Here is a 50,262-nt window from a genome sequence, read left to right as displayed (position 1 = left end):
TGTAAGAACTTCATTGTTCAGAGGGAATTGAATCTTAATTTATAGAGAAATAAAAGAGGGAGAGCTTTGCAACCCTAAGATGAAGAGCCTTCTTCTCTTCTCTCTCCCATTACGAGAGAGAAATACTCGCCTCTACTGCTCCCAATGGACAGGTAGAGAAGGGGGCCATCCGTTTGCGTACTATCAGAGGCCTACGAGTATTATGCCCGCTATCATCTTTGTTTTTTTCTTACTCTTGACTTAGACTTTTAGAGCCATATTTGTTATACACCTGCTCTCTCTCTCTATGCACAAGACAAAGACAGGATATTCCACCCCGCAAACAGGATGCCAGAATAAATCTTGGAATAAACATAGGAATCCAAACGACCCCAGAAGCGGAGTACAAAGGTAAGAAAGCAAACCTCCCTAGAGAAGGAAACTATTGTAGTTTAGTAGTTTACTACAACTTGGAACACATCGCTATGCACTCCTTTTCAGCCACAAAGGAAGTCGAAATGTAGGGACTAACCAAAAAGTTAAGATAGTTTATGCCGAATTCTTAACGAAGCATAAGGAGGTGTAAGGAGTGATGGGAAGTCTTTACTCGGAGAATTAAGTCAAGATTTATACTTCTTCTATTGTTTGTTTCCTTTCTAATGATCTATATTTATCTTTTATGAATCCCTTGAAAGGAATCCTTAAGATTATTGAGAATGTTAATTTGAGAATTTTCTATTGAACGAGGCTATAATAAATAAGGGTTTAATGGGATATAAGGAGAATTTTTCAGCCTATTCTTTGGGGGAAAACTGCCCTAAAAAGATTTGGAAATTAGCTGGTTTGTCACTGCATTTCTGACTGAAAAATAAAGTTTTTCTGCCCTAAATTGATTTCTTTTCTAGGCAGATCGGATTTGACCGCTTCACGAGGAGGTATTTGCCTCCTCCCTCAGGAGGAAAAGAGAATCCCCTTTGGGACGAACGCCTTGTGATGCGGATCTGTAAAATCAGGTAGAGATGTAGTACCTTCGCTCCATGGAACAAGGGAAAAGCATCCAAACAGAAGACGAGCGCGCCATGCGTGCCGCTCTAGATGAGGCGTATCTTGCCAAAGAGGCGGGAGAGGTGCCTATTGGCGCCGTTGTGGTCTATCAAGGAAGAATTGTAGGGCGAGGACGTAACCGAGTGGAGCAATTGCAAGACCCTACGGCACACGCTGAAATCCTTGCCATCACGGCAGCAACGGAAAATTTGGGAGCAAAGTACCTTACTGATTGTACTCTGTACGTTTCGCTCGAACCCTGTGTGATGTGTATGGGAGCTCTGCGATGGGCACAAGTGTCGCGGATTGTGTATGCCACCTCCGACCCCAAGGCAGGTTATCACGTATTAGCCCCTAAGGCTCCGCATCCTCGCGCGGTCATTGAGGTCGGTCCCTTTGGCGAGGAAGCTGCAGACCTTCTGCGCAGCTTCTTTTCGGAGCGTCGCTAGCGCACCTCGATAATTACGCTTTCTCCGGAGAGTAGAGTAGTACCGATTAGCCGATGGCTGCTCCCGGGGCGAATCTTCGTTTTCTTGTAAAAATCAACAGGCTTGAGGGGGAAATTGCGTTGCGAGAAATCTGCCTCGGGGTACACTTGGTTCAGTCGTTTCAATTCGCTGGATTTAGCAGGCGTCACGCGCACTACTTCGTAGCATTTGCCTAGGAAGTGGCTAGGCTTTTGATCCGTGGTATAGATGTGGCTATTTGGGTGCAGGGGTAGGGCGTTGTAGGCAATGCCGATGGAGTGGTAGAGGCCGCTCTTTTGTAGGGCAGCCCCCGGGAGCAGTAGATAGTGCTCTAGGGCTGAGGCAAAGTGATGGGTTTGTTCGCTTTCTTCCGCCGGAGTTCCACAAAATCTGTTTACTACGAGCCCCTCTGGGGATAACTGTACTGCAATGAGAGAGGGCGGAGTGGCTTCGCTCTGAGTAGAGAGTGTCGGGATGTAGAGCAGTAACTCCTTTACCTCGTCGCCACTCTGCACAATGTGTACCTCTTGTACGGAGGGGAGTTGCCGCAACACCTCTTTAATGTCCTCCATGGGAGAGACTTTGATGAGGATTCGACCTTGATACTCTAGCCTTTGTAGCGTGTGGCAGACTTCAATAGGGGATGGCTCTGTATCGGCAAGAGCGTAGGTGCGAGCTCCCCCCTGAGCGCGTCGAGCCGGATCGAAATAGAGCATCTCCATCCCGTTTGCTACCAGTCGCTCCAATTCGTCCAAAAGGGAGCCCTGTTGTATTTCTACTCGAGTTGGAGAGTAGCTCTCTCCCATAATGCGAGGGATGTTGTATTGAGCTGCCGTGGCAAAATCCTCGTTTCGCTCTAGGTAGATAGCGCGTTGGGCTCTCCTTGCAAGGTGTGAGAAGTCAATCCCTAATCCCCCAGTACCATCGACCAGAAAGGGGCTGGGTGCAAACGTCTCTGCCTTGTAGCGTGCCGTTGCTTCGCCGGAGCTTTGTTCGTAGGTGATGCCCTCGGGTAAAAAGATGCCTAGTGAAGAAAGAGAGGGGTATTTGTGTGCTATTTTTTCGCGGTAGGTGATCTGTAAGGCCAAATGTTGGCGGAGGGTGGGAGATAGAGAAGACTTCCCAAAAAGGATCCGGTCGGGGGATTTATCTCGCCACTCGCCTTTTGCCAGATCCATTATTCTCTCAATTTCTTCTAGAGTAAGCATGGAGTGATGGGAGGTAAGTTGGGCTAGAAGTCAAGTAGTTTGTAGCGTTTCCGCACCTCCGGCATGTCTATCTTTTCTTGGAAGTGCCACCACTCCCGTGTGTAGCAACGGAGGCCTACGCGGTCCATTACAGAGCGTAAGAGCTGTCGATTGCACTGTGCTTCTTTGGTTATTTTGCCCTCTTTAACGAGCCTTGCCTCTTGGTCAGTGTGAGCTTCCTCTCCAAAGAAATCGAAGTCGGTACCCATATCCAATAATGTACCCTCGGCATCAGCGATGGAGAGATCCACTGCCACACCATAATTGTGTCGCCCACCACGCGCTCCATTAGCTACGTAGACTTTGAGAGGCGTATCGCGCACAACGGCATACATCGTTCGCTGCACACTTATGGGGCGCGAAGCATCAAAAATTACGAAGTGATAGCCGGGGTGCTCCTTATTTAGCAGGCATTGTGCCTCTGCTATACGTTGGGCAAATTTGGGTTGGAAATAGGCTCTGGAGAGACCTTTGTAGAGCTGTTGCTTCGTGAAGTTTTGCGTTGTGGCATATCGGAGGTCAAGTCGAATCTCGGGAGCCAAACTGCATACATCCACAAGTCCTGCAGCTTCCATTTTAGAGTCAATAGCCCCCTTATCTTCTTGAGAAGATTGAGTGCGGACTTTTAACAGCGGGAGTGCGGTACTATGCGCGACACAAACCAGCGAGAGTAAGAGGGTGAGGATCTTGTGTTTCATCGAAGCGTAAAAAGAAAAACCCACCTAGGCAACCCCCAAAGAGGTAGGCTAGGCAGGTTTTATTCTGTTCTATAAGGATTTATTTTATACCCAAACGTGCACGTACTTTAGCCGTGAGGTCGATGGCATCCTTACCAGCGTGGAGGAATGCTCCATACTCTAGTACATAGGTACAGCCGGCTTCGTCGCCAGCCTTTTTAATGGCATCGAGTACTTTTTGTTGGATAGGAGCAAGAAGTGTTTCTTGTTGCTTCTGAAGGTCTTGCTGCATTACCTGCATAGATTGTTGAATGCGGTTTTGCATGTCCACAAGCTCCTGCTGACGGCTTTTGCGGATAGCTTCGGAGAGCGAATTTTGCTCCTTGGTAAAAGCCTCCACCTTGGTGGTATACTCTTGTTGCATCTTCTGCACTTCTTGCGTGTACTTGGCATCAAGTTCTTGGAGGCGCGTCTGAGCTGCTGTAGTCTCGGGCAGAGCTGCCATGATCTCTTGCGTGTTTACCATGGCGATCTTTTGCTGAGCCACGAGTGCTAGGGGGCAGAGAGCCACCACCAAGCTGATGATAATTTTCTTCATACTGAGAATATTGTTGAGTGATTAATAATTGATTTTATGCTGTTGGATGGGTTACTGTCTGATGTTATTTGCTGTACCCCATTTTTTTGAGTACCTGATCGCTGATGTCGATCCCGGGATTGGCATAGATAATACCGGAGGTGCCTCTATCAAGTACGAGTTGGAAGCTATTGGCTTTTGCGATCTCTTTGATGGCTTCCCATATCTCATCTTGGATCGGTTTCATCATCTCATTGCGTTTCTTGTATAGCTCTCCTTCGGGACCAAAATACTTCGTTTGCAATTCGGCTGCTGCCTGTTCCTTTTTTACGATCTCGTCTTCGCGAGTTTTCTTTTGAGCGGCGGAGAGGAATACAAGATCCTTCTGATATTTTTTGTAGAGGGTCTCGGCTTCGGTCTGTACCTTCTGTACTTCTTGTTGCCACTTCTTGGAGACAGACTCAAGTTGCTCGTTCATCATCTCGTAGTTAGGGATGTTTTTGAGGATGTACTCCATGTCTACAAGAGCATACTTTTGGGCAAAGGCAGTCAGCGTAGTGGCCGCTGCAAAGAGGAGTGAGATTACTAGTCGTTTCATGTCAATTAGGCTTATATTGTACTTATATTCTGTTGGAGCCCCAAAAGGGGCTTAGGTTTATTTGCTATACGTTATTAGAACTCTTTGTTAAGCACGAAGTGTACATTGCTCCCCCCTCGATCGGTGCTGTTGTTGGGGCGATCGAAGCCGTATCCCCAGTCGATACCCAAGAGCCCTACCATTGGCAGAGTGATGCGAACGCCCAGCCCGGCAGATCTTTTCAGATTGAAGGGGTTGAGGTCTGAGATATTTGTCCAAGCATTCCCGGCTTCTATGAATGCAAGTGCCCAGATATTGGTCTGCCCCTGGAAGACGATAGGCATGCGAAGCTCGGTGGTGAGACGCATAAAGGCCGTGGCATAGTCGTAGTTGCTACCTGCGATAGTCCCGTTTTTGTACCCACGTAGCCCGATAGTTTCGTTCATGTAGCCTCCCACATAACCACTCATGCCGTCACCTCCCATGTAGTAAGTGCCAAAGGGCGAACGCTTATAGGGGTGATACGAACCTAAAATCCCGAGGTCGAGACGATTCATCAGCACGGGAGTATATTGTACCATTTGGGGGTTGGCAAGGGGGGTAAATACGCGCCCTGTAAAACGCCACTTGTGGTACTCTACAAACTTGTAGCGCTTGTTGGCCGAGAGTCTGGGGTCTGAATAATCGACATTGTCGAAGAGAGAATAGGGCGGAGTGGCCGTAACACTCAAAGAGAACTCAGACCCACGACGTGTGTAGATGGGGTTGTCGAGCGAGGAGCGAGAGAACCTAAGTTGTAGGTTTATGTCGTTGGCAGAGCCGTTGTGGAAGCCCTCAAATGTATCGTAAACCCAGTCGTTGAGATGGTAGTAATTGTAGTTGAGGGAAGCATAGAACATAAACCAATTGTCGGGCCAATTGAGACGCTTACCATACCCGATAGACCCTCCTAAGATGGAGAGAGATTGGTTGGGGTTGTACGCCTTCTCCATGAGAGCACTGCCGTCGTATCCGTAGCCGCCCCCATAGTTGCCGTAGCCTCCATATCCTCCGTAGCCGTATCCACCATACCCATAGTAGGGGTTATACGCTCCGGCTTGAGACGATATTTTGTTGTTGTAGAAGCGTGTGTCTAGGGCTGTTTGGCGTGAATAGAAAATACTTGCAGAGAAGTAATTGGGTCGTTTGCCCCCAAACCAGGGATCGACAAAGGTGAGACCATATTGTTGGTAATAGCGTCCATTGGTGGAGACATTGAGCGAAAGGGTCTGGCCATCTCCCTGTGGGATAATTCCCTTGTACATGCTGGGATGGAACAGATTGTACATAGAGAAGTTGGTAAAGCTAAGCCCTACACTCGCGATAAGACCGGCTTGGCTCCAACCTAGAGACATCTCAAACTTGTCACTTCGTTTGGGCTCCAAGTTATACTCAATATCCACTGTCCCATCTTGTGTATTGGGCACAGGTTTGGGGACGCTTTTCTCCGGGTCGAATTGGTTGAGTTGGTTGAGCGCCATGTACGAATTCATCAAGTCCTCTTTACTAAAGAGCTTGCCCGGTTTTGTGTAAAGCTCTCGACGGATCACGTTTTCGTACACAAGGTCATTCCCCTTGATGAGTACTTTGCTAATGGTTGCTTGGGGACCTTCGGTGATTCGGAGGTCTAGATTAACAGAGTCTCCCCCCACAATCCCTGTCTCTATGGGGTCTATGTGGGCAAAGATGTAGCCGTTGTTGTAGTAGAGGTTGGCTACAGCATCTTCGTCTACGGAGAGCCTGTTCTCGAGTCGTTTTTGGTTGTATACTTCCCCCGATTTTATGCCGAGCATGGCATTGAGGTACTCTGTAGGATACTTCGTATTTCCCACAAATCGGAGGCTTTTGATGTAGTATTTCTTCCCTTCGTCCAGCTTGATTCGGATTTTGATACGCTTGGGATTTTGGGGGTCTTTTACAATGGTGTCGGAGAGGATTTCGGCATCGCGATACCCTGCTTCGTGGTAGCGCGTCAGTAGGTTGTTGAGGTCTTCTTTGTAGTCCTTTTCGATGAATTTTTTTTGACTGAAGATCTCTAGAATGCTAGACCATGCACGGCCTTTCCCAAGAGAAAAGGTCTCGTTGGTCTTCTTCATGGAGGCGCGTAGGGCGTTATTACTTAGCTCTTTATTGCCAACGAATTCGATCTGACTTACTTTGATTTTGCTCTTCTTGTCGATAACAACCGTAACGAGGGCGTGATTTTGTTTCGAGAGGTCGTTTTTTTGTTCCACCTCTACGGTCATGTCACTGTAACCCTTCTCGTCGAAGTATTTCTTGACAAGTTGTTTGGTACGGTCAATGATATTGGGGGTGAGTTGCATCTCGGCACGTAACCCGGTGCGCTCCTCTAGGTCTTTTCGTTCACTCTTGGTAACTCCGGTAAAGGTAACCCCGGAGATTTTGGGGCGTTGCTTGAGTTGGATTTCGATCCAAATCTGATTCCCCTCTATTTTCTTTGCTATGATGCGGGCATTGTCGAAGTATCCGTTGCGCATAAAGCGGCGTACAGCATCGCTAAAGGCAATGCCGGGCACCTCTACGAGATCGCCAACGTTAAGTCCGGAGAGGCTAATAAGTACCGAGTTATCGTAGCCCTCTCCCCCTGTTATCGCTATGTCGGCAATTCGATAGTTCGTGGGGCGTGCATAGTTGATTTCTACCTTATCACTTTTGGGAGACTCGGGAGTATCTGTTTGAGCCCGAAGCTGAAAAGATAGAAGAGATAGCCCCGAGAGGAGCAGAATCTGAGCTAGGAAATTACGCATCATAGAGTATCTTGAGGGGCTGCGTTCGCTGCCGATGTTACTTTGTTTTCGTTCAGATGACTGGGGGATTGTCCCTCCACAAGTCCGAATCGTCTGTGTCGTTGAGAAAATTCGTAGAGCGCCTTTTGGAGGTCTTCTTCGTCAAAGTCCGGCCAGAGGGTAGGGCAGAAGTAGAGCTCGGAATAGGCTATTTGGTAGAGGAGGAAATTGCTGACACGTAACTCGCCTCCCGTGCGGATGAGGAGGTCGGGATCGGGTATGCCGTAAGTGGAGAGATAGGGAGCCAGAGGTTCGTCTCCCGATAGATCTTCCGGAGAGATTTTGCCCGAGGCTATATCTTGTGCCAAGGTGCGGACGGCATGGTTTAGCTCCCATCTTGAGGAGTAGCTAAGGCACACAACAAGGGTAATCGTGCTGTTGTGGGCTGTTTGCTCCATGGTGCGCTCTACGGCTTGGCGAGTACTCTCGGGCAGGCGATGGAGGTCGCCAATAGCAAGGATGCGCACGCCCTCCGAGGCAAACTCAGGGGCATAGTACTCCATACTCTGTACCATAAGGGCCATAAGGGCATCCACTTCCGCCGTTGGGCGTGCCCAATTCTCCGAACTGAAGGCGTAGGCCGTTAGTGTCTCGATGCCTGCTTTGGCGGCGGCAGCCACGGTGCGTCGGAGAGCTACTACCCCCTCCACATGACCGTAGGAGCGGTCTTTCCCTTGTGCTGTAGCCCAACGCCCGTTGCCGTCCATGATGATGGCAACATGCTTGGGTACTGCCTTGCAAGGCACTTTAGATCCGTTATTATCGTGCAATTTGCTCATTTATGTTGCAAGAAGAGCCTCGGGAAGAAAATTCGTACGTTATCCCCAGGGTTATTAGTAGCATTCCATCTCCTCCTTTATACCAAGACGATTGAAGTCGGTATGGGTTGCTAAGAAAAGAGGATTCAGTACTGAGTGCATCCAGTCTATCGGTAAAAAACTGTCGCCCTCCGAGGGAGGCAATGAGATTGAGGCGGTTCGCTATTTTATATTTGATGCCGAGAGCTCCCTCTATCCCCGGCATAAATGTGTGAGCGTCTTTGCCAAAAGCGGCGCCTACGGATAGCCCAAGGGCAAGGTAGGGACTCCACCTACGTGTGTGGAGAAATGGGTATTTATCGCTATAAGCAAAGAAGTTATATTCCCCTTTTATGGAGAGTAATAGGGCGTGAGCCGCAAAGTTGACTTTGCTTGTTTGTTGGGGATAGACTTGGTTCCGTATTCGGCTATTACCATGAATGTAGTTGTAGGTAAGATCTCCCGAGAAGGCAATGCGGAAATTGTGATTATAGCGCATTTGTGCCCCCACTCCTCCACCTACGGATGCAAAAGGAACTACCCGATTGGCGTCGCCTAGGTAGCTATTAACCGAGGCAATCCCACCCCATTCTAGGCGATACTCTTGCGCATTAAGGGCAGAATGTATCCCGCCCAAGATGAGCAACAAGAGCCACCAAGGATACTGAGAGAGCCTATTTCCCTCCGATCTGTTCGAGCAAAACTTCTGCATTGAGAGGGGGCTGTTTTTAGTTTAAGATGGAAGACCTCCCTTCCCAAATGGTTTGGTCGAGTGAACCATCGGTCTTCTTCCCGCCAAAGAGGAAGAAAATTAGTTCACCTCGTGCGAACCCAAAGAGTTTTCCATATCCTCCAAAGGGGAGTGTTTCGTGAGGTAGCATGAGGGCGGAATTACGCGCCGTCCATGTGACTCCTTGGTCTTTGGAACTGTAAATTGTAGCCCCTCGCTGAGGAGAGTGGCTAGCCGGATAGACGCAGTAAAGTAGTCCCTTGTTGCTCGATGTTGAGATGAGAAGTGGAGCCTCTGCCCCCTCAAAAGGAGGGAGTAGATCCTTGTCGCTTTGAGGCGTGGGCGTGAGCCAATCGAGACCGGTTGTCGTAGTCCAAGTGAGGCGAGATGGCTTGCCACTAGCTGTTTTTGCACCTACCAAGACGAGGAGGGGATGGTGTGCAACCTCAAAGAGGGCTGTGCTGCGTCCGCTCATGGGAAAGTCTTCCGGCACTTCCTCGCCCCGCTTGTATACCCCATTGCCGGGGAGGCATGCGAAGTAGTTTTTGCCCGAAGGGTCTTGCTCTATCATGCAAAGAGTAGGATAGGTCCGCCCACGTTCTGTGAAGGCGCCAAGCAGTATGCTACCATTATTGTAGCGATTTTCTTCGAGCCATTGCTTTCCTCCGTCTAGACTCACAATGCAAGTTTGGGTAGGAGCTGTTCCTAGAATGGCATAGAGGACGCCTTCTGAGGTGGCGATGGCACTTGTGACGGGTTTCCCCGATAGCCCTGTTGGCACTTCTTCCCATACGAGGGTGTTGGCAGGAGCGTGATAGAGCTGAGTCTGTGCTCCCTGAGAAGCAAAGATATATAGATCCTTGTCTGACCGGCAGAAGATGGTTTCTTTGCCGCTTAAATCGGGAAGTTTACCTGCGATAACAGGCATCCAATAATACGAATCAGGGTTGTTTATTTCCTTCAGGATCTGTACCGTATAGCTTTTCTTTAGCGCTTTTTCTTTGTTCGTAACCTCTACAGTAATTTCCTTATTCCAGCGGTCGCGAAGGTAGATAGAGTCCGCAGCACTACGCTCAATCTCCTTCCCGTCAATGAGCAACTTGAAGGTAGCCGGGGTTTGTATCCCAACCTTGATTTTTACCGAATCAATCTGAGTGCCATAGGGAAGAGGCTGAGCATTGTAGATTTTTCCCTTCGCATGATCGATAGAAAAGAACACTTTCTCCAAGGTAGGATTGGACTTTGATGTGAGTACAAAACTCGACACTTGTACCGTGGTTAACTCGGGGTTTTGGATTTCCTTGTTGCTGATACAGCTTGAGGCAAAGAGGAATATGAGCAGCCCAAGTGCGGAGCTAAGGGCGTGTTGTATACTGCGATGTTTCATTGTGCACACTATATATTACGACACAAAGATAGCCTTTCTCCGTGAATACGACACTTCTAGAGCGAAGAGAAAATACAACAAAAATCCCTTTTCCCGTGGGTACTTATCTCTCCCTAGGGGTACCTGATTTGCGCCGATCTTTTGCGCATTGCGGAATAAACCCTTGCCTTGGGCAATATTGGTTGCAGACCTAGCGCATTTTTTCTCCCTCCCAAACGGGCAAAAAAATAGCCCTGTATCCAAAAAAGTACAGGGCTAAATTGAAAAATTTTCTGGGTAATTTCTCTCCCACATTCCAGCCTAGAATGGAGAATTTTCTAGCGAGAAACGAAATGAAAATCAGCCTCGTTTCTTTTTCCCTCTCCGCCGAGGGCTTTTTCTAGCCGGCTACGCTATGCCGGAGAGTTGCAGGATGGCGTTGTATAGCTCGCGGTCGTTGCGTAGCCGAGGGATCTTGTTTTGTCCTCCCAACTTACCCTTTTCTTTGAGGTAGCGTTCGAATGATCCTTTGGGTACAGCCCGAATCTCCAAGGGTTGGAGGGTCATTCCCGGACTGCTCTTGGCTTCGTAATCTGAGTTGATTTTGCGCAATTCTTCGTGCAGACGTTGGGCAAATAGAGCGAGATCTTGAGGGGCTTGGTCGAACTCAATAAGCCAGTCGTGCCGACCTTTGCCCGTAGAGGCATCGAAGTAGGGAGCTGCGGTGTATTCGGTAATGGTAGCCTGCTGTTCGCTACTTACCCGAGCGAGGGCTTCGTCTGCATTGCATACCATGAGTTCCTCTCCAAAGGCATTGATATAACTGGTGGTGCGCCCTACGATGATGAATTTATAGGGATTGCGTTGGGTAAATCGGATGGTATCCCCTATGATATATCGATACAATCCCCCGAGGGTGCTGATAACAAGGGCATAGGTTTTGCCTACTTCCACCTCTACGAGGGGGATTGCTTTTGGGTCGGGAGAGTCCAGTTCTGCCAGAGGAATAAACTCGTAGTAAATACCATAGTCGAGCATCAGGAGCATGGCAGGGTCGTTGGGGTCATCTTGGATCCCAAAGAACCCTTCGGAGGCATTATAGGTCTCCCTGTACTGCATACGTGGTGAGGGAATGAGGCGTTTGTACTCCTCTCGGTAGGGGGCAAAGCTGATCCCTCCGTGGAAGAATACCTCCAATTCGCTCCATACTTCGCTTAGGTTATCCGCTTTGGTATCCTCAAGTAGTCGTTTGATGAGGGTAAGCATCCAAGAGGGGACGCCCGAGAGGCTCCCCACGTTAGCGTCTCTTGTCTCGGCTATGATGGCAGGGATTTTCTCCATCCAGTCCTCAAGGAGGAGGGTTTCTTTGGAGGGAACTCGTATGGCACTGCCCAAACGGGGCATTTGTTCGATGAGAATGGAGCTCAAGTCTCCTCTAGAGATATTGGGCGTGAGGGGAGTCGGTTTTTGACTTCCGCCGAGTACGAGCCCTTTTGTCTTGAAAAAACGGCTGTCGGGTCGCGTGGCTAGGTAGAGCCATAGGGCATCCGATCCCCCTTTGAAGTGGCACATCTGTAGATGTAGCGGGTTCACAGGGATATATTTACTGCGCCCTCCCGAGGTGCCGCTAGAGACCGCAAAGCGATTGCATCCCCCACGTACGAGCACGTTGCTCTCGCCCTGGATCATACGATCTGTGTATCCTCGCAAATCTTCGTACTGCACAAGAGGCACGATGGAGGCGTACTGCTCGGGAGTGGAGACCGCTGCAGCGCGTGTCTCCCATCCGTACTCCGTGGCGCGAAGGCAGCGCATAACGCGTTGCCATTGGCGGTATTGTAGTTCCTCGGCTCGCTGTGGATAGTAATGATGGATAGTGGCAAGACGGGGGCGCATGGCCGTGTAGATAGTACGAGTTAGAGCATCCATATAGAATATTTTGCTGCTATACTTATTTAGTGACACTGTGTTACCCCTACGAGCCTGTGGTATCTAGCCCCTAAGGGGTGGTAGTATACAAATAGCGTATATTGGTTGTGTGTGGGGTAGTGATTGCCCTCAATGGCTTGGGCTGTATAGGGGTGGCTCTCCTCGCCTTTTGCTGCGAGATAGAGGTAGGATAGGTAGCCCCCTTTGAGGAGTAGCTCTGCGGTATAGGCTCCCTCTTGGCTAGAGTAGTGTAGGAGACGCTCTTCGTAGGGGAGATAGTCGAATGCTTCGCCTTCGAGGATGGGTTGCAGCCCATTGGCTAGAGGCTCGCTTTCGAGTCGGAAGCAGACTCTGTAATAATCGGTAGCGGTGGCAATATCGCCATCGAGATTGCGAGAGCGGATTACGTACTGCCCCATAGCTCCTTGGTCGGTACTATGGAAGTCGCTTTGGGATCGGTTGTAGTTGGTGTAGAGAATGAGCCTATTCGCCTCCTTCTCCACTGCGGAGCGTTCTACCCCTAGGGAGGGGATATACGGACTGAGGTATTCCATGGCGTGGTATTCATTCCCTGCCTCAAAAGCGAGAAGTTCGCGCCGGTATTGGAGTTGGTCCAGCCCCCTAAAAGAGGGACGGCGAACCCATAGTACATTGTCGCGTCGGCTATTCTGTGCCACCACCAGCGTGAAGTCGAGGTCGGAGGTGCTTCCTCCCAAATGCTCTGTGCCCACACTTACTTCTAAGTGTTGCTTGTGTGGGTCTATTCCCCAAGTCTTATCTACATTCCCTACGAGGGTGGCAAGGGGCTCTACCACAGCGAATGCCGCTTGCACGAGAGGCCGTTCCGGCTCCATGGCATCGTAAACAGTCAGGAGGTAGTTGCCCGATAGAATGGGATGAGGTGAACTCGCTTGGGATAGCGTGAGTGAGTAGTGCCGGTAAGAGACTTTGGTAAGAGAGGAGGGGATGGAGGGAGGGAATTCGCCTTCGGAGTAGCCTGATTGGAATTCTGTTTTAGCGAGACCGGAAGGGTTCCACCCGGTATCGCAATGCTGTAGTTGGTAGCGAAGGGTGTGCGGTTCGTCGTCTAGGAGGTCGAAAGAAATTAGTAACCCCTCTTTCCCACCTAGGATGTAATAGGGAAAGGGTATCCACTCTTTGCGCTCGGGGATGGGTTTGATTTGTAAGGCGTTTACTCGCCCATCGAGCATGGTAGAGGGGAAGAAGCTTTGAGCACGAGCCCCTCCTACCACCAGACTTGTCAGTAACAAGCATAGGACGATACGTACAACTCTATTCATACGCCGGCAAAGGTACATAACTCTTGCTACTAGGGGAGCCTTTGGACAGGGAAGCCAAAAGTGGTACGCCAAGAGCGAGGGAGGTAGCGATTGAGTAGGCGAGCGAGAAGAAGGGGCAGGGGCAAGTTGGAGACAAAAGAGGCGATCATGGCAAGGTTAATACCCCATGCACTGCCCGAGACTAACGGGAAAATCCAGAGCCTAAAGACGAGTACGTTGAGGAGCATCAGTAGAGCTATCGGGTAGCAGAAACGTGCGAGATCTCGCCATAGAGGGCGTTCGATCCATTTGCCCACCTTAGAACTGGCTCCGTAGATAATGACGAGTAGGAAGGTAAAGTAGGGAAGCGTAAAAAGAAGGATCCAAGGTTGCTTGTAGGGCGTCAGGATGCGCGCTACCAGCACTACATGGAAAAGCAACAATGCCATTATCGTAACACGACCCGGCACGCCCCTACGGTAGATCTTTTGCACCAAGGCTCCGAGAATGAAAAAGTGGGCGTTCTTTATGGTCCAGGCTAGGGCAAGAGGATCTTGATGCGCCTCAACCTCAAAGAGCGTGCCCAGTGCATAAAGCCCGAGTCCTACCCCATAAGCGATTACGGCTTGCCTAAGGCTGAGTTGCTTCGGGAGTAAAAGGGTGATGCCGTGCAACCAAAAGAGGGCAGGCAAAATCCACAGATAACCGATGCTTTGGGTGCGGGGGAAGAGCAACCATTGGGTATAGCTCGTAAAGGGGCAGCTCCCAGCCAAATAATTGGGCAGGCCAACAGCCACAAAATAAAGGATGGTGGTAAAGAGCCAGTAGGGGTAGAGCAGGCGATCGGCTTTGCCCAAGAGAAGGGAACTTCGCTTGCGGTTGGGGGATGGCGACTCCCCTCTAATACTCCAAAGATACCCCGAGAGGGAGAGCAGTAGAGGTAGCCCTGCAAAAAGTTTGTTTACATAAAAGGTGTACCAAGCAGGTACGGAAACACCCCCGAAGAGGGCATCTCCGCCACTGGGTGCCGCTAGCGCGAGCGCAAACTCAAGTATGGCAATAAACGATACAAACGAGATGTCTCGTCGTTGGAGGTGCTCTGTATTGCCCACCTTAGTAAGAAAAAGGGTTGGTTTGGGTTGAGACTAGTACTGTTCTTCGCTATTGGGGAAGTCTCTTGTCTTCACATCCGTAATGTATTGCCCCACCGAGGCGCGCACAGCTTGCCCCATCTCGGCGTAGAGGCGCAGGAAGCGTGGACGGAATCCCTCGTTCAGTCCCAACATGTCGTGCAGCACGAGTACTTGCCCATCTACGTTACCCCCGGCACCGATACCAATAATGGGGATGGAGAGTTCACTCGCTACGCGCTCTGCAAGGGTGGCAGGGATTTTTTCCAAAACGATGGCAAAGCAGCCGAGCTCCTCGAGCAAATGGGCATCGGCTATCAGCTTCTTGGCTTCAGCTTCTTCCCGGGCACGGACATTGTAGGAGCCGAATTTGTTGATAGACTGAGGGGTGAGACCGAGGTGCCCCATTACGGGGATCCCTGCCGAGAGTATGCGTTGTATGGATTCGCTAATCTCGCTACCGCCTTCTACTTTGATGGCATCCGCATGGGTGATCTTCATCACTTTGATAGCAGAGTCTAGTGCCTGCATCGGGTTCCCCTGGTACGATCCGAAGGGGAGATCCACTACGACCAATGCCCGCTTTACCGCCTTCATTACAGACTTCCCATGGTAGATCATCTGATCAAGAGTAATGGGCAGGGTGGTGGTGTTGCCTGCCATAATGTTGGAGGCAGAGTCTCCTACCAGTATTACATCCATGCCGGCACTATCTACAAGGGTAGCCATGGTGTAATCGTAGGCCGTGAGCATGGCGATTTTTTCTCCGCGCTCTTTCATCTCTCGTAGTCGGTGTGTTGTTACTTTACGAGAGTCTTCGGGTTGATAAGTAGACATTGATTTTCTCTATTGGATTGGTACCATTTATTCCTCTCTTCGTAGGTGGAAGAGGGATACTCTTGATGTTGTCTTTGGGAGGGGGTTACTCTTGTTGAGCCTTTGTGGATGCGAAGAGAATGGGTAACGAAACAAGCCCAAAGGAGGAAGGTATGAGACAGTACTTTTCTACCTATACCCTACTCCTTAGGAGGCGTTGTGTTAGTTCTTAGATATACGTTGGGTTATTCCCACTCAATGGTGCTGGGGGGCTTAGAGGAGATATCGTACACAACACGATTAACCCCTTTCACCTTGTTGATGATCTCGTTGGAGACTTTTGCCAAAAACTCGTAGGGGAGTCGGCTCCAGTCCGCGCTCATGGCATCTACACTCGTTACGGCGCGTAGGGCAACGGTGTACTCGTAGGTGCGCTCGTCTCCCATCACCCCTACACTCTTTACAGGTAGTAGGATGGCTCCGGCTTGCCACACCTCGTTGTAGAGCCCTTGACGGCGCATTTCGTTCATATAGATAGCATCCGCTTCTTGTAGGATACGCACTTTCTCGGGGGTGATTTCCCCTAGGATACGAATCCCCAGCCCGGGCCCGGGGAAGGGATGACGCTCCAAAAGGTGGTCTTGCATGCCGAGGGCACGACCCACACGGCGCACTTCGTCTTTGAAAAGGGCACGGATAGGCTCTACGAGTTTGAGCTTCATACGCTCGGGGAGCCCTCCCACGTTGTGGTGGCTCTTGATGACCATACCCGTAATGTTGATAGACTCAATAACGTCGGGATATATAGTCCCCTGTCCGAGCCATTTCACATCCTTTATTTTGGCAGCTTCGGCTTCAAATACATCGATGAAGCCCTTGCCGATGATTTTTCTCTTCTGCTCGGGATCGGTTACTCCGGCTAGGGCATTGTAGAATTGCTCGTGAGCATCTACCCCTATTACGTTGAGACCGAGGCAGCGATAGTCCTGCATCACTTGGGTTGCCTCGTCTTTTCGCAGCAAACCATGATCCACAAATATACAAGTGAGGTTGCGCCCGATTGCTTTGTTTAGGAGCACAGCCACTACCGAACTATCCACGCCTCCACTAAGGGCGAGGAGTACTTTGTCGTTTTGGAGTTGCTCACGCAGCTCTGCTATGGTGCGCTCGATAAAGGCGTCTGGCGACCAGTTGCCCCCAATCCCCACGATGTCAATAAAGTTGGCAAGTAGCTTGGTACCCTCTTCGCTGTGGAAGGCTTCGGGGTGGAATTGTACGCCCCAGGTTTCTTCCCCTTCGATGCGGAAGGCGGCATTCTCCACCTCGGGTGTGCGCGCTATGGCGCGGAAGCCTTCGGGGAGTCGGGTGATGGTATCCCCATGGCTCATCCATACCGTATTGCCTTTGGTTAGCCCTTTCAGGAGAGGATCTTCGGGAGCTGTAATCTCTAGCGCAGCGGGGCCGTACTCCCGAGTTGCGCCCGGCTCTACCATCCCTCCGGCTTGATAAACGAGACTCTGTGCCCCGTAGCAGATGCCAAGGAGAGGGCAGCGCCCACGCAGTGTAGAAAGGGTGGTCTTAAAGGCTTTGGGGTCATATACTGAGTAGGGACTACCCGATAGTATAATACCGCGCACTCCCTCTAGCCCCTCAGGTAGCTTGTTGTAGGGAACAATTTCGCAGTAGGTGTTGAGGTCGCGGATGCGTCTCCCGATCAATTGAGTCGTCTGGGATCCAAAGTCGAGGATGAGGATTTTCTCTTGCATACTTTAGTCTCTAATAACTTTGGTGCAAAGGTAGCGTAAACTATCGGTCAATCGCTGATAATTCGCTACTTTTGCCCCAAGTATTGCAAGGAGGAGGTCTCTTCCCTCTCTTTTGCTGAGTAGTATGCCTCTGTAGTTCAACGGATAGAATAGAAGTTTCCTAAACTTTAGATAGGGGTTCGATTCCCCTCGGAGGTACTCCTAAATCTCGGTAAGACTTGAAATACTCTAGCCTTGTCTCGAACCCCTTTCTCTTCGTTTTTGCAGTGTGTTACAGAGAGTCTCGCCGCTGTCTACAGCGGTATGTCGGTGCGGAGTGTTTTGCCCTCTTTGAGGGTCACACGCACCTCTACTCGATCAAACTTCCCCTTGACTTCACTACTATTGCACGATAAGATACTTTCTGTAGGAATCCATAGATAGTCGTTGGCCGTAAGTGCTGCTAGAGATTTTCTCTCTTTCTTAAAAAAAGGTCCCGAAAGATTTTTATATCCACTGCGAATAAAGCCTTCGATACTATCGTATGTAATCTCTATTTGGGATGTGAGTTCGGTCTTATCGTTGCCTTTCACCCCAAAGACTTGTATCTTTTTCATTTTATAAACGAGTTTCGTGCTCATGGGGAGGGGGATGCAGGTCATAAAGCCACTACCATCCTCTCCATGCTCAAGGGCAACTTCTGTAAATTCCTTTTTGTTTTTGGGGAGGGAGATATAGCTCTCGCTACCACCTTCATTACCCAATAGGAACTCCCATTTCAATTCTGGCTCTTTTTGCTCATTTGTTAGTGCTCTTAGACTGCACTTCGTGGGAATATGATAGCGATCTATGGCATAGGGAACGTGGAATGGTTTCGTTTTTCCTCTCTCGTATCCGTCCCTGCACGCTACAATGCAAAGGGCTAGTAGTACAGCGGCTACTCCCCAAGAATATAACTTTTTCATAACTCTGTGTTGTTGATAAATGTGCTTATGTTTATTGCGAATCAATACTATTGAGATTGAGCTACAGTGGCATGTCGGTGCGGAGTGTTTTGTCGTCTTTGAGGGTCACACGCACCTCTACTCGATCAAACTTCCCTTCTATGTTATTCTTGTCGCAGGAGAGAAGAATTTCACGTCCCCTTGTTGGGAATGGGTAATAATCATAGTTGGTAATACTCTCCAAAGATAGGTTTATAGGAGTCCATATTCCATTATGGTCGGTTTTATATCCTCTTTGGATGAATGGTTCAATACTATAACTCAAAAGAAAGATGATGTGAGAGAGTGAGGTCTCATTCTCTTTATTGTAGCCTGCAACCTCAATCTTTTGGACTCCATATAGACATGGTAACATGGGAGGAAAGGCATAAAATCCTACTCCCGTTTCGCCATGCTCTCGTGCTATCTTTTCAAATAATTCCGGATTAGTCTTCTCCGTGATAGTGGTTTCTTCAGAACGACTGAACCAAAGATTCCAATAGAGTTTAGAAGGGTCTTCTGACCTTTCTGCTTTCGCTACATAAACATAATTTGGTACGTAATAGGCTTCAATAGCATATTTATGCCATTTCGCTTTATCCCATTCTGTCTTTGGTGTGCAGGCATGAAGAAGGACTACAGATAGTAACAAGGTCAGTGTGTTTAGTTTTTTCATAGTGCCAATAAGTGTTTAATGCTTCTGATACATGTGAGAAGGTGTTGGAGACAACTTGATACTTTTTCTATTGTTGTCCCCTTTCTCTTGTAAAGGTATAAATAAAATTCTAAATAGATATGTTTGATGTATGCTTTTGATCTTTTCTTGAAGAAAGGGTTTCCGAATTGCGCTTTATCCATATCGTTTGCTGTCTATTTGTTTTTGCCTCCTTTTTGGGGTGTCTGTGGGTTGCAGTCCTATCTCCCTCTCTAGATTTTATGTGTTACGGAGGAATGCAGTACTTTTGTTCCAGTGATGGGAGCCCTTTTTTAGGGTCAAATATCCTGAGAGAAAGAGCCCTCCTAATTTTATGGAAGAAGCTAAACGCGTAACGGAGCCGCACGAGAAAGTATCCCGCAAAGGGCAGCAATGGTTTTTACTCCTTCTACTTCCCCCTCTCGTTTGGGGGATTGTTTTTGCGTGCTATCCCCTGGTTGCTGAGAAGATTCGCCCTCTGATTATCTTCAATTTGGTTGAGGGACTAAAACCCTTAGGGCTCCCTCTCTATGCAGCACTGGCTGTAGCTTTTCTCATTACCATCCTCTATCCGCATACATCACAAGGGAAATCTTTTCTCTCGCACCTTAGGCACGAGGAGGGAAGCGAGCGGCTACGCCAGGGGGCCATCGCCTGCTGGGTACTAGGGTATGGCAACCTTTTATTTGGTGTTATCCCTAGCGTTATAGGTACGATAGCTCCATTTCTTGTGGGGATGGTGCTCTATATCGCTCGTGCTGTACGCCTAGGCGAACGCCCTTTGTGGCAGCCTCGTGGCTACATCCTCGCCATCGGGATTTTCTTATTGTACGACCTTTGTACTCTCCTTTGGTCTCCCAATCGTGCCGTTTCTCTGGAGTGGTGGATACGCGAAGCCAGCCTACTACCCTCGATTTTCCTGCTGCTGATGTATCCTCCGCATCCTCGTGATATACGTGTCTTTATGCACTATGCCCTACGCATTACTTACCTCTACCTCCTCAGCGTTGTGGCGATTTATGTAGTAGTGTGTTGGGCTACTGATACCTCTTTGGGGGCGGCCTTTGGGCTTGAAAAGATGTATTTTGTATTTAACGAGACGCCGGTAGGGACGCTCTTTTTGGGTTCTCTTTTTGGATTCCAACACTACACCTACCTTGGCTTTATCATGCTAGCCCCCATTCTCTACTGGCTGCTGGAGCGGGAGCGTCTGCCCGAGGTTCGGAACCTCTTAGTGGGGTCTCTTGTGGGGTTCCTCCTCTTCGTGTTCATATTCCAAAGTAGGATCTTGATGTTAGTCTTGTGCGGAGCTTTTTCCCTTGGGCTTCTGTACCTTTTTGCCTCCCTTGTCTTTCCCCAAAAAGGGGCTTATAAGAAACGGATTTTGCTCCTACTCCCTATCATCGCGGTGGCCTCTCTTCTCCTCTTTTTGTGCTATCCATCAGCCTTGAAATACCTCATAGATGAGCACCGTCTTAACCTCTTTGAGACGGCCATTATGTATCTAAAAGAGAACCCCCTTTGGGGCTATGGACTAGGCTCTGCAGAGGCTCTTATCTCTCCTTTCTATCAGGGAGAGTATGCCACACACTTCCACAATCAATATCTTTTGTGCTACGTAGAGGGGGGGATTATGAGCCTATTGCTTTGGGTCGTGATATTCATTTCCTACCTAAGATATGCCCTGCGCAGCCGCAACTATGCCGCCCTTATCTATGTGGTGATTATGCTGGTTGTCATGCTTATTGAGGTGATTACCTGCTTAAGTCAATACCTTATTGCTATGAGCCTTATGGCTGCATTCTTAATTTCTACACACCCCTATCTTCAGAAAAAATGACCATTGCGAACGAGATTTTTGAGCAACTCCGCGCTCAGGGTGGAGAGGAGAAAGCACAGCATCTGAGCCGATTTTTCAAATGTAAGCCGGGGGAGTATGGCGAAAGCGATCGCTTCTTGGGGGTAACGGTACCCGAGGTGCGCTCCGTAAGTAAGGCCTACAAAGAGAAAGTGAATTGGCAGGATCTCGAAGAGCTACTCGCCAGCCCTTGGCACGAATGTCGCCTTGCAGCTCTTCTTACTTTGATGGAGAAATACAAACAGGAGCCTGAGGCGGTATACAACTTTTACCTCAAGCATACTTCGGGAATTAACAATTGGGACTTGGTAGACCTGAGTGCTCATAAAATAGTGGGAGCCCATCTGCTCCGGCGCGATCGCTCGCCTCTCTATCACCTTGCCGGTAGCTCTAATATGTGGGAGCAGCGCATTGCCGTTGTCTCCACTTGGGCATTTATCCGTGAGGGGGACTGCAATGATACCCTTTGCCTTGCTGAAAAATTATTGCACCATCCCCACGATCTTATGCACAAAGCTGTAGGCTGGATGCTGCGTGAGGTGGGGAAGAAAAGGCTTGATCTTCTTCGAGATTTCCTCAATCGCTACGCCCATGTTATGCCTCGTACCACGTTGCGCTATTCGATAGAGAAGCTCCCTACAGAAGAGCGGCCTCGTTATCTAGGGAAAAAGACGAAATCTATTTCTTAATCCGAGAAGAGGGAGGGGAATTATGCCTGCTCCCCAAGAATGGTGCGGATGAGTGTGATAATCTCGCCAACAGAGCCGATGCCCGAAAAACGTACCATGCGAAGCCCTTTCTTGCTTTCTTCTAATCTACACTGGCGATGGTGGAACGAAGCATAGGCAATAAGCTGCCCAAAAAGAGGCCCCTGATAGTAAGGTGAATCCGGATCCTCGGGTAAGAAAAAGTAAAGAACCCCCGACCGTAGTACAATGCGTTGCACGCCGAGTGATCGACCCCAGCGGCGCAAAATGGGTACCAAGATAAGCTGCTCCACTTGCGAGGGAAGTCGTCCGAAGCGATCTTCGAGCCGCTCACGGAATTCCTTTACCTCCTCTTCTGTCGTAAGATTGTCTAGCTCTCTGTAAAGGCTGATGCGCTCAGAGTCTTGAGGAACGTAGTCGGGAGGTAACGATAAATAGAGATCGCTCTCGAAGGGGCAGTCCTCCTCGGCGGCAAGTTCTGCGCTCTCGTCTTGGAAAAGCTCCTCAAACTCCTCTCGTTTCACCTCTCGCACCGCCTCGTCGAATACCTTATGATAAGCATCGAATCCTAGGTCGGCAATAAAACCGCTCTGCTCGCTACCGAAGACATTGCCAGCCCCCCTAATATCGAGATCTTGCATGGCAATTCGGATGCCGCTGCCGAGGTCTGAATAGCTCTCAATGGCTCGTAAGCGACGCTGCGATGCCTCCGGCAGGAGATCCATGGGAGGGGTAATAAGGTAGCAAAATGCCTTTCGAGAGGAGCGCCCCACACGCCCTCGCAACTGATGCAAATCGCTCAAACCAAAATGGTGCGCACTGTCTATTATGATGGTATTGGCATTAGAAACATCAATGCCATTCTCCACAATGGTGGTAGAGACGAGTACATCAAACTCATGTTGCGAGAAGGAGACAAAGAGTTGCTCCAGCTCAGTTTGGTTCATGCGTCCATGCCCTACGGCAATTCGGCAATCGGGGATGCGCTGCTGTATCATGCGTGCAATTCCCTCTATATCGTCAATGCGATTATGGACAAAGAATACCTGTCCATTGCGGCTTAGCTCGAAGTTAATGGCCTCGGCAATAGCCTCAGGGTCGAAGCGAATTACCTCTGTAGCTACGGGGTAACGATTGCGAGGTGGAGTGAGGATGTTGCTTAAGTCGCGCGTGCCCATAAGGGAGAATTGCAGGGTACGTGGGATGGGGGTTGCGCTCATGGTAAGGGTATCTACATTGACTTGCAGCGAGCGCAATTTCTCTTTTACGGCTACCCCAAATTTTTGTTCTTCGTCAATTACAAGTAGTCCCAGGTCTTTGAACTGCACATTCTTCCCCACAAGCCTATGGGTTCCAACCACAATATCTATTTTCCCCTCCTTGAGGTCTTCTAGTAATTGCTTCGACTCCTTTGCCGACTGAGCGCGTGAGAAGTAAGCGACACGCACGGGCAAATCTTTGAGTCGCTCCGAAAAGGTACGATAATGCTGGTAGGCAAGAATGGTGGTGGGTACCAGTACTGCCACCTGTTTGCTATCCGCTACCGCTTTGAATGCCGCACGTATGGCGATCTCTGTTTTGCCGAAGCCTACATCGCCACAAATGAGCCGATCCATGGGTCGCGGTTGCTCCATATCCTGCTTCACGGCCTCCATTGCCTTGAGTTGGTCGGGCGTCTCTTCGTAGATAAACGAGGCCTCTAATTCATGTTGTAAGTAGCTATCGGGGCTAAAGGCGAAGCCCTCGGACTCTCGGCGCGCTGCATAGAGCCGGATCAAGTCTCGCGCAATATCCTTTACTCGCTTCTTGGTGCGCTCCTTTAGTCTGTTCCACGCTCCTCCGCCTAATTCGCTCAGTTTGGGAGGTTCGTCATCCCTGTTTCGGTACTTTGAGAGCTTCCTGAGGTTATGTACACTTACCAGTATGTAGGCGCCATCTCGGTAGTCAATTTTCACCACTTCTTGCTGCTTCTCCCCGTCGCGTTGGGTGAATAGTCCTGCAAAACGCCCGATCCCGTGGTCGTAATGCACGATAAAATCGCCGGGGGTGAAGCTCTTGAGTTCTTTGAGGGAAAGCGAGACTCCGCCTGTGCGGATGCGGTCGCTCTGTAGACGATACTTGTGATAACGCTCAAATATCTGGTGATCGGTCAGGAAGACCATGGCGCTATCGGCGTCTTCGAATCCCTCGTGTAGGGTCAAGGGGAGTGGCTCGGGCATCAGAGAGGCTTCGCCCAAATCGCTTAGTATCTCTCTCAAACGCTCTGCTTGTGGTGTGCTCTCGGTGAGGAACCATACCCTATACCCCTTCTCTTTATAGTGCTTTAAGCCCTCAATAAGGAGATCAAAATTCTTATGGAATAGGGGCTGGGGAAGGGTGGCAAACTCTACTATTTTGGTAGCTTCCATGCCCGAGGGGAGCATCCCCAAAATCAGGCGATGGCAGTGGATCTCTTGGGGCAGTGTCTCGAGGGCGATTAGCTTGGCTCTCATCTCTTCGGTAGAGGAAAATCCCTCTCCCTCTACAAGCACGGCCTCCTCTTGGTATAGCTGAGTTATTCGCCCTAATGTTGCCTCATAATCGGTAAAGAGTAGGGTGTAGTCCGGGGAGAGAAATGAGAAGAGCGATTGTCCCTTTTCACCCCCTGCCATATTGGCAAGATTGGAGGAGAGGGTAACCTCTTCTCGCTTTTCGTGCGAGAGTTGAGTGTCTATATCAAACGAACGGATACTCTCTATCTCGGTGTCGAAGAAGTCTAATCGGATGGGTCGCTCTGCGTTGTACGCAAATATATCTACGATGCTACCGCGGAAGGCCACCTCCCCGGGTTGGTATACATAGTCCGTTATGGTAAAACCTTCGTCCACGAACCAAGCTCGGAGCTGCTGCCTGTCCATCTCCTGTCCCACACGTAGGGAGCGGACATGCGTCTCCACTTCGTTGGCATTGGGGATCCCCTCCGCCAGCGCAAAAGGATGGGATACAATAATCGGACAATCGCCCAAAGAGAGGCGCGCGATTAGCTCCGAACGAAGCACCTCGCTCCCTGCATCGGTATGCCCATATCGGATATGACGGCGGTAACTAGAGGGGAAGAAGAGAACGGACTCGCGTCCTAAAATCTGAATCAAATCGCTGTAGAGATAGCCTGCGCTTTCCTCGTCGTTGGCTACAATAAGCAAGGGTTGTTTTGTCTCCTGTATGTGAAGCCCTGCCACAATCACCGCAAGAGCCGAACCTGTTACTCCCTTATAGCGCACTGCCTCCCCGGGCTGAATGGAAGATAGAGTCTGAGCTAGAGAGCCAATAGAGGGGTGCTCACGGAGAGAGGTGAAAAGATGCTCCGTAGGGTCGGAGGTTGGGGGCAAAGGTTGTTTCATAAGGGGGATAAAGAAAAACTAGCTAGGCTCTAAAGGCTTGCGGTATGGGTCGCTATATAGTAAGGAGAGGGGCGTGAGGCCCTGAGAAGAGAGCTACAACTTTCTCGAATGGGACAAAAAAAGGGTGCCCAAAAGGCGAGGCTTCTCAAGATTCCTCACCTTTCTGTGGGCACCCCGTAGGTCGGATTACTTACGAGCGATTACTTCAATCTCGATAAGTCCGTTCTTGGGAAGCGTCTTAACGGCAACTGCAGAGCGAGCAGGGAAAGCGCCTGAGAAGTGTTTTTCGTACACGGCATTCATAGCGGCAAAGTCCGCCATATCGGCCAAAAAGCAAGTTGTTTTGATAACGTGATCAAAGGTGTATCCGGCTTCGTCGAGGATGGCTTTGAGGTTGCGGAATACCTGTTCCGTTTGCTCCGTTACGCCTCCTTCTACAAAAGCACCGGTCTTGGGGTCGAGACCCAACTGACCACTTGTTATGAGCATGTTGTCGAATTCTACAGCCTGGCTGTAGGGACCAATGGCTGCAGGAGCATTGGTTGTGCTAATTACTTTCTTCATATCTCTTCTCTATAATTAGGTGATATTTATTTCGCTTGCTTCTGACGGAGAGACTCAAAAAGGAGTATCCCGGCGGCTACGGATACGTTGAGGGAGCCAATCTCTCCCACTTGGGGGATGGCTACCGATAGCGTGGCAAGTCGGACCACTTGTGGCGAAACCCCTTCGTGCTCACTCCCCATCACGAGAGCTAGAGGACCTGTAAGGTCGGCCGTGTAGTAGCTGTTTTCTGCCTTCTCGTTGGCGACAACAATCTGGAGTCCGCACTCGGCAAGGTAGCCTACAGCTCCGCTTATTGAGGGAACTCTGCACACGGGAATACGCATCAAAGCTCCGGCGGAAGCATTCACGGCATCCGCGGAGACGGAGACGCTCCCTCGCTCGGCAATCACAAGCGCATGGGCGCCTGCACACTCGGCAGAGCGTGCTATTGCTCCGAAGTTGCGCGTATCTGTTACCCCATCAAGTAGCACGATAAGGGGATCTTCTCCTCGCTCAAAAATCTGAGGAACCAGCATCTCCAACGGAGTGTAAGAGACCTGTGCAATGATGGCAACACAGCCCTGATGGGCACCTCTTGTAAAGCGATTGAGTCGCTCCACAGGAACCTCTAGGACGGGGATTCTTTGCTCTCGTGCCAATCGTTTGATGGCGCGAACCTCCTCCGAAACGAGCGCACGGCGCAGGTAAATCTTGTCAATCTCCTGACCGGCCTCCAGGGCTTCTTGTACGGAGTGGATGCCAAATATGATTTTTTCTTTAATCATTGTTTTGTAGTAATTCTTGGGCAGCAGCCATTGCTACCGGGGTAATAACGGAGCCGCTGATGAGGCGTGCCACCTCTTCTTCGCGCTCTTGGGGCGAGAGGGTACGTAGCTCGGTAGAGGCTCTCTCTGTCTCTTCGTTGTAATGCTTCGAGATGGCCATTTGGGCTTCGCTACGTGCTGCAATCTGCGGCAAATGGGTGATGGCAATCACTTGCAGGTGGTGACCCATGGATCGGAGTACCTGCCCCATACGATCTGCTACGCGCCCGGAGACTCCTGTATCGATCTCGTCAAAAAGAATGGTCGGGAGGTGATCACACGCAGCAAGCATCGCCTTGATAGTGAGCATCAAACGAGCCATTTCTCCTCCGGAGGCAACACTCCCTACGGGGTGTAACTCGGCATCCCCATTGGCACTAAAGAGCACTTCCACACGATCGTAACCCGTGGGCGAGGGAGCATCTAGGGGCGTTACCCTAAATTCTACTCGGGCATGGGGCATCTCTAGTAGCCGTAGTTCTTCCGACAATTTCTTGCCTAGTTTTAGGGCGGTACTCTGCCTGGTTTTCGATAATTTTTCACCCAGATGTTGCACCTCTTTTAGGGCAGTAGCGGATTTTTTTTCAGCCTCTAGGAGAAGGTCTTCTTGCCCATCACAGAATTGCACCTTCTTGTGAAGCTCTTCGCGGAGGGCGATAAGTCCTTTTGTATCGGAGTGATGGTACTTTTGACACAGCGTATTGATGAGGTCGAGACGAGCCGTTACGTGAGCAAGAGCCTCCGGATCGGTATCTACCTGCTCGGTAAAAGAGGCGAGGTCTCTAGCCACATCGCGCATCTCTATGGCGCAGGAGTTCAACCGCTCGAGGTGGCTTTCAACTCTCGGGAACTTGCTTGTTATCTCTTCGAGTTGGCGAATGGCTCCGGAGAGCTGACTGATTACGTTTGAGGATTCTCCGTCAAGCATCTCTTGTACTTGGTAGAGCGTGCTCTTAATTTCGTCGGCATGACGCAAAAGGGTCTCCTCCTCAAGCAATCCCTCTTCTTCGCCCTCTACGAGTTGGGCGTCGCTCAACTCTTGGTAGCGGAATAGATTGTAGTCATGCTCCTCTCTGCTGCGAGCTATTTGACTTTTCAGCTCCTCGAGAGCGCGGGTGGTCTCTTCGTATTGAGTGTATGAGGTCTTGTAGGCGGAGAGGAGCTGAGGATCGTCCGACATCCTGTCTACTATGTGTAGTTGGAATTGGTTGCTCGAAAGCTGAAGATTCTGGTGTTGCGAGTGAATATCAATCAGCAGAACGCCTAGCTCAGACAGCGTAGCGAGGGAGACGGGTGTGTCGTTGATGAAACATCTACTGCGCCCCATTGCGGAGATTTCTCTCCATACAACGCAAGCGCCATCCTCCATCCAGAGATCTCTCTGGCGCAACCATTCTTCCACATGTGGGGGGAGTTCGACAAAAGTTGCCTCTATAACGCTTCGTTTTGCCCCTGCCTTGACGAGACTACTATCGGCACGGCGGCCTTGCAACATCGAGAGCGCTCCAACAAAAATGCTCTTACCTGCACCCGTCTCTCCCGTGATGGAAGTAAAGCCGGAGGCAAAAGAGACCTCCAAGAGATCGATGAGAATAAAATCTTGAATCCTGAGGAGTTGGAGCATCAGTGTCTATTGTTTTTTAGAGACTTAGGGAACTTAACGCTTGAGTGCATCGAGCGTATTACCCTCTGTGGGGTATATCTTGTTGAGGAGCTTGTAGGCCGCTTGCTTCTCTTCGGCGGTAGCTTTCTCTGCCACTTTGACCAATTCAGAAAGTTTGGTTTGGGAAAAAAGGATCAGAAGCGGAGTGCGAGGCGTGTTTTTCCAGACCTCCTCTAGTTGGTTAAGAGCCTCTAAAAGGGTGGTGCGCCCTCGCTGCACGTTGGCAACAAGTTCGTCCAGTCCTTTTCGGTGATAGGTGTACCACATTTGGCGGAATGGCTCTTGAGTAGGGTCGTTTAGGGCCTCTGCTATGGCGTATCTGTTGTAGTCGTTGTCGTAGGCTTTCCAGCCTTTCCACTCCGTGCTTGCCTGTCCGGCAATATTGACGAGCTGCCGCATTTCGTCACGAGCCACGTTGCCTCCCAAGGGGGAGAAGCTATCGAGGTCGAGAGCGATTATGTAGTATGCATAGAAAACGATGCTGGCAATGAGGTTGCTTCCTATGTCGTTAGGGGAATAAGTTAGGACGTCGAAAGATTGGTAATCGAAGTTAAGTTCACGGTCGCGCCAAACGAGAAGAGGAGATTGGTAGGAGCTGTTGAAAACAGGGCGTTGTGCTGTGATGTAAAGCTCTCCGGCGTACTTACGCTCCTCTTCTACGGCGGTAAGGTTAATGGCAAAGGCGCATTCGATGCGCTCCGCAGGGGAGTATTGTAGCGAAGTCCAACGCGTATTGTTGAGCATGTCGGTTAGTTGGCGTTCCATTTCTGCGAACTGGCTGGCATTGACCGACCCCAGTCGTTCGGTATTGATCGTAACTTTTGCCTTGAGCTCTTGTGCAGAGACTTGTTTTGCTCCCAGCAGTAAGCAAAGCAAAATCAGAAACGGACGGACGACCTTCATTGCTGCAAATAATGGTTTGTGAGGTAGTTGAGAATATCCTTTGCTACCTCTTCTTTGCTCTTGAGGGAGCACTCCAAGGGCTCTCCCTCTTGGGGAATCAAGGTTACCTTATTGGTGGGGGTGCCAAAGCCGGCTCCCCTGTCGTTTATAGAATTGAGCACCATAAGATCCATGCCCTTACGTGCCATCTTACGCCTTGCCTCCTCGTGATCAGACGAGGTCTCCAAGGCAAAGCCTACCATGATTTGATTCTCCTTTTTCTCGGCACCCAGCGTGGCGGCGATGTCCGGATTCTTCACAAGGGAGAGGGACATGGAGGCGCCGGTGCTTTCCCTTTTCATCTTGCCATCCGCTTTGTGCTCGGGGCGATAGTCCGCTACGGCAGCGGAAAAGATGGCAAGGCGGCATGAGTTTGCAACCTTTTGGCAGGCGGCTAGCATCTCGCAAGCCGTTGATACTCTCTCCACATGCACCCCTTGAGGATCGGGCAGAGAGGAGGGGCCGGAGACGAGATGAACTTGGGCTCCTCGGCGAGAGCACTCAGCAGCGAGTGCATATCCCATTCGTCCGGAGGAGTAATTCCCGATAAAACGAACAGCATCAATCGGCTCGTAGGTGGGGCCAGCTGTGATGAGAACTTCCATCTCGGCTAGGCTATTCTCTTTACATCCTTGCGCCTCTGCCTCAAAGTGTTGAGCTACGGCCTGTGCGATTTGCTCGGGCTCTTCCATACGCCCTTTGCCCTCCAGCCCACTTGCTAGAAAGCCGTCTCCCGGCTCTACGACGTGCACTCCTCGCTCGCGGAGGGTCTGTAGATTACTCTGTGTTGCAGGGTGGCAATACATGTCTAGGTCCATGGCAGGAGCCACCCAGACCGGAGCTTTCATAGAAAGATATGTGGTGAGCAACATGTTGTCGGCAACTCCTGTTACCATCTTGGCGAGGGTGGCTGCCGAAGCCGGTGCGATAAGCATGAGATCTGCCCACAGTCCTAAGGACACATGGCTGTGCCAAGACCCATCTCGGCGATCGAAAAACTCCGAGACTACAGGCTTTTGTGTAAGGGTAGAGAGGGTAAGGGGAGTAATAAATTCTTTGCCCGAAGGGGTAATGACGACCTGCACTTCGGCCCCCATTTTTATGAGAAGACGAATAAGCGTAGCACTCTTATAGGCTGCAATGCTGCCCGTGATGCCTAAAACAATATGCTTACCTTGAAGGCTCATAAAAGGCTTGATGGAGGGATTGATTAGTTGTTTTCGGAAGCAAGTTTGAAGCGAAGGCGCGTAAGATGCCGCTTGGTGTCTTCGGGGAAGTCGGCCTTCATCACCCAGTCGTAATAACCCGGTTCTTTTTTGAGCACCTCGGCAACAGGAACGCCTTTGTGCTTGCCAAAGTTAATCACGACCTCGTCTTTTTCGTTGTAAACGAAGCGTCCTGCCAAGTCAAGATTCCGCTGCTGCATTGTAAAAGAAGATAGGAACTCAACATCGTTTTGCAGATCTTCGGGATAGCGGTCGAGCTGAGCCTTGAGCACTTCGAGCGTGGCGCGCGTATCGGCTTCGGCAGAGTGAGCCTCGGTTAAGTCCTTATCGCAATAAAATTTGTACGCAGCCTCTAGGGTACGACGCTCCATTTTATGGAAGATCGTTTGCACATCAATGAAACGGCAGCGCGAGAAATCGACCTCTACGTCGGCACGGATAAATTCTTCTCCTAGGAGGGGTACGTCAAAACGATTGGAGTTGTAGCCCGCAATGTCGCACCCTTGAATCATAGAAGCCAAGCTCTTGGCCACTTGTCTAAATGTGGGACAATCGCGCACATCATCGTCGGTAATGCCGTGGACTGCCGTACTCTCTTCGGGGATGTGGCACTCCGGATTGAGACGCCGCGTGCGCACCTCTTCGTGCCCATCGGGGTAGACTTTGATGAGGGAGATCTCTACGATACGATCCTTCTCGGGGCTGAGACCCGTAGACTCAATGTCGAAGAATACAAGTGGACGCTTGAGCTGTAGTTCCATAGAAGAAAGGCAATTTTAGCGAGCCGTAGTAATGGGCATGATCACATTGGTTAGCTCCGTATCCTTGGGGTTTTCGGAGGGAATGATAACCATAGCTCGAGAGGCATCGGCAATCTCAAAGACGATGTTGCTCGATTCAATTGTATTGATAAGGGCAATGAAACTATGTACCTTGAAGCGGAGTTTCATGCTGAGGTTAGAGGGGTTTTCTATGGGGAAGCGTTGCTCTGCCTGCCGCACGTCTTGTACATCCATGCTGACTGTCATCAAATTACCTTCGATAGACATCTGCATCACTAGGGGATGATTGGGGCTGCTCATAAAGGAGTTCATGCGCTTGATGGCAGGTACAAACAGACGCCCTTCTATGGAGATGCGGTGAGGATTGTCCCTAGGGATTACAGAATCGTAGGGTGGATAACGACCCTCTACGAGGCGAGTAGAAGCCTCGATGTTACCAACTTTGAAGAACGCCTTGCGGTCCGTGTGCGAGAGAGTTACCTCTTCATCTGTAAAAGACGCCAAGAGAGCGCGCAAGAAGTTCGCCATCTTTTGGGGCAAACAGAACTGATAGGGCGATTGTACTCGCACGTCGGCCGGCTCCACAATAGAGGGATCCACCACGGTAGAGTCTGTATATTTCGTAAGGATCTCGGTAGAGGTAGCTACCATTGCAAGGTACTTTGCTTTGAAGTCGAAGCACACCGAAGCAAGGATAGGTCGCCTAGCATCCTCTGCCATAGAGCCAATTGTCAGATCCAATCCACGACGCATGGCAGAGGCGGACATGGTGGCTACGTGTGCCGTTTCGGCCTCTTCTCTGTCTTTGTCGTCCTTAGGATAAAGCTCTCCATCGCTCGTTGCGAAACGGATATAACCCCCTTCGAAAGTCATCAGTAGGGTAGAGGTCTCTGCCTCGTAGTCGAAAAGGAGGGGCTGGTCGGGCAATCCCTTTACGTATTCCAATATATCCTTGGGATGAACGGCGAAGGTTGCGTTCCCTTCTGAGGAGATCACGGGTAGTACCCCGCGGCTTCGCATCATACCGTCAGAGCCTGTTACGTAGAGGTTATTGTCTTGTATTTCGAAAAGGAAGTAGGTGAGTACCGGCATCTCATTGTAGACGGTGGGCACTACCTTACTTTGGTTCTGAAGGAGGGACGAAAGCTCTCCGGAGGCTATTTTAAACTGCATATCAGAGGTTGTTGCTATAGTTATTCTTCGTAGGCAAAAGTAGCCATTTTTCTTGAAGGCTCTCTAGGGATTAGGAGGGATAAATAAGATTCTCTTCTGTTGCCACGTCGAGTACTTCTCGAAGGTACTTCTCGGCTTCGTAGCGTGCCATGGGGAGGTTGTGTAGGAGACAATTTCCGCAATCTCTAGGTTCGGTACCGGGTACTACGCCCTCGAAATCGCGCACAAAGCGGAACGTGGCTCGGATCAAATCCAAAATGTCGTGGGAGGAGAGATCTCCCTTGATGAGGAGGTAGTTGCCCGTAAGGCACCCCATGGGTCCCCAGTAAACAATGCGATCGCGCCATTCGGGATCGTTACGAAGATAGGTCGCTGCAAGGTGTTCGATGGTATGCAACTCGGGTACACCCATCACGGGTTCCCGGTTGGGTTCCTTCATGCGAATATCGAAAGTGGTGATTACCACATCGCCAAAGCGGTCTTTGCGGGAGACGTAGATGCCTCGCTTGAGGCGGATATGATCGAGTTGAAAACTAGGTATCTTCTCCATTTTTAGGGTTTGTATTTGATTATACTAGATTGCATTAATGAGTTTATGGATGGCTGCAAACCGCTCGGTTCGAAACGCTTCTTCTTTCCAAAAATGGCAGTACTGCACATAGCCGTCGGCGCGGTCTGGGGTGTCGCTGATGAGCCGGATCACCATCATGGGGAGGTGGTGGATATAGGCCGTCTGCGCTACGGCGGCACTCTCCATGTCTAAGGCGAGAGCGTCGGGGAAGTTGGCTTTGATAAAGGAGAACTCGGCAGGGGAGGATAAAAATCGGTCTCCACAGGCTACTCCTCCTAGATAGAAAGGAACCTCTGTCTCCCTGAATTTCTCAACGAGAGAAGTCTCTACAGGATAACGCAGAGGGTAACCTTGTACTTGCCCATAGGGGATTTCTGTCCCGCAGTAGACGTCGTGATAGCAAACCCAATTAGCCACCACGATATCGCCTCTCTCTACACTTGTGCTGAGGGTGCCACTTACCCCAATATTGAGGATTAGGGAGGGGGCGAATAAACGAATCGCCTCCGCTGTGGCCACGGCTGCAGAGACTTTGCCAATACCCGTGGTCAGGAGAAGCAAAGATTGCCCTTTGTGCGTGGTGCCCTGCCAACCTTCGAAGCCAAGAGGCGACACCTCCTTTTTCGGGGGCTCTGAGAAGAGGGGGAGAAGCTCTTGCACCTCTTTTGGCATAGCTGCCACCAAGAGTATTTTATCTGCACTCCCCATGTTGTAAAGGCTTGTTCGTATCCATCATTACAAAGATACAACAAAAAGCCCATCATCTACGCCTCATGTAAGAGGGAGATGATGGGCAGTATAGAAACTCTTTTTTATCCTTTAATCCCTAGAAAAGGGCTTCTTAAAGCCCCGTCTTGGAGAGTTCTTCGTCCAAGAAAATTAGGTTTTGTTCCTTGGAGAGATTGATGCGATCGATGATGCTGCAAGCGGTATCTTCTTCCTCTACTTGCTCACGAATGTACTTCCAGAAGAAGTCTTGAGAAGCCATATCGCGCTCAGCCGATGCAATCTGAACAAGCTCTTCGATCCACGCCGTTACCTTGCATTCGTGCTCATATACTTGTGTGAAAGTGTCTGCTACGGAGCCAAATTCTGTGGGAACTTCCTCTAGGGGTAGAATGGTCACACGGCCTCCGCGGCGGTTTACAAAGTTCATCATGTCGTAAGCGTGCTCCATCTCTTCTTTGGATTGAGCCATAAGCCACTTAGCCATACCTGCATAGCCTTTGTGCTGTAGGTACATAGACATGGAGAGGTATAGGTTAGAAGACCACATCTCGCGGTTGATTTGTAGGTCGATAGCTTTCGTTACTTTTTCGTTGATTTTCATATCTTCAAATGCATTTTTTTTCTGTTACTACTGATAAAACAGACGTGCCTTATTTTGGTTCAATGCGCGTGAAGCTCTTATTCGTAGGGGGATAGAAACAAAAAAAGCACCTACCCTCAATATCAAGGATAAATGCTTAAAGGGAAGTACGCGAGATGAGATTTGAACTCATACACCGTAACCGGCACTACCCCCTCAAAGTAGCGTGTCTACCAATTCCACCACTCGCGCAAAATGTTTCAAGTTTTATGAGGTCTCCCTCAAAGCTGTCGTCGTGCCCAAGACAGGACTCGAACCTGCACGTCGCGAAACACTCGCACCTGAAACGAGCGCGTCTACCAATTCCGCCACTTGGGCTTCTTTGTTACTCTCTTCTCTTGGCATTAGGCCCAAATGAAAAGAGCCGCACACAATCGACTTCTATCTTATTCTCTAGCACTTGCTCCGTATTTCGCGGTGCGGACGGGACTCGAACCCGCGACCCCCTGCGTGACAGGCAGGTATTCTAACCAACTGAACTACCGCACCAAAACTCGAAGCGTGCTCCGACCGTCTTTGTCAAGAGCTGTAGAACAGCCTCTGCCGTTCTCGTTTAACGCTCTCTCAACTCGAAAGCGACAGCAAAGGTACTGCTTTTTTTTAGTTGTGCAATAGTCGGCGATAAATTTTTCTGTTTCCAAAGTGATTTTGATGTGCCAATTTTTTGTGGTTTGATTCATAAGTCTCTGTAATATAGTGTGATTGTAGAGTTTTAGAGGGGCGGTGGAATCTTCCTGTGGGAGTATGAAGATTTTTCATCTTCGCCCGCCTTTAATCTCTCGCTGCGTTGCAAGAAGAGGGAAAGGAAGTTATCTTTGTAGTCGTATTCAATTAGACCTTGGTAATATGACAGACAGACATAAAGAACGTATCCTCATGGCATTCGATACCATCGAAGAGGGATTTGAAGAACTTGAAGAGCGCTTTGAACTTGTGCGCCCTCCCCACGGACGAGACTTTTCTCGGCAAGAGATTATGGAGCAAATCCCCTCGGCCACCATCCTCTGTTCGGTATTCGACATTCCCATCGATAGGGAGATTATCGATAAGGCTCCCAATTTAAAGCTAATTGCCAACTATGCCGTTGGTTTTAATAATATAGATATTGAGTATTGTAGAGAGAAGGGGATTGCCGTGACCAATACGCCCGAGAGTGTAGTTGCCCCCACGGCGGAGCTGGCCCTTGCCCTCTTGCTGTCGCTTTCGCGTCGTACGGCAGAGTGGGATCGCACTTTGCGCACAATGGGTAGAGACCTCAAGCCCTCTAGGCTAGATCGATTGGGGCTTGATCTCCTCGGTAAAACGATTGGGATTGTAGGCTTTGGTAACATAGGCCGAAGTGTGGCCGTGCGCTGTCAGGCCTTTGGGATGAGGGTACTCTACTACAAACGCCATAGGCTTTCTGAGGAGATAGAGCAGAAGCTCGGGGTGTCCTACTGCGACCTGGATACTCTATTTGAGACGGCTGATGTGGTCTCTCTCCACACGCCTCTCAATGAGGGTTCTCGCCATCTCGTGGATGCCGATAGGCTTGCTCGGATGAAGCCTTCGGCTCTCCTCGTCAATACCGCCCGTGGGGCAGTGGTGGACGAAAACGCCCTAGTGGAGGCTCTTACCTCCGGGAAAATTGCTGGTGTTGCCCTCGATGTGTACGAAGATGCCGACAAACCCAATGCTGCCCTCTTCCGCTTAGACAATGTGGTCATGACCCCTCATGTGGGTACGCAAACCTACGATGCGCGACTTATGATGGCGCGTGAGCTAACGAATAATGTACTTGGCTTTGTGGATGGAGACCGCCCCGTAGCTTATGTAGTGCGACCTGCCTAGATGGTAGTTCTCCCCGTAGGGGCTCGAAATAAGTAGCGCTCCTCTCTTCTGATTTTCCCCATGGACGGGAAGGAGGAAGAGGGGAGCGTTCTTTTTTTGCCCCTTGAAACGACACAAAACGAAGGCTGAGAATTTCAGAACTCCTGCCCTATACTTTTTACTTTTTCGGGCAGAATGCTCCCTCCTAATCAGCCTATTTCCGAAAGAATTCTACCCTATAACGTTGTAGATTCTGACCGGAGGTTGTTCCCTTATAGACTTTTTCCTGAAAAAGAGCCTCTGTGCAGAATATAAAGTGTATATTTGCGATAGGAATTGATACCTCCTGTGCATTACATAGTGATGATGCAAGGAAAGAATCACACAGGAATAGAAATCTAAAAGCAGTTTGCACATGAAAATCTTAGTACGACTATCAGCGGTAGTGTGTTCCCTCCTTATTGCCCTCTCGGCGGGAGCACAAGAGAAGACTCCTCTCTCCTTTGGCCTGTATACGACCCTGGGTGCTCCTGAGGGGTTGACGATAGGGGGCTCTGTCTGCTTTATGCCCGAACTCTCGCTCCGCGCAGGGCTTGGCTTAATGCCTAGTCTGTCTTACTCTTCGCGAGTGGATGTTGATAAGGTAAAAGCTTTTGCATCCTATGCGCAGAAGCTTGAGAATCCTGTTGATCTGGATATCAAGATGAAGTCGGGTTGGGTGCGAGGTCAGTTGCTTCTCGACTATCATCCATTTAAAAATCCATTTAGGGTAACGGCTGGTTTGTTCCTAGGTCGCTATCAAGCTCGCGGATCGGTGCAGCTTGTAGATCACAAGACGGGTAAGTCGGTAGCCGAAGAGATGAGAAGAAAGGGAGTGTTGAACATGCCTGTAATTCGGCTAGAGGAGAATGGGGAGACTCTTTTTACTCTCCAACCCGACGAAGATGCCTCTATAAACGCTTCCGTTGCGTCTCCTTCTTGGGTACAACCTTATATTGGGGTTGGCTACGGTTTTGCTGTACCACGTTCTAGGGTATCGTTCTTTGGGGATCTGGGGTTCCTCTATAATGGACCTCTTAGGTTATCTTCTCCCAACCTGAGAGAGGGAGACCTCAATAGTCTTGTGCCCCGTGATGAAACATTAAAATCGATTGATGCTTGGACTCGGCTTTTTGCAGTCCTCAATTTGGGCGTCTCTATACGGCTATAAAGCATTCCCTGTTATCCATCTTTTAGTAGAGTAGAAGTACTATCTGCTCCATGTTATCTACCACTCTCTTATTGCAAGGGGGTGGTAGCGTTTTGTGCCGACAGCGTACTCTAAACGAGAGGATTCGATTCTTAATACCGAGGTTTATTCGCAATGAAAAGAGAGGGCTCCTCTTCGTTAATTCGTTACTAATCACTTGGCTGCAGAGCGATAACAAAGGTCCTGTCGCCTTCTTTTGAGTCTTTTGTGTAGTACATTTCTGTACTAGTAAAGAATACGGATTACCTATAAATAGGTATAAAATAGACTTACGTCTAATATTTAATACCTACTTTTGCACAAGGAAATAAGTGTAAAACAGACAAATAAAAGAACTCGACTATGGAAAAGTCAATCAAAGGAACTCGTACAGAGAAAAACCTGCTTGCCTCTTTTGCCGGAGAATCTCAAGCACGTAATAGATATACCTTCTTTGCAAGTGTTGCAAAGAAAGAGGGTTATGAGCAAATTGCTGCCATCTTCCTCGAAACTGCAGAGCAGGAGCGTGAGCATGCCAAAACGTTTTTCAAATTCCTCGAAGGTGGGATGGTAGAGATTACTGCCATGTACCCCGCCGGTGTTATTGGTTCCACGATGGAAAATTTGGCTGCCGCTGCTGATGGCGAAAACGAAGAGCACACCGTGTTGTATCCCGAGGCTGCAAACATCGCTGAGGAAGAAGGGTTCCCCGCAATTGCCGCAGCATTCCGCCAGATTGCTAAGGTGGAGGCCGAACATGAGCGTCGCTATCGCATCCTTCTAGAGCGAGTAAAGACAGAAACAGTATTCTCTCGCGAAGAAGAAATTATGTGGCAGTGCCGTAATTGTGGTTATGTGCTTACCTCGAAGAAGGCACCCGCAAAGTGCCCCGCTTGTCAGCATCCGCAGGCTTACTTCGAGCCCTGTAAGCAGAACTATTAATCACTCCTTCTCAAGCGGAGAAGCCCCTACGAAAAGTAGCAAGATACGGAGCTGCTTAGGAAAGAACTCCTACACCCCTTTATATATAATGAGGGGTAGTAGAGAGTAGAAAGATGGGGGATTGACATATTTGAGAGACGAGATAAAAGGAACCTGTATCCTCTCGTTTCGTAAAGCGCATGGTAGCTATACCGCTCCATGTATTGCCTTCACTTTCTATCCCTAACTGGGGTGCGAGTTGAGGGACGCGGATTGAGCCAATGCGTTTTATTTGTTTGTGGGGTTGCCCCCTCGGTGGTCAAAAAGCGAAGGATCCTTCCTTACGTCTGTGGTTTGACCTCCGGGGGGCAACTTTTTATGTCAGAAGGGAGATCTCTTTGTGCCACTTGGTGGGGGAGGTCGGGGAGAGCTAAAAAGTAGGGTGAGGCGCCCTTGTCAAAGAAAAATATTGCGCTCTTGTGGGGTGGAGTAAGGGCTGTGTTTGTATGTATAAGTATCGTTATTTTGGGGGTTTATTTGGGAGGAATTTTGTACTTATCCTTTCAAAAGGCTTCTGGATCGGTAAGAATGAGCTATTTTTGCAGGGCTAATGCTGCCCATAGGTAGCACAAAAGATACAAACGACACCAATAGGCAACTGATGAAAGTTCACCACGAAGGGAGAGGAATCCTGATTAGTTTCTTTCTTATATTCTTAGTTATAGACGTTCTCGCATTCCTGACTTCTCCTTATATTGCCATTCCTATTTTCTTACTAGTAAGCACTCTTACTCTTATGGGTTTGGCGTTTAATTTCTTCCGGAGTCCCAATCGGCATAATGAGGGCGAAGGGCAAGAAGATATTATTGTAGCTCCTGCCGATGGTAAGCTCGTGACTATAGAAGAGGTGTATGAGGGAGAGATTTTGCAGGCACAGTGCCTCAAGGTTTCTATTTTTATGTCTATCTATGACGTTCATGCCAATTGGTTTGCATGCAATGGTGTTGTGCGTCACGTAAGCCATACGGAAGGGAATTTCTACAAGGCTTTCCTACCAAAGAGTAGTACCGAAAACGAGCGGAGTGCTGTGGTAATAGAGACCCCTCAGGGGCATCGTGTGCTGGAGCGCCAAATTGCGGGGGCTGTTGCACGACGTATCGTTACCTATCCACAAGTGGGAGAGGAAGGTACTATTAACGACTTTGTGGGCTTTATTAAGTTTGGTTCGCGCATTGATCTCTATCTCCCTCTTGGCACAGAGATATTTATAGCACCGGAGACAAAAGTAAAAGGAAATACTACCGTTATTGGTAAACTGCCCTCTCTATAATGATGAAGAGCATTCGCTACTATATCCCCAATTGCATTACTCTTGCTAATCTTATAGCAGGTTGCCTTGCCATTTATCAGGTCTTGGTCAATGGGGATAGCAATGCCGCCGCTTGGTGCATTGTGGCAGCCGGTGTTTTCGATCTGTTCGATGGCTTGGTGGCTCGTCTGCTCCATGCTCAGAGTGCTATTGGTGCAGATCTCGACTCTTTGAGCGATGTGGTTAGCTTTGGTGTCGCTCCGGCATTTCTTCTTTTTTCCTATTTGGGAAAGGAAACTCCCTCTATATGGGCGGCGCTTCCGGCTTTTCTGATTGCCGCATTCTCGGCTTTGCGTTTGGCTAAGTTCAATAATGACACGAGGCAAACTAGCTCCTTTTTGGGGCTGCCGGTACCAGCCAATGCGCTCTTGTGGATTGGTATCGTGGCTACACTCTCCCTATTTCACCCCTCTACTCCGCTCCTATTGAGTATTGTGTATCCTTTGATATTGATAAGTTGTATCTACCTAGTGGCCGATATTCCTTTGCTTGCATTTAAGATACACTTTCCGCTAACGGAGAAAAAAGATCGCGTACTTCTGTCTATTGCACTGGTCTTGCTTGTTCTTGGCACACTGTTTGTATGTTTGTTGGGATGGGCAGGGTTGCTCCCTTTTGTCGTAAGCTACCTTGTCAGCTCAGCGCTCTATCGTCTTTTCTTTTAATTAATAACAAATAGTGTGGTCGTATGGGAACTTTTCTCGTAATCCTTCTTGCAGGTTTGCTCCTTTACTTCATTCTTGTTCCGAACGCCAAGTCGGTTTGGCTCCGTATTGTACTATTTCTTGTTTGCGGCATGTTGTGTAGCCCTTACATAGGGTCGGAAGGTGTGATCCCTTTTATTATAGGTTGCCTTGTCAGCTCTGGGTGTCATCGCTTTTTGTGGCGGTCTTATAACAAGTAGTGATCCGTTGGTAGTATGACTTTTTTCCTCATAATCCTCCTTATAGGGGTACTCTTTTACCTCTTCCGTATTCAGATCCTGAAATGGTTTTTGCGCCGTGCAGGGATGTATAATGCCTCCCAAGAAGCCTCTCGTTCTCAGAAGAGAAGAGGAGAGAGAGAGTCACGCCGCTCGCCTGGAGAAAAGGTGGATATCACGACCGTTGATAAGCGCAAATTTGACAAGGGGCAAGGGGAGTATGTAGACTTTACAGAAGAGAAAGATACGAATCCTGAGCAGTAGGATTACAAGCCCCTCTGCATAACAAATAATTTTCTGTCGTTGGATTAGCCCGCTCGTGGTCTAATCCCTATTCTCAACGCTCTACTTGAGGGCAATTTTTGTTGTTAAAGGTCGTAATATTCCATCCAACAGGATATCTGTTTGATGGAATTTGACTACTTTTGCAAAACTGAATTTGTAGCAACGACAGAGATTGTAGTCATGGCTAAATCGATAAAAATACGAAAGGGCCTCTCCTTGAATCTGAAAGGGAAAGCCCCGCTGGAGCATTTGAGTGCCCCTAAGCCAAGCAGTACCTATGGGTTGGTCCCCGATGACTATGTGGGTGTAACCCCAAAGCTTTTGGTACATGTAGGCGATAAGGTAGAGTGCGGTACGCCTCTTTTTTACGATAAAACTTTCCCCGAAATTAAGTTCACAAGCCCTGTAGCCGGCGAGGTTGTCGCTGTCAATCGAGGGGCAAAACGAAAGATTCTGAGCGTTGAAGTGCGTCCCTCAGGGGAGACGGCTTCTGTCTCTTTTGCTCCTTATAAAAAGGAGAATACCTCTCGTGAGGCTCTCCTTGATATGCTACTTGGCTCGGGAATGTGGGCATTTTTCAAACAACGCCCCTATGATAGGATTGCCAATCCTCGGGAGATGCCGAGAGACATCTTCGTAACGGCCAATTTGACCGCTCCCCTAGCTCCCTCTATGGAGTATCTACTAAAGGATAGAGAAGAGGACTTGCAAGTAGCCCTTTCTGCTCTACAGACGCTCACGGAGGGTTCTGTATATTTGGGCGTTCCTGCGAATTTCGCTTTTACAGCACCTCAAGGAGTGGGGGTTGTTTCCGTAGAGGGGCCTCACCCTGCAGGTAATGTGGGAGTTCTTATTAACCATATCCGCCCCCTCAATAAGGGAGAAGTTGTGTGGACCTTAAAGGCCACGGACTTGCTCGTTGTAGGGCGTTTCTTGCGCACGGGTAAGGTAGATTTCTCTCGTACGATAGTCATTGCTGGCTCCGATGCTGCGCAACGTGGTTATGTGACTATAACTCCGGGAGCAAGAGTACTAGATCTGTACGGCTCCGATCTCTGCGTCAAAAAAGAGCACGAACGGATTATCAATGGAGACGTCCTTACGGGAGTGCGTATCTCGGATGAGCGTCCATTTGCTTCACTCAACATTGATTTGATAAGCATTATCCCCGAAGGTGACGATTACGACGAAGCCTTTGGTTGGATCGCTCCTCGCTTTAAGCAGTTTAGCGCTAACCGTAGCTACTTCTCGTGGTTGCTTGGGAAGAAGCGAGAATATGCCTTCGATGCACGCATCAAGGGCGGCGAGAGGGCTATGATTATGAGCCATGAATACGATCGCGTTTTCCCCATGGATATTTTCCCCGAGCATCTGATCAAAGCCACTATTGCCTATGATATCGACAAAATGGAGGCTTTGGGGATTTACGAAGTGGCGCCCGAGGATTTTGCGTTGTGCGAATTTGTCTGCTCTTCGAAGATGGAATTGCAGTACATCATACGCAACGGGCTCGACCTCCTCTACAAAGAAATGAACTAACCCTTCTCTATAGATATGAAAGGATTCTTTGATAAATATCGTGCGACTTTCTCCGAAGGGGGTAAGTTGCATGCCTTCCATTCGCTTTTTGAGGGGATGGAAACGTTTATGTTTGTGCCTCACGATACCGCTCGTAGGGGGACCCACATTCACGACGCAATAGACTCGAAGCGAGTCATGAGTATGGTGATTCTCGCCTTAATACCCTCGCTGCTCTTTGGTATGTACAACGTGGGATACCAGCATTATCTCGCCATCGGGGAGCTTGCCACTCGCTCGTTTTGGGCGCTTTTTGGCTTTGGTTTCCTTGCGGTATTGCCTAAGCTCATCGTAGCTTATGTAGTGGGATTGGGGATTGAGTTTACTGTCGCTCAATGGAAAAAAGAGGAGATACAAGAAGGATTCCTAGTAACGGGATTCTTGATTCCCCTCATCGTTCCGGTAGATACCCCACTATGGATGATTGCCGTAGCAACGGCCATGTCTGTAATTTTTGCCAAGGAAGTCTTTGGTGGTACGGGATATAATATTTTCAATGTGGCGTTGATCACTCGTGCAATCCTCTTCTTTGCTTACCCAACCATGATGACGGGAGACAGCGTTTTTGTCCGTACCGGTGACAGCTTTGGAGTAGGAGCCGGTACTTTGGTGGATGGATACTCCGGAGCAACTCCCCTCGGGCAGATTGCTACCGCTGGAGAATCTCTCCCCGCGTTGCACAATATCGTAAACGAACCTCTCTCTTATCTTGATGCTTTCTTGGGCTTTATCCCGGGCTCTATTGGAGAGGTCTCTACTTTAGCCATCCTAATAGGGGCTGCATTGCTTATCTGGATGGGGATTGCAAGTTGGAAGATTATGCTCTCGGGCGTTGTAGGAGCTTCTCTCATGGCTCTGCTTTTCAACGCTATCGGCTCTACGGCAGCCATGCAAATGACTCCCCTCATGCACCTTTTGTATGGTGGCTTTGCCTTTGGGCTTGTTTTCATGGCAACGGACCCTGTAACCTCGGCACGTACTGAGACCGGCAAGTGGATCTATGGATTCTTTGTTGGGGTCATGTGCGTCTTTATCCGAGTACTCAACCCCGGGTATCCTGAGGGCATGATGCTTGCCATCCTACTCATGAATGTATTCGCTCCCCTTATCGACTACTTTGTGGTGAACGCGAATATCAAACGTCGTGCTCGCCGTCTAAAAAGGGCAAACTAATCAATCCGAGCTTTGTAATAGACAAGAAACTATGAATAGAGAGAGTAATACATACACTATAGTATACGCAGCCATTATGGTTGCTCTCGTAGCTGTTGCTCTTGCTTTCACCTCACAGGTACTCAAGGCACCCCAAGAAGAGAATATCAAGATAGACAAGATGGAGCAGATCCTCCGCTCCGTACATCAGGTTGCCCCCAGTAAAAAAGAGGTGACCAAGCTCTACAAAACCATCATCAAACAGGAGCTCCTCATTAATGCCAAGGGCGAAGTGCTTCGTACGTTTGAGGGCGAAGAGATTGCCAATAATGCCGCATTCAATCTAAATACTGCCAATCAATTTAAGTTGCTCGCAACCAATCCCGATGCCGAGCTTCCACTGTATGTCGCAGAAGTTGATGGGATGAAAAAATTCATTATCCCTCTCAATGGAGCCGGACTTTGGAATGTAATCTGGGGCTATATGGCTATTGATATGGACGGAACCACTGTCTTTGGCAGCGACTTTGGGCATGCCGGAGAAACTCCGGGGCTGGGTGCCGAAATAGCAACAGAGCACTTCTCCTCTCGCTTTATCGGCAAGCATATTGCCAACACAGAGGGGCAAGTGATAGGGATTGCCGTGGTGAAAAATGGTAAGTCGCCCGACGAACGTGAATTTGTAGATGGAGTAACCGGAGGTACGCTTACCAGCAATGGGGTTGATGCGATGCTCACGAGTTCGCTTAAACCCTACGAGAAATATCTTCAAGCCAACGCTACCAAATAAGGAAGAATAGAGATTATGGCAAACAAAAATAAAGAGGTTTTACTAGGGCCGCTCAGTAGCAACAATCCTGTACTTATCCAGGTGCTGGGTATTTGTTCGGCTCTTGCTGTTACGTCGCAGCTCAAGCCCGCTCTTGTAATGGGGCTCTCTGTAACGGCTGTATTGGCTTTTGCCAATGTTATTATTTCGTTGATTCGTAATACCATCCCCACACGTATTCGTATCATTGTGCAGCTTGTGGTGGTAGCAGCTCTTGTAACAATCGTAAATGAAGTACTCAAAGCCTACGTCTACGACATCAGCAAACAGCTTTCGGTGTACGTTGGTCTTATCATTACGAACTGCATCCTCATGGGACGCCTTGAGGCCTTCGCTCTCGGGCATAAACCCTGGGAATCGTTCCTCGATGGGGTAGGTAACGGAGTTGGATACGGTATGGTGCTACTCATTATTGGCTTTGTGCGTGAGCTATTGGGCAATGGAAGTATTTTCGGCTTCCGCGTTATCCCTCAATCTTTCTACGATGCAGGATATGCCAATTTTGGTCTTATGAATATGGCTCCCATGGCTCTTATCATACTTGCTTGTATCGTGTGGGTACAACGGAGTTACAATAAAAATCTACAAGAAGCGTAGAGAGAAGAGTAGGATAATTTATACTAGAAAGACTGATTATGAATTACGCAGTAGATCTCCTGAGCCTCTTCTTTCGCTCGGTATTTATCGATAATATGATCTTCGCTTTCTACCTCGGGATGTGTTCGTATCTCGCGGTATCGAAAAATGTGAAGACGGCATTGGGCTTGGGTATTGCAGTGACATTCGTGCTTACCTGTACCCTCCCGATCAACTATTTACTAGAAAACTACATCTTCAAAGAGGGTGCACTCACGTGGCTTAGTCCCTCTTTTGCTACAGTAGACCTTAGCTTCCTTTCCTTCATCCTTTTCATTGCAGTCATTGCCTCCTTTACCCAATTGGTGGAGATGGTAGTGGAGCGTTATGCACCCTCTTTGTACGCATCACTCGGGATTTTCTTGCCTCTCATTGCTGTGAATTGTGCCATCTTGGGAGGTTCTCTCTTCATGCAACAACGTGAATTTGTAGACCTAGGGCAAGCAACTGTCTACGGCTTTGGTTCGGGTATTGGTTGGCTCGTGGCAATCCTCGGGATGGCTGCAATCCGAGAAAAATTGCAATTCTCCAATATCCCGAAGCCGCTGAGAGGCTTTGGTATAGCCCTCATTGTTACGGGGCTAATGGGGATGGCTTTCGTTTGCTTCTCGGGGGTTAAACTTTAAGAGGCAACCCGGAGAGTTCGTAGAAGACTAAGTAATAAAAAGGAATACACGATATGGCGATTAATTCTATCGTAATCATTGCGAGCGTAGTTATATTCCTCGTAATCACCCTTATATTGGTCATTGCCCTACTTGTTGCTAAGAGCAAACTTGTTCCCTCGGGCAATGCAACCATCACAGTAAATGACGAGCGTAAACTCGAAGTCCCCATAGGAGGCACCCTGCTTAATACGCTACAAAACAACGGTATTTACCTCTCCTCTGCTTGTGGTGGAAGTGGTAGCTGTGGACAATGTCGCTGCCGAGTGGTAGAGGGCGGGGGCGAAATCCTTCCTACCGAGAAGGGATTCTTTAGCCGCAAGGAGCAGAAAGCGCATTGGCGTTTGGGCTGCCAAACGAAGGTGAAAGAGGATCTCAAGATCATCGTTCCTGAGTCTGTATTTGGAGTGAAAGAGTGGGAATGCGAGGTTGTTAGCAACCGCAATGTATCCACCTTCATTAAAGAGTTTGTTGTAAAACTGCCCGAAGGCGAAGTGATGAACTTCAAGAGCGGGAGCTATGCACAGATCAAAATCCCCAAATACAATATCTCTTATTCCGACTACGATATATGCGATAAAGAGGGGAATGATCGCTTCCGCAAAGACTGGGAGCGTATGGCAAAAGTGGGGCTCTTTGGCTTGAAGGCTGTAAATACAGAAGAGACAATTCGTGCCTACTCAATGGCGAATTATCCTGCTGAGGGGAACATCATTACCCTCAACGTCCGTATTGCCACTCCGCCTATCGACCGAGCTACGGGCACTTGGAAGGCAGGTGTTATGCCGGGTATTTCTTCTTCCTATATCTTCTCTCTCAAGCCTGGAGATAAGGTGACGATGAGTGGTCCCTATGGAGACTTCCATATTCATGAAGATAGCGATGCCGAGATGCTTTATATCGGCGGTGGGGCAGGTATGGCTCCCCTTCGTGCTCAGCTCTTGCACCTTTTCAATACGGTAAAGACGGGGCGTAAGGTCTCTTATTGGTACGGAGCACGCTCTAAGAGTGAAATTTTCTACGAAGAGGACTTCCGCGAGATAGAAAAGAACTTCCCCAACTTCCGCTTCGTTATCGCCCTGAGTGACCCTCAACCCGAAGATAATTGGACGGGAGCTACCGGATTTATCCATCAGGTTATATACGATATGTACCTCAAAGATCATGAGGCTCCGGAAGATATCGAGTACTATATGTGCGGACCGGGCCCCATGTCCAATGCTGTCAATAAGATGCTCGAAGACTTGGGCGTGCCTCGTGAGCAGGTCAACTTCGACGACTTTGGCGGCTGACCTCGGAGGAAATATCAGAAGCGAAATGTACAAGGAGCTTCTCTAGCGAATATCAAGGCACTACCCAAAAGGAGAGATGGCCGAGAGCTTTGCTAGAGAGGCTCTTTTTGTAGAAGAAAGATTCCTTAGATACGATGGATGCAACCCGACATGAGGGGCTGGATGCCCTCCGCGCTCTTGCTGCCTTTTTTGTGATTGGCATTCATACGTCGGGGCAGTACCTCGCTCCGGAGCATTGGCAGAGTAGTAACGGATATGTTGCAGCTTTGGTGCAGGGCTTCGTGCAGATAGGGGTGCCCCTCTTTTTTATGCTAAGTGGAGCCTTTCTTCTCGCTCAACCCATTGAGAAACCCTCTACATTCTATCGCAAACGTTTACCCCGACTTCTCATCCCCCTCGCTGTTTGGCTTCCTCTTTACTACCTCTATTTTTGGGTCAAAGGGGCTGATGTTGCGGAGTATGCCCTCCATCTTTTTTGGGCAAAAGGCTATTTTCATCTTTGGTTTCTACCCCCTCTTCTTGGGCTGTACCTTGTAACGCCTCTCCTTCGTCGGGTCATAGAGAGAGTATCACGCTCTAGGGATCTGACCCTTATCGCCGTGGGGCTTCTCCTTTTGGAGGTAATCGGTAGCTTTTTTCTCTTCGTATACCAAGTAGAGCTTCCTATTCCCATTCTATTTATCCCCTATCTTGGATACTACCTATTAGGGTATGTCTTGAAGGAACATGCGTTGGCAAAAAAGTCTCTTTGGGGCGTGCTTTATGGAGCGGGTACGCTGGCTATGATAAGCCTGCTCGTGCTATACCATGGCTCCTCTTGGGCGGAGTATGTGACGAGCAACCTATCACCCCTCGTAGCTATGGCTACCATTAGCCTTTTTGCGCTCTTCTCTTCTCGTCCTCACCTTGCCTATAATCCTAGGTTCCTAAGCTCCTTTTCAGCTCGTTCTTTGGGTGTTTATCTCATCCATATCGTGGTGTTGGATGTGGTTACAAAGCCCTTTCTTCTGTGGTTCCCTTGGATTATGGAGCAGGCTTTGCTTTCGATCCTTTTGCGCTGGAGCCTTACGGCGCTACTTTCTTTTATTGGGGTCTCGATCTTGTATAAAGTGCGCCCCCTACGCCCCTTCCTCTGAAAACACCACGCCGCTCCTAAATCCTTAAAATTCTCTCCCTGAAAAAGGGGGGAATGTCTGCTCTAAAAATTTTCCGTTCTTGCCCTAGATTCTACGAAAAACCACCCGAAAAACATTTCTTTTTTACCCTGTACCCTCCCCCAAAAAGTAGCGCAATATTTTTCTGTGTTTCGCACCTGTCTTTGTTTTTTGTGAGGTAAAGAATTTAGATTGATGGCGCAACGCTTTCAAAATTGTATCTTTGTCCTCGTGTATTTCGAAGCTTAGTTTGTAAACTCTAATGGATGTTCAACGCAACACATTAACCGAAGAATATAAGAGGGCGGTGCAGGAGGCTTCCAAGGTAGTCAAAGCCGGGGGGATTATTCTCTATCCCACCGATACTATTTGGGGGCTGGGGTGCGATGCCACCAACGAAGAGGCAGTACAACGTATTTTTACTCTCAAAGGACGTGCCGAGAGCAAGGCTATGTTGCTACTTATCGATAGCGATGCCAAGTTGCCGGGATTGGTGCGTGAGGTGCCTGATATTGCCTATCAATTGATTGATGCGGCGGTGTCTCCTCTGACTCTTATCTACCCGGGAGGACGCAATGTCGCCCCTTCGCTGATTGCTCCCGAGGGTACGTTGGGTATCCGTATCACGCACGAGGCTTTCTCGCGAGCTCTTTGTGCAGCTGTGCGAGTACCTTTGGTCTCTACGAGTGCGAACCTCTCGGGGCAACCTGCTCCCAAGATTTTTGCAGAGATCTCGGAGGAGATTAAATCCACTGTGGACTATGTCGTCCCCATCCGTCAAGACGAATGCGCGCCGGCGCGTCCTAGCGAAATTATATCCATAGGGTTGGGTGGCGAAGTAAAGATCCTGCGTTCATGAGTCGTATTCTATTGTATCGTCTAAGGTATATTCTCTCGGATAGTCTGGCCATGTTGCTGACTATCCTTCTGTTTAATATCTTGCGGTACAATGTAGAGGGGGTAACTTCTTCTTGGGGGAGCCTAGGTGCCTATCTCTTGAGTCCGCGCAATTTGCTTGTTAGCGGCTTGGTTTGGTTGGTGTGGATGGCTCTTTTTGCTCTCTCCGGATACTATAATAAACCCATCAATAAGAGTCGGCTTGACGAGTTGTGGGTTACGCTCTGCTCCGTGTTTGTGGGTAGTGTTGTCTCATTTTTATGTTGGGTGGTAGACGATATTGTACTCGATACCCGAGTTTATTTGGAGCTCTTTGTGGGGATATTCGTCCTCGCTTTCTTTTGGGTCTATTTGGGGCGGCTCTGTATTACCCTAGGGGGGATACGAAAGAGAGATAATCCCGAGCATTGGGAGCGCGTGTTGCTTGTGGGCACCGAAAAGGAGGTGGAGCATCTTGCTCAATGCACCAAAACTATGCGCTTTGTAGAGAGAGGGCGAGTGCTAATAGATGAGGAGGCTACACCCGAATGTGCCGATTTGGAGCAGCTATCCCACAAGATCGCTTCTATATTTTCTACCCTCTCCCCCACGGCTATTTACCTTACAGTCTCTCCCGAGTGGAAGCCTGTAGCTGGGCACCTTCTTTACTCAATGTATCGCTTCCATTTCCCTATCTATATAGAGGCAGAGAGTGTACCGCTCTCGCAGCCGCGCCCTAAACTGACCCATGCTGTACTTATGGGAGTACCCATGATTGAAGTGACGGAGACGAACATGAGCGAGCTGGCAAAGAACCTCAAGTACTGCTTCGATCGGGTGGCTGCACTCCTCGCTTTGGTTGTGCTTTCCCCCCTCTTTTTAGTGCTTTCTATCGCAGTTCGCCGCTCTTCGTCGGGGCCTGTTTTTTATCGGCAAGAGCGCATTGGCAAGCGAGGTAAACCATTCCTTATTTACAAATTTCGCACCATGTACACCAATACCGAGGGTGAAACCCCACAACTTTCGTTCGAAGGAGACCCTCGCGTTACCCCATTGGGGCGTTGGTTGCGACGCTATAGACTAGACGAATTGCCCCAGTTCTACAATGTATTGCGAGGCGATATGAGTTTTGTCGGTCCACGTCCGGAGCGGCAATACTACATCGATCAGCTCGTGGAGCATGCCCCCTACTACTACCTCTTGCACAACGTTTTGCCCGGGATTACCTCTTGGGGAATGGTGCGATATGGGTACGCTTCTACCCTCGAAGAGATGCTCGAGCGCTTACGCTACGATTGGCTTTACTACGAAAATATGTCGCTAAAGCTTGATCTTGTAGTGCTCTTTTATACGATACGTACGATACTAAACGGAGAAGGAAAATGACCTCATCGTCCACTACTACACAACCCGGTGCTCTCATGCGCTTTATCCTCTGGCGTGAGAAGCATATCAGTGAACGTGTATTTGTTTTAATACTCGCTTTTATCGTGGGACTGGCTACGGCGGTAGCTGCTTTTGTGCTCAAAGAATTGGTGCATACACTCCAGCACTTTGCCACTACGGCGGCACAGCGAAATCAATATCTCTATTTGGTGCTTCCTCCGGTAGGTATCTTTGC

Annotated in this window: 45 protein-coding genes and 4 tRNA genes (1 of these 49 cut by a window edge); 20 read left to right on the top strand and 29 right to left on the bottom strand. The window is 49.3% G+C overall.

Annotated elements, in window-relative coordinates; all coding sequences use genetic code 11:
* Positions 1-1,016 precede the first annotated feature (1,016 nt).
* Positions 1,017-1,472 (top strand): nucleoside deaminase, encoded by a 456-nt coding sequence (locus tag ACTTHR_RS05075; protein WP_442605413.1) that lies wholly within the window; start codon positions 1,017-1,019, stop codon positions 1,470-1,472.
* Here ACTTHR_RS05075 and ACTTHR_RS05070 read toward each other — a convergent pair.
* From ACTTHR_RS05070 to guaA, 13 genes are all read right to left on the bottom strand, one after another.
* Positions 1,469-2,698 (bottom strand): THUMP-like domain-containing protein, encoded by a 1,230-nt coding sequence (locus ACTTHR_RS05070; RefSeq protein WP_442605412.1) that lies wholly within the window; start codon positions 2,696-2,698, stop codon positions 1,469-1,471. The two genes, ACTTHR_RS05075 and ACTTHR_RS05070, sit on opposite strands and share 4 nt — an antisense overlap.
* A gap of 23 nt (positions 2,699-2,721) precedes the next feature.
* Positions 2,722-3,435 carry a M15 family metallopeptidase gene (locus tag ACTTHR_RS05065; RefSeq protein ID WP_442605411.1) on the bottom strand — a complete coding sequence of 238 codons (714 nt, stop codon included), beginning with the start codon at positions 3,433-3,435 and terminating at the stop codon, positions 2,722-2,724.
* 79 nt (positions 3,436-3,514) lie between these two features.
* The gene (locus tag ACTTHR_RS05060) at positions 3,515-4,012 is read right to left on the bottom strand and encodes an OmpH family outer membrane protein (protein WP_276773141.1); all 498 of its coding nucleotides are present in this window, start codon (positions 4,010-4,012) and stop codon (positions 3,515-3,517) included.
* A 64-nt stretch (positions 4,013-4,076) separates the two neighbouring features.
* A complete protein-coding gene (locus tag ACTTHR_RS05055; protein ID WP_276773137.1) occupies positions 4,077-4,589 on the bottom strand; it encodes an OmpH family outer membrane protein in 513 nt (170 codons plus the stop codon).
* A 74-nt stretch (positions 4,590-4,663) separates the two neighbouring features.
* Entirely contained in the window at positions 4,664-7,375 is a 2,712-nt protein-coding gene (locus ACTTHR_RS05050; protein ID WP_442605415.1) for a BamA/OMP85 family outer membrane protein, read from the bottom strand.
* On the bottom strand, positions 7,375-8,193 hold the full coding sequence (gene uppS, locus ACTTHR_RS05045) for a polyprenyl diphosphate synthase (protein WP_442605410.1): 819 nt from the start codon (positions 8,191-8,193) through the stop codon (positions 7,375-7,377). Before uppS ends, ACTTHR_RS05050 begins: the two co-directional genes overlap by 1 nt.
* Positions 8,174-8,923, bottom strand: a complete 750-nt coding sequence (locus ACTTHR_RS05040) for a hypothetical protein (RefSeq protein WP_442605409.1) — start codon at positions 8,921-8,923, stop codon at positions 8,174-8,176. Before ACTTHR_RS05040 ends, uppS begins: the two co-directional genes overlap by 20 nt.
* A 16-nt stretch (positions 8,924-8,939) precedes the next feature.
* On the bottom strand, positions 8,940-10,328 hold the full coding sequence (locus ACTTHR_RS05035) for a DUF6242 domain-containing protein (protein ID WP_442605408.1): 1,389 nt from the start codon (positions 10,326-10,328) through the stop codon (positions 8,940-8,942).
* 387 nt (positions 10,329-10,715) lie between these two features.
* Positions 10,716-12,236 carry a GH3 auxin-responsive promoter family protein gene (locus ACTTHR_RS05030; protein ID WP_442605407.1) on the bottom strand — a complete coding sequence of 507 codons (1,521 nt, stop codon included), beginning with the start codon at positions 12,234-12,236 and terminating at the stop codon, positions 10,716-10,718.
* Positions 12,237-12,262: 26 nt separating this feature from the next.
* Positions 12,263-13,537, bottom strand: a complete 1,275-nt coding sequence (locus ACTTHR_RS05025; protein WP_442605406.1) for a type IX secretion system plug protein domain-containing protein — start codon at positions 13,535-13,537, stop codon at positions 12,263-12,265.
* Between the two features lie 29 nt (positions 13,538-13,566).
* Positions 13,567-14,628 (bottom strand): hypothetical protein, encoded by a 1,062-nt coding sequence (locus tag ACTTHR_RS05020; RefSeq protein ID WP_442605405.1) that lies wholly within the window; start codon positions 14,626-14,628, stop codon positions 13,567-13,569.
* 33 nt (positions 14,629-14,661) lie between these two features.
* Positions 14,662-15,483, bottom strand: coding sequence for a 3-methyl-2-oxobutanoate hydroxymethyltransferase (gene panB, locus ACTTHR_RS05015; RefSeq protein ID WP_004333550.1), 822 nt, complete (start codon positions 15,481-15,483; stop codon positions 14,662-14,664).
* 224 nt (positions 15,484-15,707) lie between these two features.
* On the bottom strand, positions 15,708-17,228 hold the full coding sequence (gene guaA, locus ACTTHR_RS05010) for a glutamine-hydrolyzing GMP synthase (protein ID WP_442605404.1): 1,521 nt from the start codon (positions 17,226-17,228) through the stop codon (positions 15,708-15,710).
* Positions 17,229-17,354: 126 nt separating this feature from the next.
* Between guaA and ACTTHR_RS05005 the strand changes: the two genes are divergently transcribed.
* Positions 17,355-17,426 (top strand) — tRNA-Arg (locus ACTTHR_RS05005).
* A 95-nt stretch (positions 17,427-17,521) separates the two neighbouring features.
* Here ACTTHR_RS05005 and ACTTHR_RS05000 read toward each other — a convergent pair.
* Both ACTTHR_RS05000 and ACTTHR_RS04995 read right to left on the bottom strand, forming a co-directional pair.
* Positions 17,522-18,172: a hypothetical protein gene (locus ACTTHR_RS05000; RefSeq protein WP_442605403.1), complete on the bottom strand. Its 651-nt coding sequence runs from the start codon at positions 18,170-18,172 to the stop codon at positions 17,522-17,524.
* Between the two features lie 61 nt (positions 18,173-18,233).
* Positions 18,234-18,866: a hypothetical protein gene (locus tag ACTTHR_RS04995; protein WP_442605402.1), complete on the bottom strand. Its 633-nt coding sequence runs from the start codon at positions 18,864-18,866 to the stop codon at positions 18,234-18,236.
* A 352-nt stretch (positions 18,867-19,218) separates the two neighbouring features.
* On the opposite strand from ACTTHR_RS04995, the gene ACTTHR_RS04990 reads away from it, so the two are divergent.
* Together ACTTHR_RS04990 and ACTTHR_RS04985 are read left to right on the top strand one after the other, a co-directional pair.
* Positions 19,219-20,724 carry an O-antigen ligase family protein gene (locus tag ACTTHR_RS04990; RefSeq protein ID WP_442605401.1) on the top strand — a complete coding sequence of 502 codons (1,506 nt, stop codon included), beginning with the start codon at positions 19,219-19,221 and terminating at the stop codon, positions 20,722-20,724.
* On the top strand, positions 20,721-21,431 hold the full coding sequence (locus ACTTHR_RS04985; RefSeq protein ID WP_442605400.1) for a DNA alkylation repair protein: 711 nt from the start codon (positions 20,721-20,723) through the stop codon (positions 21,429-21,431). Before ACTTHR_RS04990 ends, ACTTHR_RS04985 begins: the two co-directional genes overlap by 4 nt.
* A gap of 20 nt (positions 21,432-21,451) precedes the next feature.
* On the opposite strand, the gene mfd is transcribed toward ACTTHR_RS04985, so the two are convergent.
* From mfd to ACTTHR_RS04915, 14 genes are all read right to left on the bottom strand, one after another.
* Positions 21,452-24,829, bottom strand: a complete 3,378-nt coding sequence (mfd, locus tag ACTTHR_RS04980) for a transcription-repair coupling factor (RefSeq protein ID WP_442605399.1) — start codon at positions 24,827-24,829, stop codon at positions 21,452-21,454.
* 186 nt (positions 24,830-25,015) lie between these two features.
* The gene (locus ACTTHR_RS04975; RefSeq protein WP_281677475.1) at positions 25,016-25,393 is read right to left on the bottom strand and encodes a RidA family protein; all 378 of its coding nucleotides are present in this window, start codon (positions 25,391-25,393) and stop codon (positions 25,016-25,018) included.
* A gap of 26 nt (positions 25,394-25,419) precedes the next feature.
* A complete protein-coding gene (gene rlmB / locus ACTTHR_RS04970; protein WP_442605398.1) occupies positions 25,420-26,160 on the bottom strand; it encodes a 23S rRNA (guanosine(2251)-2'-O)-methyltransferase RlmB in 741 nt (246 codons plus the stop codon).
* Positions 26,153-27,823, bottom strand: a complete 1,671-nt coding sequence (gene recN, locus ACTTHR_RS04965; protein ID WP_442605397.1) for a DNA repair protein RecN — start codon at positions 27,821-27,823, stop codon at positions 26,153-26,155. Before recN ends, rlmB begins: the two co-directional genes overlap by 8 nt.
* A gap of 33 nt (positions 27,824-27,856) precedes the next feature.
* Positions 27,857-28,765, bottom strand: a complete 909-nt coding sequence (locus tag ACTTHR_RS04960) for a DUF4835 family protein (RefSeq protein ID WP_424038607.1) — start codon at positions 28,763-28,765, stop codon at positions 27,857-27,859.
* Entirely contained in the window at positions 28,762-29,991 is a 1,230-nt protein-coding gene (gene coaBC / locus ACTTHR_RS04955; RefSeq protein ID WP_442605396.1) for a bifunctional phosphopantothenoylcysteine decarboxylase/phosphopantothenate--cysteine ligase CoaBC, read from the bottom strand. The genes ACTTHR_RS04960 and coaBC overlap by 4 nt, the downstream gene beginning before the upstream one ends.
* A 23-nt stretch (positions 29,992-30,014) precedes the next feature.
* The gene (locus tag ACTTHR_RS04950) at positions 30,015-30,791 is read right to left on the bottom strand and encodes a 3'-5' exonuclease (RefSeq protein ID WP_315075520.1); all 777 of its coding nucleotides are present in this window, start codon (positions 30,789-30,791) and stop codon (positions 30,015-30,017) included.
* Between the two features lie 15 nt (positions 30,792-30,806).
* Positions 30,807-31,985 (bottom strand): DNA polymerase III subunit beta, encoded by a 1,179-nt coding sequence (locus ACTTHR_RS04945; protein WP_314941899.1) that lies wholly within the window; start codon positions 31,983-31,985, stop codon positions 30,807-30,809.
* Positions 31,986-32,055: 70 nt separating this feature from the next.
* Entirely contained in the window at positions 32,056-32,535 is a 480-nt protein-coding gene (locus ACTTHR_RS04940; RefSeq protein WP_442605395.1) for an S-ribosylhomocysteine lyase, read from the bottom strand.
* Between the two features lie 24 nt (positions 32,536-32,559).
* Positions 32,560-33,264, bottom strand: coding sequence for a 5'-methylthioadenosine/S-adenosylhomocysteine nucleosidase (gene mtnN, locus ACTTHR_RS04935; RefSeq protein WP_442605394.1), 705 nt, complete (start codon positions 33,262-33,264; stop codon positions 32,560-32,562).
* Between the two features lie 133 nt (positions 33,265-33,397).
* Positions 33,398-33,886 carry a ferritin gene (locus ACTTHR_RS04930; protein ID WP_442605393.1) on the bottom strand — a complete coding sequence of 163 codons (489 nt, stop codon included), beginning with the start codon at positions 33,884-33,886 and terminating at the stop codon, positions 33,398-33,400.
* A gap of 147 nt (positions 33,887-34,033) precedes the next feature.
* Positions 34,034-34,117: transfer RNA gene (locus ACTTHR_RS04925), tRNA-Leu, on the bottom strand.
* A 44-nt stretch (positions 34,118-34,161) separates the two neighbouring features.
* A tRNA-Leu gene (locus ACTTHR_RS04920) sits at positions 34,162-34,243 on the bottom strand.
* A gap of 97 nt (positions 34,244-34,340) precedes the next feature.
* Positions 34,341-34,414, bottom strand: a tRNA-Asp gene (locus tag ACTTHR_RS04915).
* Positions 34,415-34,771: 357 nt separating this feature from the next.
* On the opposite strand from ACTTHR_RS04915, the gene ACTTHR_RS04910 reads away from it, so the two are divergent.
* The 16 genes from ACTTHR_RS04910 to ACTTHR_RS04835 all read left to right on the top strand — a co-directional run.
* Entirely contained in the window at positions 34,772-35,755 is a 984-nt protein-coding gene (locus tag ACTTHR_RS04910) for an NAD(P)-dependent oxidoreductase (RefSeq protein ID WP_442605392.1), read from the top strand.
* Positions 35,756-36,149: 394 nt separating this feature from the next.
* Positions 36,150-36,944, top strand: a complete 795-nt coding sequence (locus ACTTHR_RS04905) for a hypothetical protein (RefSeq protein ID WP_442605391.1) — start codon at positions 36,150-36,152, stop codon at positions 36,942-36,944.
* Positions 36,945-37,325: 381 nt separating this feature from the next.
* Positions 37,326-37,904, top strand: a complete 579-nt coding sequence (rbr, locus tag ACTTHR_RS04900) for a rubrerythrin (protein ID WP_442605390.1) — start codon at positions 37,326-37,328, stop codon at positions 37,902-37,904.
* Between the two features lie 640 nt (positions 37,905-38,544).
* Positions 38,545-39,213 carry a phosphatidylserine decarboxylase family protein gene (locus tag ACTTHR_RS04895; RefSeq protein ID WP_311140577.1) on the top strand — a complete coding sequence of 223 codons (669 nt, stop codon included), beginning with the start codon at positions 38,545-38,547 and terminating at the stop codon, positions 39,211-39,213.
* The gene (gene pssA / locus ACTTHR_RS04890; protein ID WP_442605389.1) at positions 39,213-39,917 is read left to right on the top strand and encodes a CDP-diacylglycerol--serine O-phosphatidyltransferase; all 705 of its coding nucleotides are present in this window, start codon (positions 39,213-39,215) and stop codon (positions 39,915-39,917) included. Before ACTTHR_RS04895 ends, pssA begins: the two co-directional genes overlap by 1 nt.
* A gap of 254 nt (positions 39,918-40,171) precedes the next feature.
* On the top strand, positions 40,172-40,438 hold the full coding sequence (locus ACTTHR_RS04885; protein ID WP_442605388.1) for a hypothetical protein: 267 nt from the start codon (positions 40,172-40,174) through the stop codon (positions 40,436-40,438).
* 201 nt (positions 40,439-40,639) lie between these two features.
* A complete protein-coding gene (locus ACTTHR_RS04880) occupies positions 40,640-41,998 on the top strand; it encodes a Na(+)-translocating NADH-quinone reductase subunit A (RefSeq protein ID WP_442605387.1) in 1,359 nt (452 codons plus the stop codon).
* A 15-nt stretch (positions 41,999-42,013) separates the two neighbouring features.
* The gene (gene nqrB / locus ACTTHR_RS04875; RefSeq protein WP_315075537.1) at positions 42,014-43,210 is read left to right on the top strand and encodes an NADH:ubiquinone reductase (Na(+)-transporting) subunit B; all 1,197 of its coding nucleotides are present in this window, start codon (positions 42,014-42,016) and stop codon (positions 43,208-43,210) included.
* Positions 43,211-43,241: 31 nt separating this feature from the next.
* Positions 43,242-43,979, top strand: coding sequence for an NADH:ubiquinone reductase (Na(+)-transporting) subunit C (nqrC, locus tag ACTTHR_RS04870; protein ID WP_442605386.1), 738 nt, complete (start codon positions 43,242-43,244; stop codon positions 43,977-43,979).
* Between the two features lie 15 nt (positions 43,980-43,994).
* Positions 43,995-44,615, top strand: a complete 621-nt coding sequence (locus tag ACTTHR_RS04865; protein WP_004333846.1) for an NADH:ubiquinone reductase (Na(+)-transporting) subunit D — start codon at positions 43,995-43,997, stop codon at positions 44,613-44,615.
* A 38-nt stretch (positions 44,616-44,653) separates the two neighbouring features.
* The gene (gene nqrE / locus ACTTHR_RS04860; RefSeq protein ID WP_004333542.1) at positions 44,654-45,280 is read left to right on the top strand and encodes an NADH:ubiquinone reductase (Na(+)-transporting) subunit E; all 627 of its coding nucleotides are present in this window, start codon (positions 44,654-44,656) and stop codon (positions 45,278-45,280) included.
* Positions 45,281-45,333: 53 nt separating this feature from the next.
* Positions 45,334-46,611, top strand: a complete 1,278-nt coding sequence (nqrF, locus tag ACTTHR_RS04855) for an NADH:ubiquinone reductase (Na(+)-transporting) subunit F (RefSeq protein ID WP_004333674.1) — start codon at positions 45,334-45,336, stop codon at positions 46,609-46,611.
* 134 nt (positions 46,612-46,745) lie between these two features.
* On the top strand, positions 46,746-47,747 hold the full coding sequence (locus ACTTHR_RS04850; protein WP_442605385.1) for an acyltransferase: 1,002 nt from the start codon (positions 46,746-46,748) through the stop codon (positions 47,745-47,747).
* Between the two features lie 280 nt (positions 47,748-48,027).
* On the top strand, positions 48,028-48,624 hold the full coding sequence (locus ACTTHR_RS04845) for an L-threonylcarbamoyladenylate synthase (protein ID WP_442605384.1): 597 nt from the start codon (positions 48,028-48,030) through the stop codon (positions 48,622-48,624).
* A complete protein-coding gene (locus ACTTHR_RS04840) occupies positions 48,621-50,027 on the top strand; it encodes a sugar transferase (RefSeq protein WP_442605383.1) in 1,407 nt (468 codons plus the stop codon). Before ACTTHR_RS04845 ends, ACTTHR_RS04840 begins: the two co-directional genes overlap by 4 nt.
* Positions 50,024-50,262, top strand: the 5' end (the start) of a protein-coding gene (locus ACTTHR_RS04835) for a chloride channel protein (protein ID WP_442605382.1). The gene runs 1,561 nt beyond the window's last position; the window shows 239 of its 1,800 coding nt (coding positions 1-239); its start codon is at positions 50,024-50,026; the stop codon falls past the right edge of the window. Before ACTTHR_RS04840 ends, ACTTHR_RS04835 begins: the two co-directional genes overlap by 4 nt.

This window comes from Porphyromonas endodontalis (assembly GCF_052173515.1).
In the GTDB taxonomy this organism is placed as follows: Bacteria; Bacteroidota; Bacteroidia; order Bacteroidales; family Porphyromonadaceae; genus Porphyromonas; species Porphyromonas endodontalis_A.
This window is presented reverse-complemented; position numbering and strand designations above follow the sequence as displayed.

Bases quoted from the DNA above. Each gene is read 5' to 3' on its own strand.
- nqrF (WP_004333674.1), top strand. From the start codon at position 45,334: ATGGCGATTAATTCTATCGTAATCATTGCGAGCGTAGTTATATTCCTC.
- ACTTHR_RS05025 (WP_442605406.1), bottom strand. From the start codon at position 13,537: ATGAATAGAGTTGTACGTATCGTCCTATGCTTGTTACTGACAAGTCTG.
- ACTTHR_RS04945 (WP_314941899.1), bottom strand. From the start codon at position 31,985: ATGCAGTTTAAAATAGCCTCCGGAGAGCTTTCGTCCCTCCTTCAGAAC.
- mfd (WP_442605399.1), bottom strand. From the start codon at position 24,829: ATGAAACAACCTTTGCCCCCAACCTCCGACCCTACGGAGCATCTTTTC.
- rbr (WP_442605390.1), top strand. From the start codon at position 37,326: ATGGAAAAGTCAATCAAAGGAACTCGTACAGAGAAAAACCTGCTTGCC.
- ACTTHR_RS05065 (WP_442605411.1), bottom strand. From the start codon at position 3,435: ATGAAACACAAGATCCTCACCCTCTTACTCTCGCTGGTTTGTGTCGCG.
- panB (WP_004333550.1), bottom strand. From the start codon at position 15,483: ATGTCTACTTATCAACCCGAAGACTCTCGTAAAGTAACAACACACCGA.
- guaA (WP_442605404.1), bottom strand. From the start codon at position 17,228: ATGCAAGAGAAAATCCTCATCCTCGACTTTGGATCCCAGACGACTCAA.
- uppS (WP_442605410.1), bottom strand. From the start codon at position 8,193: ATGAGCAAATTGCACGATAATAACGGATCTAAAGTGCCTTGCAAGGCA.
- pssA (WP_442605389.1), top strand. From the start codon at position 39,213: ATGATGAAGAGCATTCGCTACTATATCCCCAATTGCATTACTCTTGCT.
- ACTTHR_RS04880 (WP_442605387.1), top strand. From the start codon at position 40,640: ATGGCTAAATCGATAAAAATACGAAAGGGCCTCTCCTTGAATCTGAAA.
- ACTTHR_RS04905 (WP_442605391.1), top strand. From the start codon at position 36,150: ATGAAAATCTTAGTACGACTATCAGCGGTAGTGTGTTCCCTCCTTATT.
- ACTTHR_RS04850 (WP_442605385.1), top strand. From the start codon at position 46,746: ATGGATGCAACCCGACATGAGGGGCTGGATGCCCTCCGCGCTCTTGCT.
- ACTTHR_RS05030 (WP_442605407.1), bottom strand. From the start codon at position 12,236: ATGGATGCTCTAACTCGTACTATCTACACGGCCATGCGCCCCCGTCTT.
- ACTTHR_RS04990 (WP_442605401.1), top strand. From the start codon at position 19,219: ATGGAAGAAGCTAAACGCGTAACGGAGCCGCACGAGAAAGTATCCCGC.
- ACTTHR_RS05000 (WP_442605403.1), bottom strand. From the start codon at position 18,172: ATGAAAAAGTTATATTCTTGGGGAGTAGCCGCTGTACTACTAGCCCTT.
- mtnN (WP_442605394.1), bottom strand. From the start codon at position 33,264: ATGGGGAGTGCAGATAAAATACTCTTGGTGGCAGCTATGCCAAAAGAG.
- nqrB (WP_315075537.1), top strand. From the start codon at position 42,014: ATGAAAGGATTCTTTGATAAATATCGTGCGACTTTCTCCGAAGGGGGT.
- ACTTHR_RS04960 (WP_424038607.1), bottom strand. From the start codon at position 28,765: ATGAAGGTCGTCCGTCCGTTTCTGATTTTGCTTTGCTTACTGCTGGGA.
- ACTTHR_RS05035 (WP_442605408.1), bottom strand. From the start codon at position 10,328: ATGAAACATCGCAGTATACAACACGCCCTTAGCTCCGCACTTGGGCTG.
- ACTTHR_RS04910 (WP_442605392.1), top strand. From the start codon at position 34,772: ATGACAGACAGACATAAAGAACGTATCCTCATGGCATTCGATACCATC.
- ACTTHR_RS04950 (WP_315075520.1), bottom strand. From the start codon at position 30,791: ATGGAACTACAGCTCAAGCGTCCACTTGTATTCTTCGACATTGAGTCT.
- ACTTHR_RS04985 (WP_442605400.1), top strand. From the start codon at position 20,721: ATGACCATTGCGAACGAGATTTTTGAGCAACTCCGCGCTCAGGGTGGA.
- ACTTHR_RS04865 (WP_004333846.1), top strand. From the start codon at position 43,995: ATGGCAAACAAAAATAAAGAGGTTTTACTAGGGCCGCTCAGTAGCAAC.
- ACTTHR_RS05050 (WP_442605415.1), bottom strand. From the start codon at position 7,375: ATGCGTAATTTCCTAGCTCAGATTCTGCTCCTCTCGGGGCTATCTCTT.
- ACTTHR_RS05070 (WP_442605412.1), bottom strand. From the start codon at position 2,698: ATGCTTACTCTAGAAGAAATTGAGAGAATAATGGATCTGGCAAAAGGC.
- nqrC (WP_442605386.1), top strand. From the start codon at position 43,242: ATGAATAGAGAGAGTAATACATACACTATAGTATACGCAGCCATTATG.
- ACTTHR_RS04930 (WP_442605393.1), bottom strand. From the start codon at position 33,886: ATGAAAATCAACGAAAAAGTAACGAAAGCTATCGACCTACAAATCAAC.
- ACTTHR_RS05055 (WP_276773137.1), bottom strand. From the start codon at position 4,589: ATGAAACGACTAGTAATCTCACTCCTCTTTGCAGCGGCCACTACGCTG.
- ACTTHR_RS05040 (WP_442605409.1), bottom strand. From the start codon at position 8,923: ATGCAGAAGTTTTGCTCGAACAGATCGGAGGGAAATAGGCTCTCTCAG.
- ACTTHR_RS05060 (WP_276773141.1), bottom strand. From the start codon at position 4,012: ATGAAGAAAATTATCATCAGCTTGGTGGTGGCTCTCTGCCCCCTAGCA.
- coaBC (WP_442605396.1), bottom strand. From the start codon at position 29,991: ATGAGCCTTCAAGGTAAGCATATTGTTTTAGGCATCACGGGCAGCATT.
- recN (WP_442605397.1), bottom strand. From the start codon at position 27,823: ATGCTCCAACTCCTCAGGATTCAAGATTTTATTCTCATCGATCTCTTG.
- ACTTHR_RS04975 (WP_281677475.1), bottom strand. From the start codon at position 25,393: ATGAAGAAAGTAATTAGCACAACCAATGCTCCTGCAGCCATTGGTCCC.
- nqrE (WP_004333542.1), top strand. From the start codon at position 44,654: ATGAATTACGCAGTAGATCTCCTGAGCCTCTTCTTTCGCTCGGTATTT.
- ACTTHR_RS04995 (WP_442605402.1), bottom strand. From the start codon at position 18,866: ATGAAAAAACTAAACACACTGACCTTGTTACTATCTGTAGTCCTTCTT.
- ACTTHR_RS04840 (WP_442605383.1), top strand. From the start codon at position 48,621: ATGAGTCGTATTCTATTGTATCGTCTAAGGTATATTCTCTCGGATAGT.
- ACTTHR_RS04895 (WP_311140577.1), top strand. From the start codon at position 38,545: ATGAAAGTTCACCACGAAGGGAGAGGAATCCTGATTAGTTTCTTTCTT.
- ACTTHR_RS05075 (WP_442605413.1), top strand. From the start codon at position 1,017: ATGGAACAAGGGAAAAGCATCCAAACAGAAGACGAGCGCGCCATGCGT.
- rlmB (WP_442605398.1), bottom strand. From the start codon at position 26,160: ATGATTAAAGAAAAAATCATATTTGGCATCCACTCCGTACAAGAAGCC.
- ACTTHR_RS04940 (WP_442605395.1), bottom strand. From the start codon at position 32,535: ATGGAGAAGATACCTAGTTTTCAACTCGATCATATCCGCCTCAAGCGA.
- ACTTHR_RS04845 (WP_442605384.1), top strand. From the start codon at position 48,028: ATGGATGTTCAACGCAACACATTAACCGAAGAATATAAGAGGGCGGTG.
- ACTTHR_RS04885 (WP_442605388.1), top strand. From the start codon at position 40,172: ATGACTTTTTTCCTCATAATCCTCCTTATAGGGGTACTCTTTTACCTC.